This window comes from Streptomyces sp. NBC_01006, assembly GCF_045162725.1.
GTDB lineage: Bacteria > Actinomycetota > Actinomycetes > Streptomycetales > Streptomycetaceae > Streptomyces.
Map to the genome: position 1 here is coordinate 7128498 of NZ_CP108700.1, position 56320 is coordinate 7184817.

Genomic DNA, 56320 nt, shown 5'->3' on the forward strand with positions numbered 1-56320 from the left:
CGAACCAGATCTTGCTGTGCGGCTCGTCGGCGCGGGTGGAGATGAAGGGACGGGGGTTCAGGATGCCTCTGAGGCGGAGACGGTGGCGCGGCGCAAGTCACGGACCTCCCAGTGCAGGGTGTGCCACTGCATGATCTCGGTGGCCGCCTCCCGCAGGGTGGTCACGACCGAGTTGATGTCACTGCTGTGCGGCTGGGTGTTGGTGGCGATGGCTCGGGCGGCGGCGCGCAGGGCGTCGGACAGCAGCATCGGGACGCCGTCGTCCTCGTCGAGGAGGGGTGCCAGCAGCGGCAGGACGTCGGCGGTGGGCGGCTCGGTCCGCAGGTAGTCCACGAGCTGGGCGAGGGTGTCGGTGGCCTGTTCGATCTGGTCCGGGGTGGGGGCGGTGACGGGGGTGGTCAAGTGGTACCTCGGTCTTCGTGGTGTGGGCGGGGCGGGTCAGCGGCGGGCTTTGCTTCCGCCGGCGGCTGTGTAGGGGCCGGCGGTCGGGGTGTGCTGGCGGGGGCGGGCCGCGGTCCAGGAGTTGCGGGCCCAGGTGGCGGCGCGGGCGGCGGTGATTCGGGCCTGCTGCCAGCGCCCGAGCTCGGAGGGGAGTACGGAAACGGACGTGGTGCGGATCCACTTCGTGGCGGGTACGTGGCCGCGCGGGCGCATCACCGGGGTCGGGTCGGCGAGCGCGGCCGAGAATCCCTGGATGAGGTGCATCGGCGTGGTGGGGGTGAAGACGGCGTCCCAGCTTCTGCCGTGCTCGGTGCGCGCGCCGGCCCACCAGTGCGCCTGGTCAGGGGAGTCCTGGTGGTACTGCAGCCAGGCGTTGCCGTCCGGGGCGACAGCGGTGAAGTGCTCCTGCACCCGTGTGGTCTCCCAGCCGTGTTCCTGCAGCGGCGCCCACACGTTGGGTGCGTGGGCGGAGCGTGGCTTGGTGAGCGTGTCGGTGAACCCCGCGACGACCTCGATCGGTACGGCCGTGGTGAACGTGGCGTGCCAGGCGGGCTGCTGGCCGACGGCCTGCCCTGAGACGCTCCAACCGCCGGGCATGGCCGCCGGGTCGTAGCCGACGCGGACCGTCCTGTCGGGACTGTCGAAGACCATCGGGCCGCCGGAGCGGGAGAGGTCCTTCCACCCGGAGGCGCGCAGGTACTCGGCGACGTAGCGCAGGTCGCCTCCGCCGGCCAGGTGCCGGGGCTCGACGAGGTAGTGCTGCTGGGGCTGGTCGGCGTTCGGGCCCCAGCCTGTCCAGGTCTTCTTCATCGGTGCCTCCGTGCGACGAGAGCCGAGGCCACTGGGGGAATCGGGGCGACTGCCGGGGCCTGGGAGAGCCGGTGGAGGTCCTCTGCGTGGTCGTCGAGGTCGAGGCCGATGTTGTTCAGCTCGTTCGCGGCGCGGCCGAGGGCGAGCCACACTTCGGGCGGCAGGACTCCGGCGGTCGCCCGGTCCTGGGCGAAGCGGGATCCGGTGGCCATCAAGGTGGTCAGCCGACCGAGGACCCCCTCTTCGGGATCGAGGACCTGGCCCAGTATTCGGGCGGCTTGCCGGGGCGGAGCTATGGTCAGGTGCTCGTTGAGCAGCGTGATCTGCTGCGCGATGTGACGGGTCAGTGCTTCGGGGTCGTAGACGGTCATGCTCCTCCGCGGCGGTCGGGGCCGGTGGCTCTGCGCCGGGACTCGTCCAGGGACCCGAACGGGCCGGTGGCGAGCGGGTGGTGCCGGTCGGCTGAGCCAGCGGTTACAGCGCGGAGGTAGCGGCGCAGGAGGAAGACGGCCAGGCGCGGGCGTCGGGCGGGAGAGATCGGCGGCGGGCTGTGGGGGGTCTGCGGGATTGTGGTGCTCCGGGTCGGTTGGCGGCCGTCCCCCGGCCCGGAGATGGGCCGGGGACGGCGTGGTGGAGGAAAGGGTCAGCGAGACCGCGACGGGGATCCGGTCGGCCCCGGCGGAGCCGCAGCTGGAGGCTCGGCACCCTTGGTCTTGGCCTGCCGGGCGCGGTGCTCGGCCATCGCCTGCGCCCATGCGGTCACGTCGTACACGTCCTGGTCGTAGTTGACCTTGTAGTCGGCGATGAGCAGTGGAAGCATCGAGCGGGTGACCAGCTGCTTTTGGGCCTTCTCGCTCAAACCCTCCGGGGTCTGGTGCCAGACGTAGACGGGGCCGGCGGTCTCTTCCGTCTTGCGTTCCAGGCCGAGGCTGTCGAGTAGGTCCAGGAGCTCTTCGGGGGCGTCGCTGCGGGTGACGACGTGGATGGTGTCGGGGGTGAGGGCGCGGCGGTAGATCTCGACGTCGGTGCCGGATTCATCGGCCAGATTTCCCACGGGCAACTCCTCGCGATGGGTGGTGGGTGGATCAGCGGGTCGGAGATGCGACGGCCGGAACTGGCGGGCGCGCGGGCAGCGCTATGGGAGCCGGGACCGGTCGGGCGGGACGCATGGTGACCCCGACGCCGATATGGGCCAGTCGCTGGGAGACGGCCTGGACACGGGCGATCTGTTCGCGATCGCCGTAGGACGCCGGCAGCAGGAACTGCCGGTGATAGGGGTGGTACTGGAACCCGGCGCCGTACAGGACCGCGGTGGCTTCGCGTACTCCGGTGACGGCGCCCACGGCCCCGTCCGGATGCCAGGCCATGCTCACCATCCCGGTAACCAAGGTGGGTGCGGCCCGGCGCGGGGGCGGGTTGGCCGTGTTGCGCTGGACCTGCCGCAGCGCTTGGTCGTAGCGGGGCAGCAGCCGACGGGTGACCTGGGCGGCTGCGCGTACCGGGTCGGAGGGGATCGTGATCCCGTTGGGCTCGGCCACCTCGTGGAAGGCATCGTGGGGGGTGTCCGGTTCCAGGGCGCCGATCATGAACTGGGCGGGGTACCGGGGGCGGTCGAAGAGCAGCAGGCGGGCTCCGTCGGAGCGGCCAAGGACGGCCTGGTGGCCGAGGACGAAGTTGGAGGCGGCGTAGCCGACGGCTCCGGCATCCCACACCGTCGATGTGGTGCCGATCTGGTCGTGGTAGGCGGCGTGACGGGTGTAGGTGCTGGTCCAGGTACCGGGCAGGCGGGCGGCGAGAGCTTCGGCGAAGGCGGCGAGGTCGCCGCGAGCACTCACCGCGAGCGGACCGTGCGGGCTGAGGCCTGCGGGGTGGCGCCGACTGGCATGGTGCCTGGTGAGGCCCGGTGCGGTGCGTGGCGCAGGACGACGCCAATGCCGATCGCGGCCAGCCGGGTTCCGGCCGCTCGTACGGACTGGACCTGCTGGGCGGTGTCGTCGCCGGAGAGGACGTACGACGTGCTCTCGGGGTCGTGGACGAATCCGTTGCCGACGAGGACCTCGGCCACGTCCCGCTCCTCGGTGGTGGCGCTGAGGTCTCCGGTGTCCGTCCAGGTCAGCACCAGAGTGTCTGCGCCGGCAGGGCGGCGGTTGATACGGGCGGCGTTGTCCTGGACCTGGGCGAGGGCGCTCTCATAGCGGGGCAGGAGGCTGGTGGTGATGGCTTCGGTGGCCTGCTCGGGGTCGGCGGATATTGCGATGCCGTCCGGCTCTCGGACGCCACGGAAGGCTTCGGTATGGGTGTTGGCGGGGGCCATGGAGGCGACGAGGAACTCCTCGTCGTGCCGGGGGTGGTCCATGAGGAACAGGCGGAGGCCGTCGTCGCGGGTCAGGATGACGTCGTGCTCGAGGGTGCGGCTGGCGAGGGCTTCGGCGACCTGGTTCATGTCCCAGATGTCGGAGGTGAGGAAGTGTTGGTCGTCGTGGGCGGTGTGCTGGCGGAACTCTCTGGTCCAGGCGCCGGGCAGCAGCTGGGTGAGGATCGCGGCGAAGGAATCGAGCTCTTCGGGGTCGTGGTCGGGCATGGGTTCCTCGGGCGGGGGTCGGGGCGGGTCAGCGGCGGCGGCCGGCCGGGGCAGGCGGCGCGGCAGCCGGTGCGCTGGGAGTGGTGGGGACGCGGGCGGGCGCGGGGCACGGGCAGGAAGCCGACTTCTCGCGTTCGTCGCCGGCGACTTCCTGGGGGCAGGGGCTGCGGTGGGGGTGTGCAGCCTGCCGGTCGGCGAGATCGTTTCGGACGTGCCGCAGGTCGGAGGTGATGACGTGGAGCCGTTCGTCGGCCAGGTAGTGCAGCCGGGAGGCTGTGTGCGGGTCTGCGGGATGCCCGAGGTCGTGCAGGAAGTCGGCGGTGGCGGCAAGGACTTCGGCGAGGGCCGGGAGGATGCCGTCCTGGGTGGCGGTCAGTTCCGTCAGGGCGTCGCTGACCTCTTCGGTGGCCTCCGCCTCCCGGATCCGGGTCGCGAGCTTTGCGACCTGGGCGCCGAGGGTGAGGTAGTGCGGTTCGCGTCGCTCGGTGGCGAACGCGGGGTCTGCGCCAAGGTCGTAGCCGACGGCTTGCAGGCGGGCCACGGCGCGGGTGGCGAGGCGGGATTCCTCAGCCTGGTCGAGGCCGGTGGGCAGGCGGTGGTACGTCTCGTGGAGGCGGACGACGGGTACGAAGCCGGTGCGCTGGAGGACGCTGTGGGCTTCTGGGTCCCCTCCGTGGGCGAGGACTTCGCCAGAGTGCGGATCGCGCCGAATAGTCAGGACACGGTGGTCAAGGGCCAAGAAGAGAATGCTTTCTGCAGAGGTGGGCCGGTCAGCGGGTCCGGGCGGCGCGGGATCACCGGCTGCCAGCCCGGCCGTCGGCGACGTGAAGGAGCTGGTTCAATTCGGTGATCGAGTACCAGCCGACGTCGACGGGCTTGAGCCCGGAGAACTTCGGCACCAGGTAGTCCTGCAGGGCCCGCTGGTAGATCAGGCAGTCAGGGCAGTGCTTGGAGAGGTGGACGAGGTAACGGGGGTGGCCGGTGATGAAGCTGCGGGCGCCGCCATCCGGGTTCCGCAGGCGCCACCCGTCCTCGTCGGTCGGGGTGTGCCACGACGGGGTGACCACCGTCATGACATCGCCCCACAGGATGCCGTCGTCCACACCCTTGATCACGACGATCCGGTCGCCGGGGGCGAAGTGCTCGTGGGTGATGTCCCGCTTGGGAGTGATCGCATCGGCGGGTATGAAAGCGGCACGGGCGGCGTCGGGCACGGGGGTGGTCCTTCCACGGGAAACCGCAGGTTGCGGCGGGCGGGGTATTTCAATGGTCTGGAAAATCCCCGGTTTGGCTGACCGGGGATCGTCGGCTATACATGTCCGCCCGCCCCGACTACCGGAACGGGTTCTCCGTCCCGCGGTCGTTCGCCGTGGCCGCGTCCAGCAGCTCGGGAAGGTCGGTGCCGTCGGCGTCACGCTGGTCGATCCACCACCCGGCTCGGGTGACCGTGCGGATCTTCTCCTCCAGCGCGGACCAGTCCGCCTCATCCCAAGTGCCCTCGGTGACCAGGGCGGTGTACGCGGTGGTCGCCAGCTGGAAGCGGGAACGCTCACCCCACGCCAGAGCCCGCTCTGGGCCCTCCAGCGGCGGCATCTCGAACTGCTCCGCCCAGGCGAGCGCAGCCTGCTGCTCCTCGGCGCGCTTCACGGCGAGCCACTCTTCCTTCGCGGCGCTGTCGGAGTCGCGGGCGGCCTTCCAGCAGTCGGTGCAGTCCCGCCCGCCGAGCCAGCGGGCGAACCCGGCCCGCTTGTCCGCGGGACGGTCGGACAGGTCGTGCGTGATCTCGTGTCCACAGCTGTGGACGATCTGCCATTCGGTTCGTACGGCCATGCGGGTATCTCCTTCGAGTAGAGGGGAGTTGACGTGGTGCTTCTGATGGGGTCGGGGACGCCGGTGGCGGCCTGGGCGACGCCCGGGGCCGAGCTTGCGGCGGGCGAGGGTGAGGATGATCAGCGCGGTGGAGGCGCCGGCTGCGGGGAGCGCCGCGAGCACGTAGGGGCGCTCTGCGAGGGCTCCGGCGAGTGCGGTTCCCGCGGCCTGGCCGGTGCCGACGGACAGGATCAGCCAGGCGTACGCCTCGGTGGTGCGGGAGGCCGGGGCGAGGGCATCCACGGTGTGGAAGCCGTTGGTGATGATCAGGGTGAGGAACAGCCCCGGGATCACCGTGAGGGCGATGGCGGTGCGGGGCCCGGGCTGGACCAGCAGGGGTACCCAGCCGAGGAGGAACAGGGCGCTGGTGGTGATGAGCTGGGTGGTGGTCGTGCCGGGCCACGCACGGCGGGCGTAGACGAGGCCTCCCAGGAAGCTGCCGGTGGAGAAGGCGGCCGGAAGCACTCCGGAGAGCATGGCCAGCCCGTGCTTGCTGGCCATGCCCGCGGCCCACACGTTCATCGCACCGAGCGCGAACCCCGTCCCCGCCAACGCGGTGAACAGAAGGACCAGGCCGGCGCTCATCAGCCGCCCGCTTCCCGCCGCCCCGTCGGCGGCGGCCGGCCGCCAGGTCCGCGACGGGGCGGCGGTCAGCACCACCACCGTGCCTACAAGCCCGAGGGCGGCGGTCGCGGTCAGGGCGGTGTCGGGCCCGTACGCGGTCGCCAACCACGAGGCGAGCAGAGGGCCCGCGATGTAGAGGAGTCCCTGCGATCCGGTGTCGAGGGCTTGGACGACCCGGCGCCGACCGAGGTCGCGCAAGACAGTCGGCCAAAGCGCCCGAAGTCCTGCCTCCAGCGGCGGTGTGACCAGACCCGCGAGCCCCACCACCGCAGTCACCGCCGCGGGATGCCCGCCTGCCCCGATCCAAGGGAGCGCGGCCAAACAGCTGGAGTTCAGCAGCACTGCGGGGGCCGACACGCGCGTCTGGCCGTACCGGTCCATCAGCCTGCCCTTGACCGGCTGGGACAGCCCGGATGCCAGCCCGTACAGCGCTGCTAGCAGTCCGGCGAAGGCGAGCGACCCCCCGCCACCGGTGATCCATAGGACGAGTCCGACGGGAACCATGCCGTTGGGCAGGCGCCCGGTCAGGGTGCCGCCGAGCAGGCGGACAACGTGACGGCTGCCCAGTACGGCGCCGTATGTGGCGGGCGTCGGAGTGGTGGTCGGGTGATCGGCCAGGGTCAACAGGGCAGGGCTTTCCGTCAGAGGGCGTGCGGTGGGTGGGGCCGGGCTGATCGCTATCGGCGGTGCGCGGACGCGGCGGCGGCAGGTGGCCCGGCGGCCACGGGCGTGGTGCGCACCGCCGGCGAGCGGGGCGCGGGCAGGTGGCGGCTCCAGGCGGGTGACTTATCTGAGGCTGGGGGAGGCGGCGACCTGTACGGGCGGGGAGGGGAGAGCGCGCGGCGCTGCTGTCGCGCGGGCCACGCTGAGGGCGCTCTGGGTGGGTGCCGCCCGGCCTGCGGCGCGGGCCAGCTCGACGAGCCCGTCTCCTTCGGTCAGCCACAGCGCGAGCGGATCGACGCTCGGGACCTCCCGCGCCGCCCCCGGGTCTTCGCTGGCCGGGCCCGGCTGGCCGAACGTGGCGTCCATCCGTTCCAGGAACGCTTTCTCGTGCGCGTTGAACGGGTGGGCGTCGTTGGTGCGCAGGGCGGCGATGATGTGCGGTGCGATGGCGGCGAAGCGGGCGAAGGCGCCGGCCAGTTCCTGCTGGGGAGGGTCCTGGACAGTTCCGGGCTCGAACGCCTCGTGCGCCCAGGCCAGATCGTCGCCCAGGTGGTTCAACTGCACCTGGAAGACGGCCCGGTGGTAGTCGGCCAGCAGGGCGGAGCTGACACTGCGGGCGGCGGGAACGGCCGCCGGGTGCACGGTGATGCTGGTGGGCGGCGTGACCGTCTCGTCGAGATACATGTCCTTCGGGGCGATCACGCCGACGTGGTACAGGTCGTGGCGGGGGGCATGGACGACGGCCAGCTCGATTCCGCTCTCGCTCCGCAGGATTGCCGCAGACGGCACCCGGTACATCTCCAGGGTGTGGAGGAGGGGGCCGGTGCCCCACAGGCAGGCGGCGAGGTCCTCCTGCCACACTGCCATCGAGTAGTTCTCGACCTGCACCCTCCACCGGCCGGGCAGGTGCTCGCTGAGGTCTTGGGCGAAGTCGCCGATATAGCGCCGGTCCGTTGTGGTGACTGTGGCCTGGCAGGCCCGCGCGGTCTCTGCGAGAGCGGTCAGGGCCCGGCGGGCGCGGTCCGTGTCGGTCAGGGGCGTGACGTAGTTACCGTCGCCGTCCTTCTCGAATCCTGCGAGCTGGAGGGCGGTTCGGGCCCAGCGGTAGTTGTCGCCGGAGACGAGGGCGGCGATGCCGTGGTGTCGGCTGGTGAACAGGGTGATCTCGGACGACGTCAGGTGGGGCCTCCCTCGTCGCGGCAGAAGGGAGCCGGGGAGGGCTCGGACGGATCCGGCGAGGTGTCGTAGGTGCTGGTCAGCAGTTCGATGCCGAGCTGGAAGAGCGTGCGGTCGGCGATGTCGAGGAGGTCGCTCGTGCGGTCGTAGCGGGTGGCGAGCTGGGGGTGGCCCTGCTCCCGGCAGCGGGTGCCGGCGGCGCGCAGCAGGTTCCGCAGGGCGATCAGCCCGGCGTCCTCGCCTCCTGCCGCCAGCTCGGTCAGAGCATGGACCTCGGCGGGCGTCGAGGCCTGGGACATGGCCTCGGTGCACGCGCGCAGCGGGGCGGCGGGATCGACGGGGACCGGGAGCCCGCGCAGGAAACCGGCGGCCTCCCGGCGGGCCCGGAGGCGCAGTTCGCTGCTGCCGGGCTGGTCGTGGACGGTGCGGGTCATGGGGCTGGCGGGTCCTTCTCGTGCTAGCGGGTGTGGCTCGTGCGGGTGGAGGCTGCGGGTGCGGGCGCCGCCGGCGAGGTCTGGGGTGGCCTGGAGCCCCAGGCCTGTGTGGTCGCGTACTGGGGGGAGGCGGTGGCGGCGGCCTGCGAGATTTCGGTGCGGTACCACTCGCGCGGGTCCCGCACCGGGGTGGTCTGCGCCGGCTTGGTGTTGGCGGGATCGAGGGAGTAGTCGGCGTGGACCTGGTATCCGCTGCGGCGCAGGCTCTCGATGGCCTGGCGGGTGCGCCGGGGCCCGTCGTGGGTGGGGGTCGTCAGCAGGTACACGCCGTGCAGGCCGTGCAGCAGCTGGAATCCGAGACGGGTCAGGTACCACTGGCTGATGTGGTGGGGGATTCCTTGGGCGGAGGCGACGTACCCGTACTGGGGGTGCGTGCCGACGACGAACTGGCCGGGCAGGGGGCGACTCCTTGCGGATCAGCGGCGCGCGGCGTGCGCGGTAGTGGCCGGGGTTGGTGGGGAAGGAACGACCGCGGTGGTAGTCAGCGTTGGCGCGGGCGGAGGCTGTCGGCCGGGGACCGGCCCGGTCGGCTGCCACAGCGCCGGGTGATCGCTGAACCGGGTACGGGGATCGGTTGCCCACCCGACGACGGGACCGCGCGCTTCTTCGCGGAGGCTGATGACCTCGATGCCGTGCTCGTGGAGCACGTAGCCCCAGTTCAGGCCGCCGGTCTCCCCTTCACGGATGGACATGCGCCGAGGGGGAGAGCCGTCCGGCGTGACCAGGTCGTTCATCTGCTCGCTCGCGTAGTGCTTGCCGCCTGTGAGTTCGTTGACGAGGGCTTCGGGCGCGCCGTCGAGCAGGTCGGTGCCCAGTGCGGACCAGGCGACGGGCACTGCATCGATCAGGTGCCGGATCATGGCGTCGAGATCGTCGGCGAACTTGTTCTGGTGGGCAGTCAGAAGAAGGGGGAGGTGGTGGCTGGGGTATCCGTCCCAGTGGACGTAGATCCCCTCGTACCCGCCGGCCTCGGTGGGGTGGGCGATGAAGGAACGGGTTGCCAGGGGGAGTCTCCTACGAAGTGCGATACGTGTAGTTGGGGTGTCGCAGTCCGGCGGCGGGTGCTTGTAGCCGGTCGCTGTTCCTGGTCAGCGGGCCCGGCCCAGGTTGCCGGGTGGCGCGGACGGTAGGCCGGTCACCGGCGCCGGGCTGGTGGTGTGCTGGGAGCGGAAGTACATCTCCAGCGGGTGGCGGTCGCTGAGGACGACCTCGAAGCCGAGGTCGTGGAGCCGGTCGGCGGCGTCCTGGACGAGGACTTCGGGAGCGAACTGTGACTTGGTTGCCGTCACGCACAGGCCGGTGCCGGGGTCCAGGTGCCAGCGGCCGTCCTCGTGGAGCAGGGCCATCACGGCGCGGGGCATGAGCACGTCGGCGATCGGCCGCCCATCGGCGGACCGGCCGATGACAATCCGTTGCGCCTGTTTGAACCTGGTTCCGCTGGCCACGCGCGTGGACGCCAGCCGGTAGTACGGAAGGAGACGCCGCCGTACCGCGGCGGCAGCGCGGACAGGGTCACCGGAAACCGAGACGGCTTGCGGGTGCGGGGTCGTGTCGTACTCGAACACCCCCGCCGGCAGCAGCGCCCCGACCAGGAACTCGCTGGGCCGATGGGGCCGCTGGACGACGCAGAGCTGCAGGCCGTGGGCATGGGTGAGGAAGGCCTGCGCACGCTGATGGTCACCGTCCTGGTGCAGCGCCCGCCAGAGGACACCCTCCTCCATCTCCCAGAGCCGGTCGTCGGCGTGGCTCCACCGATACGGCGTGGGCAGGACTCTGTGGCTCCACGCCAGGCCCAGACGCGGTGCCACCTCGGCGGTGAACATCTCCAGGGCGGCGCTGACGGCCGTCGAACGCCTCAGCGTCTCCCGCTCGAAGGGGAGCAGGGGATTTCCTTGGCTCATACCGAGGGCGCCTGGTGGTGGAGGTGGGCGACGGGCAGGCCGAGCGGCTGCAGCGCGTGCACGGCCTGGAGCACGAGGTGCTCCTGCTGTTCAGCAGGCAGGGAGGCCGACGCGGTGTATGCGTCCAGCCGCGAGCAGTAGGTGAACCCCCTTGACCACAAGAGGCGTTGCACCGGGTCGGAGAGGGGGAGGGACATCGGCCCGGCGACATGGAGTCCTATGCGGATGCTGACGGGGTGGTACACGGGGAACCTTCCTGAAGGACTGGGCTGCGGGGGCGGAATCAGCGGTTGCGGGTGGCGCGTACGGCCGGCGGAGGGGCGGGGACCCCGGTCACGGGCGCGCCGGCGGAGTGTGGGGTCGACGGGTCGCGGGGAAGCCGTGTGAGAAGCGTGTCGATGACGGCGAGCAGCGGGCCGACATCGTGAAGATCGCGGGACCCTGTCGATGCGGTGGAGTCGTAGAGGACCGTCATCGAGGTCCTGTCCTCGGCGGGAGCCTCGTGCGTGGCCAGCCATCCGCCGCGCGCTCCGATGAGGACGACGGAGTCGTGTCCGGGCGGCCAGGCGTAGACGAGCCAGTCGTCCAGCCCGTACTGGACATCGCAGATCAGACCGCGCTCGCGCAGCGGGGTGGTTACGTGGGCGAACCGGGCCCACGCCCGCTGCCAGCTGGGGTCGAGGACGTTGCGGTGATCCGGCAGGGGTGCCAGCGGGCGGTTTGACGCACAGCCCGCCATCGGCTCCTGCTGCGAGGTCATCGGATCCGACCAGATGCTGCGGGCGTGACGGCAGGGGGTACCGCGACAGGTGATGTTCGGGCCAGCATCGCGGCTGTGCGGGCGGGAAACACACGAGTGAGTTCCGTGGCCTTGCCGCGCAGTTGCTGTGCGACAGGGCGCAGGGCACTACTGGCCTGGTCGAGATGCTCCTGGATGACGAGCCGCACATCGCTCGGCGGAGGGGTGCGCCCGGTGGAGGAGTGCCGGATGTTCTCGTGGAGGAAGCCGAGACGGTCTACCACCTGGCTGAGGTGGGCGAGGGCGGTGCCGAGCGGAGTCGCGCACCACGGTGTGGATGTCCGGGGTGATGTCGTCGCCTCGACGCAGGTGCTCGGCCTGCGGAACGTCGTCGAAGACCCGGTCCAGACTTCGCGCGAGCTGGAAGAAGTAGTCAGGGCTGGTGATGTCGGGAATAGGCTGTTCACTGCCTTTCAATGCATACGGGAATCGGTATCGAACAGGGCTTGTTCGGCGGGGTGGAGCAGGTGCTGGACGATGAAGGACCGGCCAGCGACCTTCCAGAGGCCTCGTCCGCGGTTGAGGTGGGAGATCGCCTCGGTCTCGACAGAGGTCAGGCCGAGCAGGGCGGCGGCTGCGTGGACTTGGTCGGTTTCCTGGCGGTAGACGATGCGGGTGGAGCAGTCCGCGAGGAGGCCCTCGGCCAGGGCCCGGCCCTGGGATCCGGCATCGCCGGCGGTCAGCAGGTCAGACAGCCGGTGGATGACCATGAGGTTGGCGATGCCGAGACCACGGGAGAGCTTCCACTGGGACTGCATGCGCTGGAGGAGGGCCGGGTGGCGCATGAGGCGCCAGGCTTCGTCGTAGACGATCCACCGCCGACCGCCGCGCGGGTCGGTGAGGGCGGACTCCATCCAGGCGGAGGCGCAGGTCATGGCGAGGACGAGAGCGGTGTCGTCGCCGGATCCGCCGAGGCGGGACAGGTCGATGGACAGCATCGGGCTGGCGGGGTCGAAGGCGACGGTGGAGGGGGCGTCGAACATGCCGGCGAGGTCGCCGTGGACGAGGCGGCGCATGGCGTGGGAGAGGTCGCGGGCCGCGTCCCCGAGGTGGCCGGAGACGGTGCCGGCGGCCTGGTCGAGGAGGGCGGGCTGGGCGAGGGTGTGGGCGATGTCGCCGAGCAGCGGCGTGCGGCCTGCTGCGGCGGCGGCGCTCACGACGCCGTCGAGAGCGATATCGAGGGCCGTGTGTTCCATCGGCATCAGTTCCCGGCCGAGCACGGTGCGGGCCAGAGAGCCGAGAAGCAGCAGGCGCCGCTTGCGGACTTCGCCCGCCCAGTCGGCCTCCGCTACGGACGGAGGCCGGGGAGCGGCATCCAGGGGGTTCAGGCGGCCGGGCAGGCCGGGGCCGAGGGCGATCGAGGTGCCGCCGAGGGCTTCTGCGACGGGCGTCCATTCGCCCTTGGGGTCGCAGGGGACGTACACGCGGTACCCGAAGGCCACCGACCGCAGGGCGAAGCTTTTCGCGAGGGCGCTCTTGCCCTGGCCGATTACGCCGGCGAGCAACACGTTGGGGTTGGTGAAGCCTTCGACCTTGCCGTACAGGGTGAACGGATCGAAGGTGAAGGCAGCTTCGGCGTGGACGTCGCGGCCGATGTAGATGCCGTCTGCTCCGAGACCGCCTTCGGCGAGGAACGGATAGGCGCCGGCGGCGACTGCGGTGGTCATGCGGTGGGCGGGCAGGCGAAGGCGGCTGCCGCGTGCGGAGGAGGCGCCTGGTCGCCCTGCTGCGGGATAGAGGGGGAGCGGCATCTCCTCCTCGGCGGGCTCGTGTTCGCCGGAGGGGGAGGTGGCTTCGGCGCGGGCCTTGGCCTGGGCTTCGGCGAGCTGGCGGCGGGCGGCCTTGCGGGTGTTGCGGTCGGTGCCGTGGGGAGTGAACAGGGGACTGGCGGAGGCGCGGCGGGCGCGGCGGCCGGGGCGGTGCTGGGACATGGGGGCGGATCGTTTCTGCGGGGGCTGCCCTCAGGCGGTGCGCGCCGGGCGGGGGCCGTGGTCGGCGGGGGTGGTCTTGCGGCGGATGGCGTGGCCGGAGGCGAGCTGCCGCTGGCAGATCGTGAGGACCGGAGGTCCCTCGGGCAGTCCGTCGGGGCGGCAGACCTGGTCGGATCCGGTGTGCTCTGCGGCCGGGAGGGTGTGGAAGGCGTCGTGGACGCTGGTCGCGGCCTGCCACAGCCGCAGGTGGGCGGAGGCCATGTGGCGTCCGGCGGCCGGATGCTGGGGCCGGGTGGTGTCCGCGAGCCGGTCCATCAGGAGATGGAGGCCGGTCAAGTGGCTGTGCAGGACGTCCAGGTGTACGCGGTCGGCGGGGCCGCTGGTCCGCGCAGCCTGGCGGGCGTGGTGCCGGATGCCGGCGGTCGCTGCCCGCAGGTAGGGGTGCGCGTCGCCGACCGGGGTGTGGGCGTGGGTCAAGTCGGTGGGTCCTTGCTGCCGCGGGGTGTGCGGCGGGGTTTCGGCTACAGGGCGGTGCGGGCCAGGGGGAGGGCGGCGAGGGTGAATGCGTCGGGCTGCTGGTAGGTCAGGCGGCGCAGGTCGACCTGGGCGCTGACTGCGGCGGTTTCGATCTGCGCGCATGCTGCGTCGAGTGCGGAGTCGGTCTCGGCGGAGACGGTCAGCAGGCCGGTGAGGGCGACGTCGGCGTGTCCGGCGATCAGCTGGCGTTCGCGTTCCTTGACGTCGCCGTACTCGACGGAGTCGGCCTCGGAGTCGACCTGGCCGCGGCGCTGGCGTTCGGCGGCGTCGGCGATGATCGTGGCTTTGGTGCGCTGGACGTCGCGCAGCGCGGACTCGAGTCCCTGGGGCACGTATATAAGGGAGAAGGAGCGGCGCACGCCGGCGGTGAACATCAGGCCGTGCAGGAATCCGGCGCCGGTTTCGGTGCGCGGCCAGTTCTCCACCCAGTAGGTGGCGTGGCGGGCGGAGTCGGTGATGACCCGGTCGTACTCCTCGACCTGGACGACGGGACCGGCGGCGGCCGGGTCGGCTTCGGCCCTGCCGTGCTCGGACCACTGCTGCAGGCCGGCAAGAGCCTTGGGGTCATACGCGGTGCGGACGACGGCGGCGATTTCCCGGGCGGTGAGCCAGCCGGTGACCATCAGGCCCGCGTTTCGGGCGGCCTGGGCGACGGAGGTGGTGGTCTGCCCGAGCACGGTGAAGGCGCCGGGCAGTCCGCCGCCGGCCTGGCTGATCAACCGCTTGGCGGCCTTCAGGTCCAGGGAGACGGCGATGTACGTCTCGTGCGGAGCGGCGGCGGGACCTGCGGAGGCGACGAGTTCGGAGTACACGTGCCCGGCGACCTGGGCCTGCGGGTTGCCGTGGGTGGTCCAGTGGCGGGTAAGGGTGTCGCCGGAGTCGGGGACGGTGCGCTCCAGGACCTGGATGGTGGCGATGTGCCCGCTGCGGGCGATACCAGCCAGCGCCCGGCCCCACGTGGTGACGTTGCCGTTCTGGGTGGCGGGGTCGAGGAGGGCGAAGGCTCTGCTGGAGACGCGGGCGACGGCGGTCAGCGTCTGGGCCTGCGGGTCGTGGACGGCGGACGCCTGCGATCCGGAAGGCGTGACGACGCGCAGCGAGGCAACGGTGCCGGGCAGGTGGAGCATGCCGTCGGTGCGGGGCCGGGACACCGCGCGGGCCAGCCACAGGGTCTGGCCGGTGCGGCGGCGCTGTGCGTAGCGCAGGACGATCGGCGTCCAGTCGATCAGCGAGCGCCCGTTGCGACGGATGGCGACGAGGGCGCCGACCGCTGCCCAGAGGGGGGTGAGGGCGAGGGCGCCGACCAGTCCGGTGGACACGACGGTCACCAGGAGCAGGGCGAGGGCGGAGGAGACGAGGGCGAGCTGGGGCAGGGACAGGCCGAGCAGGATGCCGCGCTTGGAGCGGTGGGGGAACTTGATCGTGAGGGGGAGGGCGAGGTCAGACAAGGTGGGGCCGCTTTCGGGGGCGCGGGGTGGGGCCCGGGCGGGACACGGCAGTGGTGTGCGACGTGTCCCGCCCGGGTGGCGTGGACGGGTCAGGAACCGGTGGGCGAGGGCGGCGTAGTGAACGGGCTGCCGCCGGAGCCGGTCGCAGGCTGCGACGCCGACGGGGCGCCTTGCGGCGGTGCCTGTTCGGAGCTGTTCGGTGCGGCTGCCCACCCGCTGCCCGATCCGGGCTGCGCGCCGGGGCTTCCGCCGAGGTGGCCGCTGGTGTCCTGGCCCGCGCTGGTCGGCGGGGGCTGGACGGCCTTCTCCATACCGCTCTTGAACGCGTCCGCGGCCGGGGACATACCGGTTCCGCCTTCCTGGCCTCCGCCTCCGGAGGAGCTGGATGCGATGTCGCCCGGGAACTGCCCCGGCACGCTGGCGGGGCCCTGGGGTGCGGCACCTGCTCCGGCAGCGGCGCCGCCGGTGCCGGCGGTTGCGGCCATCGCGGCGGCCTTGCGGGTCGCCTTCTCCGCGTGCTGCTTGGCGATCTGGGCACCCGCTCCACCGGAACGGTGAAGGGATTCGCCGTCAGCGCTTTCCGCCGCCCAGTGCACGAATTTGAATGTGGCGTACGGGCAGAGCATCACCAGCATCATGACGACGATGCCGGCCAGGCAGTCGGCCAGGGCGCCGATGCCGTCCTTCGCCTCGGTCTTGCCCATGGCAGAGACACCGAGGAGGAACACGATCGTCATCAGCAGCTTGGAGACGACGAGGGTGGCAGTGGCTTCGATCCAGCCCCGGCGCCAGCGTCGCGCGACCTCCCAGCCGCCGCCGGCCCCGGCGAAGACGGCCAGGGTGACCAGCACGAGGATGCCGACCTTGCGGACCATCATCACGCACCAATAGAGGATCGCTCCGATGGCGGATCCGATCCCGACGATGGCGGGCACCATCCAGCCGAGCGGCACCATCGATCCGACCTGGGACACCTTGACCATGCGGCGCACGGACTCCTCGATCGAGGACCCTGCCGCGGCGAACAAGCCGTCGGACAAGGCGTCCACGACCTCGATGGCCACGGTGGTTCCGGCGATGGCCGCGAAGGAGAAGATCACGCCGCTCGCCGTGCCGGTGAACGCCTGGGCCAGGGCGCGTCCGTCGCGTTGGAACGCGGCCCGCACCAGCTGGGCACAGAACGTGGCGACGAGGAGGACCAGGCCGATCGGGAGGATCAGCTCGTAGTTGTCGCGGAACCAGCCCGCATTCAGATCCACCTTGGTGGTGACGTTGACGGCGTCGGCGGCGAGATCGGCGGCTGCGGCTGCGAGTTCGCCGCAGGACTTCGCGATCCAGTTGCCGATGCCCTCGGTGATGGCCTTGCCGGGATCGGAGACGAAGTCGATGGCGTCGGCCGCGCTGCACAGCTTGCTGGCGAGGGGCAGGGAACAGAAGTCCACTGGAGGGTTACCTCCCTATCTTCAGTGGCGTGCTACGGGGCGACGCTGGGGGCGATGGAGACGAGGGCACAGTCGCTGCCGGGCCGGCACTGGACGGCGAGGGTGACCGAGCGGTCCTCGGCGCCGCCTCCGCCGTCCTTCCAGGCGATGGTCTGCTTGCCGGTGACAGTGACCGCGTAGATGTACGCCTCGGTCAGCGCGGACGGGTTCTCGGCGAGGGCCTGCTTGAACGCCGAGGGGAAGCGCGCCTCACCGACGGTGGCGGTGGCGTGCTGGGCGTTGTCGGCCATACGGGACCAGAGCACCGGGTCCGGGACCTGACCGGAGATAGAGGTCCAGTCGGTGTACTTCGTCTCGCTGGTCATCCAGGCGTTCATGCCGGCGAGCTGCTGGTCGCGGGTGGTGGTGCGGCTGTCGTAGAACCAGAGCATCACTGCCGACGCGCGGGCGTAGGCGAGCGGGTCGGAGACCTTGGGCGGCGCCGGGACGGATCCCGTTCCGGCGCTCGGCTTCGGAGCCGTCGCGGCCGGCGCGCTTGGCGCGGGAGCCGAGGGCGCCTGTCCGCCGACGTGCTGCTCGCCTCGGCCGGTGAACCAGGCGGCGAATCCTGCGACCGCGAGCAGAACGGTGATGACGACGGCCCCGACGAGGATGCGGCGGCTTGTCGACCAGTGGGTGGTGGCCCGGTGAAGGGGGGAGAGGGAACGTTTCGGCATTAGTGGACCTGCGTCCCGAGGGCCGAGAAGAAGGCGACGATGCCGTTGGCCGCGCCTAGGCCGAGGGCGGCGCCGGCGGAGACGACTGCCCCCTTCTTGCCGTTGGCCTCGGCCTGGTGGCCGCCGCTGTGGTGGCCCCATGCCCACACGCCGAGGGAGACGGCGAGCGCGCCGACGACGGCGATGATGCCGAACATGTTGATGCTGGACACCACGTTGCGGAGGACGTCGAGTCCAGGGAGGCCGCCACTCTTCGGAGTGATGCCGGGGTCGAAGGCGAGGTGAGTGACGCGGTCTGCGAGTGAAATGGGTATGGCGGAGCTCCTTGCGTGCGCAGGCCGGAGGGGCCCTGCGGGTATGCGGGGAAGGGGAGGGCGCGCTGGGTGCGCGGGAGGGGCCCGGATCAGGCCGGTGGGCGCGGCCGGCGGGCTAGCTGTTCAGCGCGGGGATGCGGCGGACGGCGAGGATCTGCCAGTCGCCGACCTTCTCGATCCGCACCGGCTTCGTCGTACGCGGCGCGTTGATCACCAGGCCGGCACCGATGTACATGCCGACGTGCTCCGGTACGGCAGCGGTGCCGCGAGTGAAGAGCAGGTCACCGGGCTTCAGGGCGTTGGCCGGCACCGCGTCGCCCTCGTTGACCTGGGTGTACGTGGTGCGGGTGAGTTGGACGCCAGCCTTGGCGTAGGCCTGCTGCATGAGTGAGCTGCAGTCGCAGCGGCCCATGGGGTCGGGGCCGTGCGGCGCGTTGCAGCTGCCGCCCCACTGGTACATCGTGCCGAGCTGGTGCATCGCCCAGTCGATGGCGGTACGGGCCTTCGGGGAGGCGTCGGCGGGGATCTTGTAACCGTCGGGGACGGTGCCTTCGGGGATGGTGCCCCAGTCGGCTCCGTTCTCGCCCGGCTTGCAGCCTCCGCTGCCTCCTGGTGTTGGGCCGGGTTCCTGGCTGGGCTGGTTGCCGCCGTTCGGCAGCGTTTTGGCGATGGCCTGTTGGAGGGCTCGTGAGAGCGGCTCCCACTGGGCGTACGCGTCCGGGTATCCGGAGCGCTGCACGGCTTGGGCGGCCTGAGTGATCGTCATCTGCTGCCACCCCTTGACCTCCAGTAGCCCCTTGTAGAACTTGGTCGAGGCGTAGACGGGGTCGCGGATCTGCTCTGGCGTTCCCCAGCCCTGGCTGGGCCGCTGCTGGAACAGGCCCAGCGAATCCCGGTCGCCGTAGGTGAGGTTGCGCAGCCGGGATTCCTGGATGGCTGTGGCGAGCGCGACGACCTGTCCGCGCTCGGGGATCTTCAGGGCGATGCCGGTGGCGACGATCGTCTTAGCGTGGGGGATCTGCTCGTCGGGCAGTTCCAGGCCCTCGACACGGACTGTGCTGTCGCTGCCCTGGCCGCCGAGGATCGATGCGACCTGCTTGGCGACGGCCGCTGTGTCGACGCTCGTGCCGCCGGGGGTGCAGGCGGCGCTTCGGGAAGCCGGGCCGCTTCCGGCAGCGGCCATGGCGGCGGTGGTGGCGAGGAGGAGGGGGGAGAGGCAGAGGACGCCGATGGTGGCGGCTACGGCCTTCAATCCGGGGTGCCTCCGTGCTCGCCGGTACGGGCCGGCGGCCGGGTTTCAGGCAGGGGAGGGCGCAGAGATGTCATAGCGGTGTCCTTGGGGAAGTGATGCCCCGGCCGCGCGGTGCCGTGCAGATGTGAGAAGGGCGAGTCCGGCCGGGTGATGGGTGAGCTGTGTGCCCAGGGGCGTCGTGGCGAGTTGCCGCTCGCGGTGACGCACGGGCGGGTCAGGTGTGCCGGGACAGGGGGTGCCTCCATGTGGGCATGACGGGGGAATGGCGCCAGCGGCGGGGTGCGCCGGGCAGTTCCAAAACAGTAAGCGGCGATCCCCGGTTGACCAAGAAATAGATGATCAAGGCTCTATTTCAAGGGTTTTGGCGGCGACCATGGTCAACCGGGGATCGTGCCCTACAGTTTTGTTCTCCCCCGCACGACCTGCCTTGTGGCCCCCTGGCTTCTTCATGCCCGCACACGGCCAGGCAGCGTCATTCAAGCGTGGCCGGAGATCACCACTTCGCCTTTCCCGAACCGAAATTGGGGTACCTCTTTGCCTTTCTCCCTGCACCAGGGCGACGCCCTCAGCGTCCTGTCCGCCCTCCCGGACGACTGCGTCGACTCCGTCATCACCGACCCGCCGTACAACTCGGGCGGCCGGACCGCGAAGGAGCGAACGACCCGCACGGCCCGGCAGAAGTACACCTCCGCCGACGCCGGCCACACCCTGCCGGACTTCACCGGCGAGAACATGGACCAGCGCAGTTACGGCTTCTGGCTGACGCAGATCATGACCGAAGCCCATCGGCTCACCCGCACCGGTGGCACGGCTCTGCTGTTCACCGACTGGCGGCAGCTGCCCGTCACCACGGACGCGATCCAGGCCGCCGGCTGGCTGTGGCGCGGGGTGCTGGCCTGGCATAAGCCGCAGGCCCGCCCGCAGAAGGGCCGGTTCACCCAGAATTGTGAGTTCATCGTCTGGGCGAGCAACGGAGACATGGACGGCTCCCGGAACGAGGTCTACCTCCCGGGCCTGTACTCGGCCTCGCAGCCGTCCGGCGCGAAGCGGCAGCACATCACGCAGAAGCCGGTCGAGGTGATGCGCGAGCTCGTCAAGATCAGCCCGCCGGGCGGCACCGTCCTCGACTTCTGCGCCGGATCCGGCTCCACCGGTGTCGCAGCACTGCTGGAGGGTCGGGACTTCATCGGCGTCGAGAAGACCAAGCACTACGCCGAGATCGCCTCCGACCGGCTCACCGCAACCCTCCAGCAGACCCTTTCCCAGGACGATTTCGTCCTGTCTGCCTGATCTTCGACAGCTTGCCGAGGGGGCAGGGGTGGCATCTCGCATTCCTGCCCCCGGCCGTGCATCGGGGCTTTGTAGCACGCGATCCCCGGTCAGCCAAACCGGGGAATCTGTGGATGGTTGAACTCCAGTCCCTAACGAATTCCGACGTGCCGCATGCGGCTGCGAGGAGAGACCTTTCGTGCTCGAACCCATAGACGGCCCTGACGGCCTGGAGATGGATCCGATCCGCCTTCCGGAATCCGACCTGGAGAGCATCGAGGCCAGCGTCCGCAAGCTCCTGGACCAGTCGGCCCAGCAGGCGAGGCAGCTCGACAGCCTGGCCGCCGCACCCGACCCGATGCCCTTCGCAGGCTTCCCCATGGCAGGCCTTCCCGGCATGCCCGCCCGCGCTCTGCCGCCCGAGCCGAAGCCGATCCTGGAGCTGGACGGCGAGGAGAAGGAGAACGAACTCGACTCCCTCACCGACTGGGTGGAGGACTTCCTCATGCCGGTCTACGGCGCGGAGATCACCACCGCCGCGCCATGGTGCGAACAGTGGCAGCAACACCTCGACGTCGTGGCCTGGCTGCACGCCCTGTGGCTGGCCTACCAGCAGCACAAAGATCCCGAAGCCGGGCCCAGCGGAATGTTCGTGTGGCACCGGGACTTCCTCACCCACGCGATGGCCGCCGTCCGCGCGGCCGGCGGACCGCTGTCGGCCTGCCAGACCGACCCCGACCGGCCCGCCCACCGTCTGCTGTGCGGACCCGGCCGGTCCACCCGCCCGTTGGCCACCGACGGAGACGACGCGGTCGATGTCTCCGAGGCGGCCTCGTGAGCGGCCACGACCAGCCCGCATTCGGTCTGACCTTCGACCCGCGGGCCCTGACCGACCTCCTCCAGGCCCCCAGCGACATCCGCGACCTCGCACTCGCCCAGCTCCAGGACGTCGTCAACGCGAAGCTGTTCGGCGGCAAGCTCACCGCCGAACTCGACGGACTGCGCAAGCTCTACGTCGACTCCCGCGCGGCCTGGCGCATCGTCTACGACCAGCGCCGGGCCCCCGAGGGATCCGCCTACCGCACCGAAATCCACGTCGTCGCGATCCGCCCCCGGGACCGGCACGACGTCTACAACACCGCAGCCGCCCGCCTGGGCATCAAGCGCCGGCCGGTCGACGCCCTCACCCACGCCGCCCGGGCCCGGTCCCCCCAGCTCGACACCACCCGCACCATCCCCAAGCCCGGACCGCCGCCCTACGCGGTCCCCGGCCTTCCCCAGCCCGCACTTCCCCTCACCCCGAAAGGCCCCACCCGTTGACGACCTTCCCCAACTTCCTCGACACCTTCACTAGCACCCTCCTGGGGACCAAGCCGTTTGAGGAGAACCCCCGCCACAGGGCCCTCCTGAACGTCTTCACCGAGGTCCAGGACCTCGAACAGCGTCTGCTGGCCGCGATGACCGCCTCGCCGCAGCCCGGCCCTGGGGCCGTCGAGCAGCTGGAGGCGTGCACCGACCTCCTCCTCGAACGACTCGCCGCCGGATACGAACTGTCCCTCCTCCTGTCCACCGGCTGCTGCTGCGCGGAGGACGTGGTCGAGGCCAACCCCTGCGTGCCGTACGGGCTGGAGCAGGACGAGGAGTGCTGCCAGGAACCGGCGGAACCGCCGGCCGGCCTGCTCGACGCCTGCAGCGGCGTCTTCGCCGAGCTTGGCGACCCGCATGCCGTGGCTTCCGCCGATCTGGTGGACGCTCTGCGACGCCTTCCGGGCGTCGCCGGCAACCACTGGCGCTACAGCGACCTCACCCAGGCCCGCCTCGCCGAGCTCCTGGCCCCGTACGGGATGCGGACCCGCGACATCACCCTGCCGGACGGCCGGCGTCGCAAGTCCTACCAGCGCGAAGCCCTCCTTGCGGCCATGGGCGTGTGCACCAGCTGCTGAACTCCTCCGACGCCGTCCGCATCCGGACCGCGACCCTCGCGGACTGGCCGCTCATCGAGACATTCCACCGCAGCTGCTCTGAGCAGGCCTTGCACCGCCGCTGGGGCAGAACGTGGATCGTCCACCGCGACATCGAGCGGCTCCTGCACCACTCCAGTTGCTGGATCGCCCTGCACGACACCGACGATGTCGTCGCCCTGGGCTCGGCCGGACCAGTCAGCCGACAACCGGGCGTCTTCGACCTCGGCCTGCAAGTCGCCGACGTCCACCAGCGCCGAGGCATCGGTCTTGCCCTCGCCCGACACGCCGCAGCCCATGGCCGTTCCCGCGGGGCGCACACCCTCTCCGTCTACGCCGAGGCGTCGAACCTGCCGATGCTCGGCCTGGTTCGGCGGCTCGGCCACCCCACCGAAATCCGACAGGGCGCGCACCTCGACGTCCGCGTGCCGCTGTCTGGGGCGGGTGCCGCCTGCCCGACGACACCCGCCCCGCCACCGTCTAGGAGGTGATCTTCTTGCCGTCCATCACGCCGCCGACGAGGGCTCTGACCAGCCTTGACCATCGAGTCGAGGCGGCAATCGGCCATAGCGTCGACCGCCTGTGGAAGTACCAGGACCGAGGCCTGCTTGACGAGCCGCTCAGCCGTCTCGCCGAAGCCCACCGCACCCTGTCCGAAGCAGAACGGGGCGTGACCTTCTACCGAGTCCTTCTCCAGCGTCTGGCCTCCGGGGAACTGCCCGTAGACCGAGACCTGTTCAAGCGCATCGACCGGACCGTCGCCCAGCTCAAGGACGCAACCGCCACACGGGATGCCTGCCAGGACCACGCGGTCGCCGTACTCGAGCCGCTGGAAGCCGCAGCCCCGGCACGCGCCACGGCGGGAGGTGTGGACCTGATCGCCCACGAGTTCGCGGCGCTCCTCGCCATCAGCCAGGGCGCCAAGCTCCATCAGCACCTGCAGACCGGGCGCATGTCCGTCGTCACGGCCTCCGGAGTACGCGTCGCTCACCCGGTTTTCCAGCGACTCGAAGAAGCTCGGCTGGTGGTACGCGACACCTCCCACCCACTCCACGCCGGGCAGCCCGTCTCGCTCACGGACAGCGGGCGTACGACAGTGACCGCCACCGGCCGCCCTCCTGCCGCGACGGCAACGCCTGCTCCCCGTGCGGGCTCCTGGCCGGCGGCCTCCACGCGGTCCCGTTGATGCACTGCCCCGACCACTTGCCCCTCCGACACGAAATGAGCTGAATGCCGCGAACCGACTATCGGCCTGACTTCCGCCTCGACGGCTTCGAGCCCGTCAACGACGCCGTGGGGGAGGCCTTCTGGGACCACATCGACTCGGACCGCGACTCGATGACCACCCTCGCCTCCCATCACAGCCCCGATGGCCGCCAGAGCTTCTTCGTGATCCACAATGGCGCCGTCACGTGGGGAATCCCCGGCCAACCCCAGCTCGTCGCCCTACGCCTCGAACGAGACATCGCAGCCAAGGCATACAGGTTCGAGCACGCCGAGCTGCCGCTCCCGGCGATGGCCCAGTCCTGGCTCATCAAGCGCGGTTGCCCATCCGAGGCCATCTCCATGCCGCCGGGAATGGGCACCAAGCCTGCCGACACGGCGACCGTGGCCCTGCAACAGCGGCTCATGGGCGACGGAGACCACTTCGCCCTGCTCCACAGCTACACCGACGACACCACGCCGAAGCCCGAGACCACCGTGCTCCTGCGCGCACTGGACGAGCGGGTGGAGAAGCCGTTCCGGGTTCTGCTGGAGCAAGCCGACCTCGACACCTTCACCCACACGCTGCGCGAGGGCGCCTTCGAGACTGTCGAGGCTGCCGTCGGCTGGATGGAAGACCGCTCCAGCACCCTGCCGTCGGCGGTGCCGTCCACAACCCGTGCCGCCGGCCCGGCAGCTCTGCCGGTCGCTCCGCCACAGGTCCGCGGCCGGGCCCGCTGATCGCGGAAGGGCCGGAAGGTAGCAGCACATCCCCGGTCAGCCAAACCGGGGATTCTCCGGACCCTAGTAACTGGCCCACCGCGCAAGTCCGGGCCGTCCCGTCGCCGTTCATCCCTGTCGCCCCATGCCCTCATGGAGAGGAGTTCGCCATGCCCGAAGAACTCGACGACGTGCTGGCCGCCTTTGCCCAGCAGATCCAAGCCCGTTTCCAGATGCCCCTCCACCAGCTGCGCGATGCCGTAAAGGCCGCCCCGCAGGCGAATCCCGATGCGACGACCGTGGCCCGCTGGTACGGCCACCTCGAAGAAGCCCAAGGGCTGCTGTCCCAGGCCGAGGACGACCTCGTCCTCGCCCTCGACCGCGCGCCCGCCGGCGAGCTCGAAGACCCGGTGATGGCGCTCGCCGACCGTGTGAACACGCTTGTCGCCGTACGGGACGGCCGCGCCATGGTTGTCCGCCACCTCCTCGACGACAACGCCCCGGGCAAACGTACGCCGGGAGCCTGGCGCGGCGTATCCCGCACCGGGCCCGCTATCGCGACCACGCCCGTCGCCCGCCCGGCCGCAGTGCCCGCCGTCCCAGTCCGGGGAGGCATGCGATGAGCGCCTCGACCAAGCCCACCAGCCTGGACGACCACCTCGAAGAGGCCTTCGGCGCGCCCCTGGCTCAGCTGTACGTCGCCGCGGAGGCCTGGACCGCGTCGCCTCCATTGCAGCGGGCACTCGCACTGCGCTCGTTCCTGGCGCTGGCCGAGGAACAGGTCACCATCGTGCGCGACACCATCCACCTGGCGACCGCTGCAGACCGCGATCCGGGCGTGCTCTCCTCCGATGCCATGCGTTTCGACGCGCAGTGGCTGGGGGCGGCGCTTGTTGCCCGCGACAGGTACACCACCGCTCTGGGCGAACTCCTTCGGACCATGCCGCCCCCAGCTGCCGCCCGGGAAGGGCCGCCGCAGATCACCCAGCCCAAGATCGCGACCCGTGCCGCACCCGGGGTGCCTCCGGTCATGGTGGGGTCCCAGGCCCGGAGTCCGTGGGGCCACTGATTGCCCCACAGCACCTCCCGGCAGATCGCCGACCACATCGAATCCCTCTACGGCCGCCCGCGCGCCGAGCTTGAGGCACATGCCGACTCCACCACCCACCCGAACATGCTGTCCGCGCTCTTGGCCGCCCACGCTGCCGTCGAGTTCGCCGAACGTGACCTCGCTTTCCAGCTCCAGCGGCTACGGCAGCTGATTCATCCCGAGCGCCAGGTCGGCCGCTTCGACGCCAGCCACATCCACGACTGCGCCCGCCGCATAGGTGAAGCCGTCGCCGTACGCGACACCCAGGCCATGCACGTCACCGCCGTGCTGCAGAGCCTGCACCGTGTCCCCGCGCCGGAGTCCCCACCCGCCACGACGGTCACACCGCTGGCCCCGGCCGTTGCCGCCGCAGCAGCCGCGCCCGCCCGCGCCCGCTGAACCCTCACCCACGTTCCAGGAGCACCCCCTTGGCTACCACCGGCCTGCCCGAATCCATAGCGTCCGACCTGTCCCGCGTCACCGAGAGCCTGCAGATGCTGGCTCCGCGGTGGAACGTCTGGGTGCTGATGACCCTGGCCGAGACGCCTCTGCGCTACCGGGAGATCAAGAGCGCACTGCCCTGGCTCCCCGACGGCCAGCTCCACCCCAGGATCGGCAAGCTCGCCGATGCCGGACTGGTCGAACGCACCGAGTTCGAGCCGCAGACCGTGCTGTACGGCCTGTCCGTCCGCGGTCGCGAGCTGCTGCCAGTCCTGGGCGTGATCGCCGCCTGGGGCAGCAAGCACCTGGACAAGGAGACGGTGCTGGATCCGGCGACCGGTCACCGGGTGCCCAAGCCGGTGCCCCGCGCACAGGACATCGAGGACACGATCGCGCTGATCGCGCCCCGCCAGGCCACTCCGATCCTGTGGGCGCTGCGCATCCGCGGAGCATCCAGCGCCAAGGCGCTGGCCGCCACGGCCATGCCCGAGCGGCACCTGACCAACGTCTACCAGCCGCTGAACCGTCTGGCCGAGGACTTCCTCGTCACCAAGGACCGTCAGGGCAACGCCGAACTCACCGCCGCCGGACGGGACCTGGCTCCCGTCTACCAGGCCGTGTCCGCCTGGGCCGCCGGCCGCCCGCTGGCCCAGGCCACCAGCCACCCGGTATGGGCCTCGAACCCCGCGCAGTCGCTGACCGGACCCGCCATGTGGGCCACCACTCAGCCGCGCACCCCAGCCGTGCCGACCACCCCGGCCCGTGCGACATGGGCCGCAGGCGACCTGTTCTCGCACACCGTCCCGGCCCGCCCCGTCGGTGTAGCCCCGATCGGAGGCCGTACCCGATGAACGCGTTCTCCGACACTGCTGCGCTCGCGCGGGTCACGGCAGCCCTGTCCCACCCTGGCCTCGTCCGGATCATCAGCGACATCGACGACAACGGCCCCCTGCAGCGGCACCTCCTCAGCCGGACCTTCACCGGCCTCTCCCGCCAGCAGCTCCGCCACGCCACGGCGTCCGGGCGCGCGCTGCGCCTGCTGCGGGCAGGGACGCACGCCGGGAACCCGGCTCTGGTACTCACACCCGCTGGCAAGGAGCTCGCCGACGTCTACGACACGGCGGCACGCTGGGCCCGCACCCACCACTACCCCTGCGACGTGAGTGACTTCGTCGCCCGCGTCCAGGCCACCCTCACCCTGCTCGGCGAATACGACGGCACCGCGGGCGACGAAGCCCCGCACGCACCGCAGGCCGCGCTCGTGTCATGGATCCGCGACCACGCCGCCGCCTTCGGCCATCCCCTGGCCGGCACGTCCCCGGACGAGATGGAGCTCGCGGCGTGAGAGCCGCACCCGAGGCCCGGGCTGTGGCTGCCCTGGGGACCAGCCGTGTGGCCCGCGCGGTCGGCATGGACCCCAACGTCTGGGCGTACAACGCGATGAAGGACGCACCCGGCTACGGGCAGGCCACCGTCATGGCCGTGATGAACACGGCCCTGAACGTCAATACCGTGCAGCGGCAGCTCCTCGACGATGCGGCTCGCGCCGTCGAGGAGCTGTCCAAGGTCCTGACCGGCAAGGACACCACCGATCACCGCTCAACCGCGGGACTCCTCGGCGACAGGAGTAGCCGCATGGAACACCTGGCGATCCGGCGCGGCGAACTCCTCGGCCAGCTCGACACGCACCTGGCCATCTACCAGGAAGCCGCAGCCGAGCCCAAGCCCCCGGCCAGCCCGTCGAAGGCCCTTGGCCTGACGCATCCGGTCGACACCGGGCCGCAGGCGCGCACGCCGCGCCGCTGAACCCCCTTCTGCTCTGCTCGCTGCGGCGGGCGCATTCTTGCGTGAAAGCGACGATGACCACCGATCTCGTGATCGCCGGCCCACGGCACGCCCTCCTCCCGCAGCTGTCCCTGCTGCGCCGCATCTACCTTCCCCGTACCGCCGACGCCGGCGCGTTCGCAATGACCACGTATGGCATCCCGCTGATCGTGCTCGCCACCACCCGCTCCGCGACCCTCACGGGCCTCGCGTTCGCGCTGGAGTGGATCCCCCGCCTCGCCGCGTTCTCCCTGGCCGGAGCAATGGTCGACCGGCACGGCACCAAGCGGGTCTTCCGCATCGCCTCCGTGCTGCGCGCCCTGGTGGTCCTGGCCGCGGCCGTCATCCTGCCCACACAGGCCGGAGGAGTGGGAGCGACCACCACCGTGATGGCGCTCGCCGCAATCACCGGCGTGGCCACCGAGTTCTCCTACATCGCCGCCGAGACCGCGGGCGCCACCGCCAGCAAGGACGCGGGGGAGCAGGCCCACCGCGTGCAATCGGCGCTCCTGGGCATCGACCAGACCGCCACCCTCGCCGGCCCCGCCCTCGCCGGATTCCTCCTGCACTGGGCCGGAGTCACCGGCACCCTGCTCACCATCGCCGCCTGCTCCCTCCTCGGCGCCGCCCTCGCCCCCTGGCACCGCGAGACCCGCCTGGTCCCCGCCGCCGCATCCGCGCTCACCGGACTGCGCACCGGATGGAAGACCCTCGCCTCCCTCCCCGCCCTCGCCTGGCTGATCGCCGGACTCACCGTCTCCAACATCGCCACCGGCATGCTCCAGGCCGCCGCCCCGATCATCGTCGTCCAGCACCTGGGCTACTCCAGCGCCGCCGTCGGCGTGATCTGGTCGGCCGCCGCAGCAGCCTCCCTCGTTGCGGTCGCGTGCTGCCGCTTCGCCATCGACCGTGTCGGCCTGTGGGCCGCCGGAGCGGCCAGCGCGATGGTCGCCGCGCTGGCAGGCCTCGCCGTCTCCCAGGCCGGCACCTACACCCACTTCCTCGTCCTGACCGCCGTACTGATGGCCGGCGAAGGCGGCATGACCGTCGTCCTGCGCACCCTGCGCTCCCACCTCATCCCCGAACAGGTCTTCGGCGCCACCCTCAGCATCACCATCCTGATCATGCTCCTGCCGTTCCCGCTCGCAGGGATCCTCGTCGCCGTGACACCGGCGACCGCCCTCGGCCACGTCCTGACGGCCTGCGCCGCCCTCCAGGCCATCGGCCTCCTCACTGCCTTCTGGCGCCTGCGCCGCGAACCCGCCCTGCGCCACCGGCGCACCCCCGTCATGTCGGACACGCCCTGACCCACCCAGCCCAGCCCCGCTCGCTCCGACCCGGGAGACACATGCCCACGTACCCCTCGGCCATCTCATCGCTCAACGCCGACCAGGCAGCGGCGGCGGGAAGCCTCGTCCGGCTGCTGACCAGCCGCTTCGATACCCTGCCGGTCGCCGAGACCGACGCACTCGCCCAGACCCTCCTCGCGCAGGACGGCCTCGTCGCCGACATCCGGAACCTGCTCCACACCATGGCCAGCTGGGCGGGCCGAGCAATGCCCGACTACGAAGGCCCCCACTTCGACTTCCGCCACATACTCGCCGACACCGCCGAGGAACTGGCCGACCTGCCACCGCTCCCCGAGGGCCTCGTCCTTCCTGTGCCTGACCCCGGCCAGCAGACATGCGCCGCGCCCGCCGCCACCGGACCCGCCACTCCAGGCCACGTCGTCGGCCGTAGCCGCTGAGCGGCGCCTGGCAAGCCCGCCTCCTAGCCGCCCGCGCCCGCACCACAATCACCGTCACGCCGACCGCTTAGCCCATCCCCCTGCCTTCTGGACTGCTTTGACCGACACCGCACCTGAACTGATCGACGGCGACGTCTACGTCACCCCCCGATACCTTGCCGGCAGCGCCTGGATCGGCGATCCAGCCCTCCAGCCCCTGTTCGAACTCGGCTGGGACCGCCACCACGACGACTACGGCAACCTGTACGTCGCCTCCCCGGACCGCAGGGTCCGCCTCGGGTTCCTACCCGAAGGCGACGACGACGGACTCTGGCGCATCACCGCCTACCGCGACCCCTTCGCCGCACCCGCCTGGGGAGTGTGCTTCAACGACATGACCCCCACGGAGCTGGTCACCTCATTCACCACCACCCTCGCGGCCTCCTATACCCAAGGCCCCGATGCCTACCTCCACGCGGATGTGCACGAGAACGGATTCGAGGGCGTGGCGCCACTCCTGAACGGTGGATGGAAGCTCCAACATTCAGGCTCGGACGTCGTGGAACTCCAGACGGCGGACGGCCTGGCGGGCCTGGAGTTCGTCACCGGCCGACTCGACGAGGCGAAGGAGCTGACCACCCTGCAGGCGCGCTGGTACCTGTGGGGCGGCCCCAAGGGGCCTCGCTGGTACGCCACCGCCTCCACCGGCACCCCGGTGCACTTGATCACCGCGATCACCACCGCCCTGGCCGACCCGGCCCCAGTTCCTCGATGGCAGAGCGGCATCCTCTCCTCCCTGCGCCCGCACATCCAGCTCACCCCGGTCGCCCCGCCCTCACCGTCGGCACCCACTCCGCTGGACGTGCACCGCCGTGCCGTTGCCCGCCCGCGGCCGACGCTCACCACGACCAGCGTGCCGCGCTGGAGCACCAGCTCCCGCCCCGCCACAGCCCGCCGCTGATCCCGATCTGGAGCCACCCCTGTCCCTCCACGCCGCAGAGTTCTTCGCTGAGCTCCAGCCGCCCTTTCCCGCAGGCGTAGTCGTCGGGAACACCTTCTACGGCACCGTCGCGGCGGAGTCCCCGGTGCGGATCCGTATCGACTTCCAAGGCACGATCCGGGACCGCGAGTACAGCGGCTTGCGTCTGGCTGTACTCCACCCCGACCGGGGAACCCTGGACACCGCCGTGCTCACCTTCGCCGACCACCAGACCTTCGCCCGCCGCGACGCCGCAGACGGTATCGGCCCCGGATGGGACGGCTACGCCCGCATCCGCGACTGGCACGAGAACGGGCCCCCGCCCTGGGACGGAGCAGACCTGACCGGGCTCCGCCGCGCCATCACTCAATACGCACAGATCTGGATCCCTGCCTCGCCACCGGCACGGGCCTACTCGAAGCTGCCCAGTCCGCCGTCCGCAAGCCCTCCGACCGGCCGCTCCCACTGACCACACCTCGGCACCACCAACCAACGATCAAGGAGACCACTCCCTTTATGCGCCCCAGCACCACCAGCCGATACGCACCCACGGCTGTCGGCATCGCAGCGGCCCTCGCGGCAGGAACCCTGCTCAGCGCCTCGACCGCCTGGGCCGAAGCCCCCGAACCGCAGCCCGGCACCGTCGAGATCATCAAGAAGGACCCCGACGGAGCCCTCCTCACGGGCGCCGAGTTCTCCCTGCTCGACACCCTCAACGGGACCAAGGCCCTGACCGGCAAGACCAACGCGGACGGCATCCTTCGCTTCGAAGGCGTCGCCCCCGGCGTCTGGCGGCTCAAGGAGACCGCCACCGGTAGCCCGATCCACGAGCTGGCCCCGGACCAGGACGTCATCATCACCCCTGGTCAGACCGCGAAGCTCACCATCGTCGACCACTTCAAGGCCGCAGACCTCACGGTCACCAAGACCGACAAGGCCAACGGGAAGCCGCTCGCCGGCGCCGTCATCAACATCACCCCGGCCCGCGGCGACGGCAAGCCCGTCACCCTCACCACTGGCAAGGACGGCACCGCCACCACCAAGCTTCCCGTCGCCTCCCGCGCGGGCACCACGTACACCGCCACCGAGACCAAGGCCCCCGACGGCTACCAGCTGGACTCCACTCCAGTGAAGATCACCGCTAAGCCCGGCGCCCCGGCCACCGCCGCCTTCACCAACACCAAGAAGGAACAGCCGACTCAGCCGCCCACCACCCCGTCGCCGACCCCGACGACCCCCACCACGCCGCCGCCCGCACCGTCGGACAAGCCGACGCCCACCACGCCGCAGACCCCGCAGACATCCGCCTCGGCCTCCGCAGGCCCGACCCCTGACCAGACGACGTCGAGTACCTCTTCCCCCGCTCCCACGGGGTCCCTCGCGCAGACCGGTGCGGACGCCACAGGATGGCTGCTGGCCGGAGCCGGAGTGCTGCTCGCCGCAGGCAGCGGCGCACTGTTCGCCGTCCGCCGGCGCCGCAACTCGGTCGAGGACGACGACGCGACCACCAGCTGACCCAACCGGCACCCAGAACTGAACATCACCGCCTCCGTGGGCCCCAGGAACCGTCGTCGGTTCCTGGGGCCCTTGCCTTGTCCAGAGGACCGCAGCATCCATTCCGTGGTCAACGTCCTAAAAGGAGATCCGGCGACGTCTGTCCACCAGGCTGGGCGGCCTTCTTCTACGCGCTTCCGAAGGAAACCAAAAAGCCCTGCGGCGTACGTACGGACAGCCGTAGCATTCAAGGTTCTTTTGATTCAAGGAGGATCAGATGGAAGCTCTGTCACTGGAGGAGCTGCGTGCAGCGGACGAGCGCACGCTCCACTTCACGCCGTACGGCCTGGGCGGGGCCATGACCCCTGAGGTCGCCCTGGACTTCCAGCAACACGTCGTCGCCCAATACACCCTGGCCGCCGATGTCGCAGAGGGAACCCGCCAGCGCTTCGAACAGCTCCGCCGGGTGCATGCCTATGGACTGTTGTGCTACGACCTGTTCACGATGGTCAGCGACGCAGCCCTGCTGGTGATCGAGCAGGCGCTGCGGGACAGGTTCATCGACATCCACAACGGTGCCGTCGTCATCCAGGACAGCGACGGGAACGAGCACCAAATCTCTGCCATCGGCTACGCGAATTTCCACGAGCAGTACAGGAAGCTCAGGGGCCGCAAGATCCAGATGGGGCCAACCCGGACGTGGACCCCATTCAAGGGCATGCTCCACGACCTATACACCTGGGCACGGCGGGAAGGGCTGCTGCGAGGACAGCGCAACAGGGGCCGGGAGAAGGCAATCAAGGCATTGCGAAACATGGTCGCTCACCCCAACGGCTACCACCTCACCACTCCCGTCGACGCGGCCCACACGCTCGCCAGCCTCGCCGAGATCATCAATCAGCTGTGGGGACACCAGACACCCGGAGGTCGGCTGTACCCCGCCCCCGTCGACCGCAGCACCGTCGCCATCGGATGGAACGCGGAAGGCGGCAGGATCACGATCTGCCAAGCCGAGAACCTGCTCACAGCCGAGAAGAGCGACGAGTGGGAGTACGTACTGGTGCAAGCGGTCTTCTCCCCAGGTGAAGCGGAGGATCCCACGCTCTTCGAGTTCGACTCCCTCGTGGAAAACACCACCTACCCGTGCGACCTCCTGTGGGGGCCCGGCGAGCAAAGTCAGGCCCTGGCATGGCTGGAGACCAACCAGCCTGCGGCCGACGCCTGCGACCATCTCGATCGGATCTTCCTGATCCGACACCACGACAGGCTGTTGCATCTCCCGATGCGCCCCCAGATCGCGGCCGGGCTGCCACCTACCGAGCATGCCGGCACCTGGTACACAATCCGCGCGGACGACCCTCGCGACGCCTTTTCCCATGCGCGACAACTCATCCAAACAGCGCCGCAGCACGCCTCAACCGGCGAATGCGGCCAGTGCTCTGTTGCGACCATCAAGCGGGGCACCCACGCGCAGGCGCTCGCTGCGGCTGCACACGAAGGCGTAAACGTAGCGCCGATCCGCCCGCCGGATGTCAGGACACCAGGCCGACTGCCCCGGAGTATCACGCTCCAACCGTGATGGAGAGCGCGCCGCCGGCGCGCCCTGCCCGGAGGCGCAGGAGCAGGACGAGGATGCTGCCCGGCCAGCGGTTCAACTTCCAACACCCTTGCCCTGGCACCCGTAACGGTGAATCAGGGGGGAAGCCCGCATCCACTTCCGCCAGTCCGCTAAAAGGAGAGGCATGACGGAACTCGACGACCCGTGGCTGATCGACGCGATATGGCGGGCGGCCGATTTGACGCGGGCCTACCTGGTCCAGGACCGTGTTCAGGTCGCCACATGCCTCGCGGGCTTGGACACCAGCCAGCTGGAGCGCGTCCTGACGTGGCTGATTCTTGATCACGACGCACTCTTCGGCGCGCTGGGGGAGCCGTCCATGTCGGTGCGGGAGCTTGATGCGGTGGCGGCTCTGGCACCGCTGGAGACCGAGCTGGCGATGACGACGGCCGTACGCCGGGTCGCCACGAAGGAGACGGGGCTCACCGGAGCAGTGGAGGGCCTGGCGCCACTGGATCGCGTCCACGCCATTGCAACCTGCACTGCGGTCATGCTGTTGGAAGCACGCGGCCGCACCACAGCCGTAGCCCAGCTCGATGCCGAAACCGTGCGGTATGAGCAGATGGGGTACCCCAGGCCGTACACGATCACTTGACCGGACCGGCTGCTACTTCGCTCCGGAGCAGTGGCTGGTCGCCGGATCAGACTGGTCCAACTTCGATGGCAATCGGTCCGGGTTTGCTGTCGCCGGACACCAGTTGTCCTTTGACAGTGAAGTTAGTCGCTCTGCTCGCGTTGACCTGCGGCGACTGGATTGATTGTCGAACGATCAGGTGAGGCGGGTCGGCTTCCGGCCTTCGGGCACAACGGCTAACGCCAACCCAGTGATCGTGGGATCGGGGCAGGTCGTGGGCGGGGCAGGTGAGGCGATAACCCCGGGCAGAACTCCAGCCAGCTTGCGGTGCCGCTGTAGTCGGGCACTATCGAGAAACCCACTGCCCCGGGTGGTTGCACCCTATATACAGGGGGACGAGAACTCCGCACCCGGCCGGCCGCCGGGCCAGCCCGCACCGCGCGGGCCCCAACGGAACAGCGAGCACCTGGTGCTGAACCTCGAAGAGCGCATCACCCGAGTCTGGCACCAGGAGGTCCGACCACTGGTCGCGGACGCTTACCGCTGCCACAGCACTGGCACCCCCCGGGCCGCCATCGTGGCCACCTGGACCGCTGTCTGCGCCGACATCATCCACAAGCTCTACCAGCTCGCCGAGGACGGCGACGGTACGGCCGCCGAGGTCGTCAAGAGGATCGAGTCGGCCCGCAGCACCGCCGACGCCGAAGCGGTCAAGACGATGCAGCAGGTCGAGGGCAAACTCCTGCAGAACGCGCTCGACCTGGAACTCATCGACTTCGTCGAGCACCGGCAGCTGGAACGCCTGCAGCAGGACCGTCACCTGTGCGCGCACCCTTCCCTGCGCCCGCTCGGGGACGTGTTCACCCCGAGCGGCGAGTACGCACGGGCTCACCTAGTGGCCGCACTGGACGCCCTGCTGGTGCACCCGCCCACCCAGGGCCGCAAGGCATTCGCCCGGTACACGGCTCACGTGAGCGACCCCTCCTTCGTCGGCCACGCCGACTACCTGGTGCAGATGTTCGCCAAGCGCGTGAAGTCCAGCGCTTGGAAGCAGATCCTGGGCATCGCGGCCAAGCACGCCATGCTCGAACTGGAGGTGCCTGAGGACACAGGCATCACCGCGAGCGTGGCTGCCGACCGGCACGCGCTGTGCCTGATCGCCTTCGCCCAGCACGACCGAGACGCCGTGAGGGAGGCCGTGACCAAGGCGATGAGCACGTTCAACGGGCTGCCCATCCAGAAGCAGCTCAAGACGATCAGACGCCTGGGCACGTTCGACGTGTTCGTGGAGGCTCTGGATGAGACGGTGTGCCAACAGATCGGCACCTACGTCGAGCGCAGGCCAGCCCTCGTCACCAGCGCCTCTGGGGCGGTCGCGGTGGATCCCCTGCTTACCCTGGCCGGGGTTGACGCCGTTCGAGACCGCATCCCTGCCTTGGGCAGCAAGTTCGCAGAGCTGTCCCCGGGCCAGCAGGCCGGCGTTATCGAGCGGCAACCCTCCGCTTACTTCACCGACTCCTTGGCGCCCATCCTGGCCGCGGCTGGCGGATGGCGCACCGCCGAGCGCCTCACCACGATGACGGTGATCCCGTGCGCACACCTGATCCCGCCCGAGCAGCTGGCCAGCATCCTGACCGCATGGGCCGAGAACCCGCAATGCCGAGAGGCGTCAGGGATGACCGACCTCGCGGTCACCTTCTGGACGCAAGCCACTCACCTCCAGTCTCACCCGGCATGGACGGCCTTCGTCAAACGGGTGCGAGAGCTCACGTCGGATTCGACGTGGTACCAGTACGAGGAGCTGGCTGCCGTCATCGACTACAAGGACGACACCGACACCTTGTAATCGCCAAGGCGCTCGGCAATCACGCCGGCACGGCCACCCAGTACCCCCAGCGCGTCCCATTAGGTTCGCTGGCATGGAAGCCGTAGCGACTGGGATTGCTGTCAAACGCCTCGGTTGGATGACAGCGGACACCAGTTCGCCCGGGGCAGACAGGAAAGATCCCCAAAGGGCTGGTGCAATGCGGCAACGGATGTCAACGTAGACACCTTCCCAAGAAACCCCAGGTCAGAGAGGTGTCTGCCCTTGACCGTGGACATAGCGAAACCCGGATTCGCCACGACGATCGAGGCCCTGCGGTTGCATACCTGGCGGCTCGGCCCGGGGCAACCGACGATGGTGATCGACCAGTTCACCGACGAGGACTTCAAGCTCGTCGTGGACGACCGGGCCGACGTTCACATCAACTCCCGTGACGGACGTTTCTACCTCGGCTGGTTTCCGACCGGACGTCCCGGCGCCGACGGTGAAGGGTGGGTGCTCGCCGTCACCGGTACGGCCGCCGTCCCCGGGTACCGCATCAGCTTCGACACCGAGACCCCCGCCCAGTTCGTCGCCGCGGTCGTGGCCGAGGTCATTTCCACCTCCCGGCTTGTGCGCTCGCCCTGACCCTGGCCCCGTACGCTGCTGCGGCACGAACGCCCTGCCCGACCTGATGACGATGAAGGAGAATACTTTGGACCCGGAGCTCACCGTCGGCGAGATCATCGACCGACTCTCCACCTTCGACCGCGACGCTCCACTCCGGCTGGCGATTAACCCGCTTTTCCCCATGGAACACACGGTGGCCGGCGTCGTCGGCACCGTGGACACGCAGGGCCGGTCCGTCGTCTACCTCGCCGAACGTGGCGAGCAGCTCGGCCCTCTGCCTCAGGCCGTGGCCGTGGCCCTGACTTGGCACGAGTCCGTCGAGGCCCCGCCCCGCCGGCGGCGCAGCGCCACCGGCGACCAGTGATCCGTTCCGTACTGCCCTGGAGGCGCCCCTGAACTCCCGTTCTTCCCGCTACCCGTCCGCCCCCGACCACGGTCCGTTCTACTGGGTCACTCCCCGCCACCTTGCCGGTGACGACGGAGTCTTCGCCGACCGGATCTCCGACGCGCTCGCCGAGTCCGGCTGGGCGAGCTGGACGACCGCCCGCAGTACGCTGCTCCTCCTGAGCCCGAGCGGGCTGTGCGGCGCCGAGTGGATCCGCACCGACAACGCCTTCCTGCTCGGCGGGCTGCCCGTCGCCTGGCAAGTCTCCGCCCGTGCCCACCGCGACAACGCCCTGGCCGAGTGGAACGCCTACTTCACCACCGGCACCCCGCACGAGGCCGTAGCCGATTTTCTCCTCGCCGTGGAAGCCCGGACCGATCCCGCCATCAGCTACGGAGAGCGCGAGACCGTCCTGTCGGCGCTGTCCGACAGGGGCTGGCCTCGCGACTACGACCACCCCGAGACCACCGCCTGGGATCCGGGTCTGTCGGCTGGATTCACCTGTGGTCCTCTTCCCGAAGGCATCCAGGACGGCGATCCGCGACCGGACCTGACGGGCTGGCAGGCGTGGGCGGAGCCGGTCCTCGGTTCCCCCTACTTGTGGGCCGCGACCTTCAGCGCCAGTGTCCCGCACGAACTGGTCGCCGCCTTCGCCTCCTCCGTCGCCTCGCCGGCCCCGGTCCAGCGCCGCACCCTGCCCGAGCTCGCTGCCGGCCGCCTCACCTTCAGCCTCCCCGGCTGACCAACCCGCCGCCCCATCCCGGTGTGGGCTGCTGTCCGGCACTCTCCAGGCCGACGGCAGCCCCCTCGGCGTGCCCGCACCCCTCGCCATCAGGAGGCTCTTTGTCCAACACGTTGATTCGACTCTCCATCGGCCGCACCAACGGCGTCGCCCACTACGGCGTCCTGCTCCGCGGCACCGAACCGCTGACGGCCTGCGCCACGCACTCGTCCGACCTGGCACCGATCGGCGAGCACACCGCCCACCAGACCTGCCAAAGCTGTACGCGTGCTCTCCTGGTACTGACGACCCCGCCCCACCCCGGCGAGCTCGATACCCGGCCCGCAGCCGGTGCGGGAAGGAGCGCAGCTGACCACCGGCCGATACCCGGCCACCTTCTCGGCTATTGCGGCAAGACCCTCGACGCCCGCACCGCCAGCGGCAAACGGGCCTGTGCCAACTGCGCCCACCTCACCCAGACCCTGGACGCTCTGGGCCGACGAGCGGGAGAACTCACCATGCCCGCGGCCGAGCCCTGCCACAGCGACGACAGCGTGCTGTGGACCCCTCGCGACGCCGGAAGCCTCGCCTTCGGCCACCGCCGCAACAGCACCACCGGCCAGACATACTGCGGCGAAGGGCGGCTCGACCGCCCCAACCCCGAGGCCCACGAGTGCCCCACCTGCCTGCGCCTGTGGGCGGAAGAAGAGACCTTCCGCCAGATGTACACCCTTCCCGCTCTGCGTGCCCGCGCGACGGCATGGGACGCGGACGTGCACGGCACCTTCGACGACCGTGCATGGCTGCTGGAACCCGGAGACCGGTACACGCTCTCCGGCTGCGACGAAGACCACCATGTCGTCGCCGTCTCCCGACACCGCTATAACAGCCACATCGACCTCGTCGTCTACCTCCCCGGTGAGGACCGCGTCACCGACGCCCGCGCCCACCGCGACAGGATCCTCTGCATTCAGCGTCCCGTCGTCGCCGACAGCGCGAACACGTCGCCCGCCATGCGGCGTGACCCGTAACGAGACCTTCGGCGCCTGTGAGATCCACGGAGCCACTCGGTGGCCACCGGGAGTACCGGGTGGCCACGTTCAGGAAGCGCCGTCAGCCCGACAGGCCCGGTTCCCACTCCACCAGGAGATGGGAGCCGGGCCTGTCGCGCTACCCGCGGATGCCCCTCCACGAAGTCTCGCTGGCCACGGCGTCCCCGGCACCGCGCAGGCTCCGGCGATACGGATGTGGCGGCCGTTCACCCGCCTGAGGGATCTCGTACGTCCCGCCCGTACCCGTACAGTCGAGCAGGGGACCGGGCACGGGGACGGGAGCTTCAGGATGCAACGCGAGAGGGCCACAGGGCTGCTCCGGGACATGCTCGACCGGCTTGATACCGGCGAGCGCCCGCTGGACCTCGTGGACGAGGTGTACGTCTTCGGCTCCTACGCGCGGGGGGCGCTCGACCCGGGAGACCTGGACGTGGCGGTGGTGCACCGCACCGACAAGGAGTTCGCGTCAGAAATCGTTGGCGCCATGATGTCCGGGCGGGACCCCATGTCCGGGATGAAGCGGGCGCTCAGGGGCAACAAGCGCGGAGTCCAGTTCCAGTTCAACCAGAACAGCGACCTGCCGGCGGGGGCAGAGCCGGTGCTGCTGTGGAAGCGCGGCGATGCCCTCTCCGACGCCCAGGCGCGTCTGGCAGCCATCAAGCCCGACCCCGGCGCGGGGCGGGCTCCCCGCGACGAGATGATCGAGCAGTTCGAAGGGCTGGACCGCTGGATTCCCCTCCCGGTGCGAGCCCGGTTGGTGGAGATGGTCAACACAGGCGCGATCGGCATCCACCGGGTGGAACTGCCTGACGCCCAGCCCACCCGCCCAGAAGCCGTCGCCCTGCTGGCTCGGCGGTGGAAGGCGGACAGCCCGCTGCGCCGCGCTGCCGGCGCCGCCCTTCGCTACACCGAGGACTTGGCGACGGTCACCGAAACCGTGTGGGTGCAGGGAGATCCGCTCCAGCGTGGGCAGAGCTTCGAGCAGCCCGGCACCATGTGGATCAACCTCGGCTGGTACGACTTCAGCCAGCTTCTCTTCCGGCTGCACCGGGGTGCACAGACCTTCGAGGTCATCCGCCCCACGCGCACCCAGCCGCTGCACGCCCTCCACATCACCCTCAGGGACACTGCGGCGCTGCCGGAGCTGTGAACCTGCGCGGCCGGGTCCGAGTTTCCTGTACCGCCTGCCTCGGCGCGGGCACTCGCTGCCGCAGATGCCGACCTGGCGGCCCGCAGCAAGCAGGAGGCCCCGCCGCTCCTGGAGGACGGCGGGGCCGGGCACGTGGTGCGGTCAGCTTGCGGAGAGGGCCTTGGCGAGGGCCTTCTCCACGTGAGAGTCGACCAGGGCCGGCGATCCGGAGACGGTCAGCAGGACGGCCCCGGTGCGGACGGCGGTCTGCTTGACGATGCTGTCCTGCCCGCCGGCGGTGAAGGTGAGCAGCTGGCTCCACGCCTGGTCGCCCAGGGCGGGGGCGGCCAGCTTCTGGGTGGTGATCTTGACGGGCCTGCTGCCGATCACCACTTGGTACACAGGACAGCCGGTCATCGCGTCGAAGATCTGCCTCGTGCCGTCAGCCAGCTTCGGCGCGGCGTCGCTGTAGAGCTCCTCGGCGACTTCGGAGCCGGTGCTGCCGCTGTAGACGAAGGTGACCTTCGCCTTGTTCGGGAAGTCCAGGCTCCCGCCAGTGGCGGCGTCACCGCCCAGCTGTTCCAGCGCGGGACAGCCGATCACCGTCACGTCGTCGTGACGGGCGGCGCTCCCGGGCTTGCGGGTGTAGTCCTGGCCGAGATCGGCCTCGGCCAGCAGCCGCTCCGCGAGTACGGCAGAGGACAGAGGAGTGCTGGCCTTCGCGGCGCCGGACTTGGACTGCCCCGACTGCTCCCCGAGGGGTGAGGAGGCGCCCGCCGGGGCGGGGGTGCTGCCGGAGCACCCGGATATGGCGAGGGAGGCGAAGACGGTCAAGCCGATGGTGATGGTGCGCATGCGCATGTGAACCCCTGGTGTGGTCGAGCGGGTCTGACAGCCGGACCCCCGTGGGGCTCTCCTCCGGCGTTTCGGGTGGCAGGGGTTGGGTCAGTGGCCGAGGAAGCGCAGGCATTCCTCGTAGGTGGCGTGCTGTTCGGTGATGGGTCCGCTGGTGCGGTTGAACCAGGCCGCGTCGAGCCGGGGCTCGACCTGCTCGTGGCCGGCCGGGCAGCGTAGCCACACCCCGTCGTTGGTGCTGGCGACGATCCACTTCCTGTAGGCACCGCACTCGCTGCAGGCGCGGACCTCTCCGTCGAGGACGAGCGGAGTGTCGTGGGGCATCAGGATCCCGGCCAGTTCCTCGCGCGTCGGCATGCGCAGATCGGGCGGCAGGAAGTCGTCCACGACCGGCATGGCCGCCGGCTCCTGGTGGTCCGGCCCCAGTGGCGGTTCGACGTGCGTCGCACTCCACGTTTCCCACCGCTGCTGGGCTTCGAGCCGTTCTCGCCGTTCACGTCTGTGGCCGAACATGAGGTCCCCCCTCGCCTTGGTCCTACCGGGCACGACAGATCGTGCACCATGCCCGTGGCCTGCTTCAACTATCAAATCTCTCAATATCACCGGGTCCGGTTGCGGCCGTCCCGGCGGGTGCCGGCGGGGCCGTTCGTGTGCGAACGCGACGGCTGGTCCGTGGCGCTGCTGTGGAGAGGCATCGCGGAGGCGTCGGCGGGCAGTCCGGCCAGACGGCGCAGCCGCCAGACCAGGACGTCGCTGACGGAACTCGCGGTGTCCAACTCCCTTCGCCCGGCAGCCTGCACGAGCAGTTCGGCCGGATCGTGGCCGGCTGCTTCGGCGTCGGCGAGGGTGGAGGCTAGCGCGGGCCAGCCCGCCTCCGCCAGGACCCGCTCCGCGAGCTCCGGCACCGCTTCGCGCATGGCGGCGGCATGGCGGCGGTGGAGTGCTGGGGGCAGAAGGCGGCCCCGCTGGTGGAGTACGGCCATGGGGTGTCCGGCTGCGGCCTGGTAGGCGGCGCGCAGGTGTTCGGCGGCTTGGAGGGCAGCGGCGGCCTGCTGGGCGTGTTCCTTCTTTCCGTGCCAGGCCGCGGCGGCGGTGACGAGGAAGAACGCCATGTCGATCAGCATCGCGGTGCTCGCCCCGTCCTCCCCGCGTCCGAGCGCCGGTCCGCCGTGGACGAGGTCGCGGGCGGCCTGGCGCAGGGCGCGGTCGTGCCCTCGTGCGGCCCGGAGGTGCGAGCGCGAGGCCCGCTCGAACGCGAAGGCCGCCTCGCCCAGTTGCTTGCGGGTGTGGGCGGCGGAGGTCTTGGCGAGCGCGTCGAGGACCTCGCCAGCCGCCGCGATGTGCGCGGCGATGACCTCGTCGTCACCGCCGTCGATCACCAGGACCGCCTGCCACGCGGCGGTGGTCGCGGCCCGCCGTGCGGAAGCGGGCCCTGGAACCGAGCGCAGCGGAGCGTCAGGCGTGGCGCTGTCGCAGTCCTGTCCCGGCGCTGCGTCGGCCGCCCAGCGCTCGCGGATGCGGGGCAGGGAAAGGTCGGGTGCGAGCTTGGTGCCCGAGTAGTAGACCGGTTCGCCGTTCTTGTTGCGGTCGTCGGGCAGCGCCACCGAGTAACCCAGCAGGTCACCGGAGGGTGCGATCTTCGGGCGGACGAGGAGGCCGGCGGAGGCCAGACGGTCGAGGAACTCCTGTTCGCCCTGCGCGCCGGCCACCGCGCGCCGTACGGTCTCCCGCAGCTCTTCGCGGGGCGTGCGCTGGCGCTGCTGTCGGTCGGCCTTGTGTCGTTCGGCGCTGGTCGGGCGCTGGGCTGCGGTCCCGTCACCGGCGTTCAGGCGGCGGAGTTGGAGTTCGGCTTCGAGGAGGCGGGCTGTGGCCTGGACGCGGGCAGCGTCGTGGTTGAGGTCGGGTTTGTAGCCGTCTTCACGCACCAGGGTCGCGATGATGTGGATGTGGTCGTCGGCGTGGCGTACCGCCGCCCAACGGCATCCCGCCTCCGTGTCGGGGTCGTCGATGCCCGCGGCGGCGACCATGCGCCGGGCGATGTCGCCCCACTGCTTGTCGGTCAGGATGGGGTCCTCGGGGGCGTTGCGTACGGACAGGTGCCATACGTGTTTGGCCGGGCGGTCTGCCTCGTCGATGTTGTGCAGGGGTTGGTCCAGCAGGCGCTGCAGCTGTTTGTGGGTGGCCAGCGGGTCACGGCCGGGATCTGGGGCGTTGTTGTCCCAGGAGGCCACGAGGTGAGGGTCTGTGTGCTCTTCGTGGGTCCCTGGGCCGTAGAGGTAGTACAGCAGGCCGAGGGTCCGTGTCCCGCGTTTGTGGATCCTGGGGATCATGGGGGGGGTGTTGCTTCCTAGTTCTGGTCGAGGATCCGGTCTGCGATCTCCTGGATGCGGGCAATGGCGCGTTGGACCGCGGTGATGACCGTGTCGAGTTCCTCGGGGTGGCCGCCGGAGTTGATGGCGCGGGTGACCTGGTTGAGGTTGTTGCCGACGTTGCCGAGATGGCGGCGGGCGGCGAATAGCTCGGCAACGAGATCACGCTGGCTGGCTATGGCCGCGGAGGTGTTGTCGAGGTCCTGTGCGGCGGCAAGGCCGCTGCGGGCGAGGAAGGCGGGCAGAGTCGTACAGGCAGCCTCGGCCGCGGAGCTGAGGAGCGTCTTCTCGTCGTGGTTCATGCGGACACTGCAGACGTGAATTCGCTTGTGGTTACGAGATTTGGGCGTGCGCTTGCGTGATCGGCTCACGACATTGCTGCGAGAGCGTGGTGCTGTGGGTTTCTCCGGCTGCGGTCCGGTCTCGGTTGCCGCTTCCCGGACCTGCGTCCCCCGGTGCTGGTCCGTACCCGCCACCCCCGGGGCGGGCTTGGGCCAAGACACCTTCCCCAACGGGGAAGAGTGTCTTGGCCGATAACTTGCTCGCCGCGAGGTCGGGTTGAAGTCCTGCGAACTGCTCTCGGGGTCATGGGGAATGGGCGGGTTCGTCACAGGGAAGGCCCGTTGACTTCGTCCACGATCGCGAGGATGTCGCCGATGAACTCGAAGGCGTCCTCGCTGTCGGTCAGGTGATGGATGCGCTCGGTGGGTGAGATCTGGACGAACCACTGTCCGTCAGGGCCCTCAACAGCCGAGTGGAGGAAGTTGAACTCGAGGAACGAATGCATGAAGTGGGTGATCAGGCTCTGGGAGAAGGGCTTGGGAGGGGTCGCTGCAGACAAGATGGGTTCCTTTTCCGGGGTGGGCGGCGGCCCGGCGTCGGGCCGGGCCGCCTGGAGAGAAGCGTGGCTCCGCAGGCGATTGGCCTGTGGTTTTGCGGAGTTCATCCGCATTCGAGGCAATGGTCGTAGTGCCGTGAGAGGGCCCTGGCCATCCGCTGCTTGGTGCCCAGCGCGGTCCGGGCGCTCACCTTCGCTGGAGCCGTGCCCTGGTGGCGGGCGGCGTGGTTACCGAGAATGTGGATCTCCTGCTCGAAGTCGGCGCGGATACGGCTGAAGCGGGGGCAGGTCTTCATCGGTGGCTCCTCGTCTTGGTGTTGCCGTCGCGCAGGCGGGCGAGTACCGGGGTGAGCCGGTCGTTGCGGATGGGGACCTGTTGGTCGCGCATGATCGCCCGCAGCTGCACGCGGGTGACCGCCTCGTTGCCGTCCCGTTCGAGCGCGGTCCGGACGTGGGGACGCAGCAGGTCGACGATCTCGTCCTCGGTGAGGCGGGGACGCGATCCCGGTCCCCTGCCGGTACGGGGCCGTTCCGGTACGCGGTCCCCACGCCGCTTCGAGTTGGGGACCGGTCCCCGGCGCCGGTCGGCCGGCGCGTCCTCGGCGTCTGCGCTGCCCCGGTCCCCATCACGGTCCCCGGCGTTGTCCTGGTCCCCGTCCGGGACCGGGTGGGGACGCGGTCCCTCCGTCTCGGTCCCGGGGACCGTCCCCGGACGGTCCCCGGTCCCCGGGCCCGTGGTGGTGCGGTCGTGGCGGGGACGGTCCCCGCTGATGCCGCTGTTCCGCGCCGTTGGGGGCGCGTGGCCGGGTCGGTCCCCATTGGCGGCCTTGGACCTGGGGACCGCGTTGGGGACCGTGCGGGGACCGTGGCCGGTCCCCTCGTGGGGGACGGTCCCGGGGCGGTCCCCGTGCTGCCGCCCGTCGGTCCCCTCGGGGCGGTCCCCGGCCGCGAAGCGGGCCATGTGGGGACCGGGGTCCGGCTTCGGGACCGTGGCCACCCGGTCCCCATCGGGTCGGTCCCCGCTGTGGCGGTCCCCTGCCCCCAGGTCGGGGACGGTCCCCATTGCCTTCTTCGTATCGGCCCCTGTGGGGACCGCCGGGTCGGGGACCGGTCGGGGACCGTGGCTCTTCCCGGGGACCGCGCTCGTCCGGGCCCCGGGTGGACGGTCCCCCACGAGCTGGTCCCCGCCAGCGGGGACCGCGGTCCCGTCGCCGCCCCGCGAGTACGCGGAGGGTCCGTCCCCGGGAGTCGACCGGCCGGTCACCCTGCCGCCGGAGGTGCCCTCCGTGGGAAGCGGAGCCTCGTTGGCAGGCGTGGGGACGGGTGCGGCGACGTGCTGGTGGATCTGCCGCATGAGCACTCCGAAGGCGAGCAGGGCGGCGGTGGGCGGGACGGCGGCCACTACGTAGTCCAGCAGGGGGACCGGATCGGAGCCGGTCCCGCTGACACCGGCGACGTTGAGCACGATCGAGCCGACCGATCCGATGGCGGTGAGGGCCACGGCCCACCAGTCGGTGACCCTTCGCAGCCCGGCCCGCAACATCAGCAGTTCACCGACGACGATGAAGGCGTCCAAGGTGCCGGGCCAGGCCCACTGGCGTTCTGGGGACTTGGCCAGGCCGTGTTGTCCGGCGACCTCGGCGAGGTGTGCGTAGGAGAGCCAGAAGGCGGCGGCGGTGAGGGCGGCGATGACGGCGCCGGCGGCGGCGAGGGTGAACCGCTCGGCGGTTTCGGTGCTCTTCGGGGACCCGGCTGCGGGGCGTGTGGCGGTCATGCTGCCTCTCGGAGTTCGTCGAGCAGGGCCTGGGTCTGTACGAGGCGAGCCACTGGAGGCGGGCGCTTCTTGCCCTTCCGGGGCGTCGGGCGGTCGCGCTCGGGACCGTCGCCGTCGTGGACCTGGCCGGCGCGGGGCGGCTGCTGCCCGTCGGTCCTGGCCTGGCGGGCGGTCTCCACCGGGTTGGGGTCCGAGACGAGGTTGTGGTTGTCGCGGTTTTCGATGGCGCGCGCCTCGACCCGGAGGAGGTCGCGGGCCCACTCGGTGCCGACCTGGAGGGTGTGGGCGAGTCGGCTCGGGCTCCAGCCCTTGGCTGCCGCGTACCGGGCCAGCGTCCTGCGTTCCAGCCTGCTCAGCTGGACGTCCCGGCCGTCGAGTGCCGCCTTCACCCGGCTGTAGTCCAGCCGGTTCTCGATCTGCTTGTGCCAGATCAGTCGCTCTTCCTCGGTGAGTCCGCCCCAGATGCCCTCCTTGACCTCGTTGTCGAGGGCGTAGTTGAAGCACTCGCGGCGGACCGGGCACCAGCCGCAGGTCTCCTTCGCCTCCGCGACGGCGTGGGCGTCGCTGGGGTCATGGAAGAACAGCTCGTCCGCGGTCTCGGGGTCGACGGTGTTGCAGGCGGCGCGGGCGTGCCAGCTGTGGTCGGCGATCCCCCGCAGATCCGGGGGAGGGGTGTTGGTGGTGATGTAGCGCATGGGGTGGTCTCCGAGTACGCCTCATGGGCCGGCGGGCGGGCAGCGCGCCACACCGGCGGTGAAGCGGTGTGGGTGCGGCTCGGCGGCGAGGCGGGGCAGGGAGCACGGCGGCGGGGCCGTGCCCGGAAGGGAGTTGGCGAGGAGGCCGGTCAGGCGCGCTGGAAGCGGCGGTCCGGGCCGTCGAATTCGACCGGGGTGCACATCCCGGACAGCCGGGAGAGGATCCGGTCTCCGACCTTGTCGCGCAGCACCGGCTGGCGCGGGTCCGTGCGCTCGGTGCGGACCGGCGCCAGGTTGGTGGTGACCAGCGTCGGGAGGTGGTTCTCGCCGCGCCAGGCCAGCAGCCGGAAGGTGATCTCCTCGTTCCACTCGCTGGACTTGCCGGCGCCAAGGTCGTCCAGGAGCAGCAGCGGCACCCGGGCGATATCGCGCAGCAGCCATTCGACGTCCACGCCGCTGCGCTGGCGCATCTGCCCGAAGAGGTCGACGGCCTTGACGGCATGCCAGCGGACCGCGCACCCGGCGGCGGTGAGCGAGCGGATCGCGCCGTACGCCTGACGGGTCTTGCCCACCCCGGTGTTGCCCCACAGCAGCAGCGAAGGCCCGCGGGCGATCACTCGGCGCCCGCCGCTGCCCCAGTGCGGGTTGTGGTCATCGGTGTGCGGCGCGGTCGCCGCCTCGGCGATGGTCCGCACCCAGGCCATGGCCGCCGGATGATCGGCGAACGCGTCCCGGTAGTCGAACGGTATGCGCCGCTGCGCAGCCTCCAGGGCCGGGATCGGCTCCGGAGTATCCGCCAGGACCGGGGCCGCCGGGTCGATGCCGCGTTCGGTGAGACGGGCTTCCAGGCGGGCACGCAGACGGTCGGAGACGGCGAGCTGCGGGTCGGCGAGACGGGCGCGGGTCACAGGCTTCCTCCGAACGTGGTGGGCGCGGGCGCCGGGTTTTGGTAGGGCGTGTAGGTGGATCCGGCGCTGGCCCATGGCCCCGCGCCGGAGGCGGAGGACGGCGGAGAGCCTGCGTGCTGCGGTGAGGCATTGACGACCTGGTTCACCAGGCTGGGCAGGACGCTCGGATGCAGGCCCTTGTCCCGCAGCAGGTCCATGGCGGCGCGGATGTCCCTGGGCGTGAAGTCCTCGTCGAGGAGGGCCTTGATCTTGCGGCCCAGCAGCCCGAGCGTGTCGCTTGGAGGGCGCCGGTTGCAGCCCTTGGCGTATTCGGCCACCAGGTCCTTCGCGGAGACCTTGTCCGAGAGGCTGCCGGGCGCAGGCGCCTCGCGCCCCGTAGGTACTGATCCAGGATCCAAGATCCTAGATCCAGACGACGAGCCCTTGCGTATTTGTGTCGAGCCCTCGTCGAATGCCTCCTGACCTGCGGTTTCTCCAGGCGGCTCGGAAAGTGGTTCCTGGAGGGCCTTCGGAGCGGATCCCGGAGCTGCACCGAAGCCGACCGGTGCGGGGTCCGGCTCGGCCGCAGGCGCAGAATCGGGCGAAACCGCATGATCGAGGGCTCGACGAGTGTTCGTCGAATCGTGAGAGGCGGTACCGGCCAGCCCGGCTGCCGTGGTCGGCGCCGACGTCTTGGCGGGCGAGGAGGAGGCGGGGCAGGCTGCGCTGCCGCACTCGCTGCACTTGTGCTGAGCCTGGTGCACGGGGCACCGTGGCATGCGCGACGCCGACGGCCGGTCGATCTTCTGGTGCTTCTCCCACTTCACGAAGTGCAGGTAGTTCTTGCCGTCGCACCCGGTGTAGCGGCAGATGATGCCGGCGGCGGCCAGCTGGTCAAGGTCCCTGGCCACATGGGCCGGGGTGTGCTCGATACGCAGCGGCCACACGAATCCGGCGATGATCGCCGGGTGGGCAAGGAATCGTCCGCTGTCATCGGCCTGGGTGAGCAGGCCGGCGAAGGTCACCATCGCGGTGACGTCGCACGAAGCGAGGTCCTCCGACAGGAACATCTCGGGCTTGATCGTTCGGATTCGAGCCATCAGGCGGCACCCCCCTGCTGGCGGGTTGCGAGGTCGGCCGTATGCTCCGGTCTTTTGCGCAGGGCGGTCGCCATGCGACACTCTCCTCTGTTGTGAACATCGCACCGGTGTGCCCCGTGAGAAGGGCCGGTGCGGTGGTGATGGGTAGCTGTCACGCCCTTGCCGGGGCGGTCGTGCTGCCAGAAGCGTCCGGCGTCTGAGAGTTCGCGCTCTCGGGCGCCGTCGCTGTTTCCGGGCTCACCCAGCCCGTAAGGTCCGTCCCCTGTACATCTAGCCCCCTTCACGTCCTCCGGCGGGCCTGGTGACCCGCTGGCGACGACGAACATACGCAGAACCTGCCGGAAGACCTAGACATTGCTCTAGAACTCCTCACAGGTCACGACACGGCCCTGACCAGCGTCGATACCTCAGGAGACAAGCCGCCGCCTCGCAGTCGCGAGGACAGAAGCGGACCTGTGGCCCCACCGCCGGCAACAACTGGATACCGAATCTGGGCGTGCGTTGCGCAAGTGGTGATGACGACGCAAACTCATTGGGTCTCCCTTGGGGAAGTCGGCCGGGTCCAGCTGCATCCAGGGCACTTCGGAGGTGGCAGGATTTCGGCCACTTCGGGCTTCGGGCGATGCCCGAAGGGGCGTGCCTCGACAGAAGAGCTGGCACCATAGAGAGACGAGGCGCCCCGACCACCAGGTGCGATACAGGAACGTACGTTAGTTGCGTGGATGTATCAAGCCTGGATTACAGTGGTCTAGACGTCGCCCGACTGTCTTGACCGCCACCGCAGGAGTTCATGTGCCCCCACGTCAGTTCGACGGCAGTCGCGTACGCGCTGTCCGACGGGGCAGGGATCTCAGCCAGAAGCAGCTGGGCGAGCTGGTGGGCGTCAGCGGCCCGGCCGTTGCGCGGTGGGAGAATGGCCAGGAGTTCCCCAAGGGCGAGAAGCTCCCCGGGATTGCCGCAGCGCTCGACCAGCCACTCGATGTCCTTTTCCCCCACGACGGCCCACCGGATTTGCAGCTCCTACGCTGCGACGCTGGCCTCAGCAAGGCGCAGGCCGCCGAGATCATCAACGCGAGCCGCGTGCCACTGAGCAACGCCGAATCCGGCCGGCGCAGGCTCAGTGATGCCTACGTGCCGCCACTTGCGAAGGCCTACGGGGTAACCGAGGACGAGCTGCGGGCAGCGCAGGACCGCTCGTTCGGGCTTCGCGGTACGTCCTCGGATGACGAGCAGACGTCCGCACCCCGCACGATCGAGGAAAAGATCAACTACCTCCTGCAGCACGGGTATGTGGGCCAGGAACCCCCGTCTGACGAGGAAATCGCACGGGCCGTCAACGAGCATGCGGGCGTGGCTACCGTCACAGTTGACGATATCGTCGCGCTCCGTACGGGTGCCACAACCGTCGCTTCCGACGTAGTGCGCGCCGGGCTAGCCCATGCCCTCCAGGTCGACGCCGCTCTCTTCCAGGACGACGCCGAGGTCAACCCTGCGGCCCGCGATTTCCTGGAAGCGATCCAATTTCTCGGCTCGATTCACCGAGGGCAGATCCTCGGCTTGGCCGCCCGCGGTAATCAAACGGGCCTGTCTGCGGAAATGATGGCCAAGATCAACGAGGTTGTTGGAGAGCTCAAGCACAAGCTGCCGGACGTGGGCGGGGAGTAACGCCGCCTGCCAGCAGGTTTGCTGGGCTCGTGTGCAGCAGGTCAGAGAGTCGGCGCCCACAGGCGCTTCCTGAAGGCCGGGCTCCGCGGCATCTTCGCTCCGCGGGCTCGGCGCCTGGTGTCGAGGGCCGGCTGCGCGCAGACCAGGCAGGGTCCCGGAGCTATTCCAATAGCCGGGCTGGTGCCGACAGAAAAAACGGGACTACGAGGTCGCCCCGATATGTCGGGGCAACGTCGTAATCCCGTTGTTGTTCGTGAAAGCGGGTATGCCACCGCCCGTGACGGGCGCGTGCTCGTTTTCGCCTGTTCGGCGTGTACTGCTGCCGCATGCGCTCGTCGGGGCGGTCGGAGACCGAAGTTCTAGGGCGAGCTTGCTGCCCATGGCCGCGAGCTGACGACACTGGCGGATCTGTCGGCCGCCGGCAGCGCCCGAGTGCAGCGGGCTGGCTGCACTCGCGGAGACTCGCTACGGAGCTGCGGTGAGGTCCACGCCGAGCAGGTTCGAGAGATCGGCAACCGTCTGCTGGGGGTCCGTGTTGTGCACCCCTGCGAAGCCCAGCTGTTCTGCCGCCTGAACGTACGCCTTGGTGTCGTCGACAAAGACGCACTGCTCGGCGGGCAGGTCCATGAGCTTGAGCGCGGCTTCGAAGAGCCCCGCGTCAGGCTTACGCATCTGGTAGTGCTCGGAGATCACTACGGCGTCGTACAGCTTCTCGAGCTCATAGCCGTCGTACAGGTCCCAAGGAGCGAGCCCCACGGAGTTGGACAGGATGCCCACCTTGATCCCGGCTCGCCTTGCCGTGGCGGCTGCGTTGATCAGCAGCGGCTCAGGGCGTAGGCCACCGAAGATCCGGCCCATCAGGTTGTCGGAAGAGACGCCCAGCTTCTTGCCCGCGATCTCGTTCCACTCGGTCTGGCTCACCGCTCCGCGCTCGAGATCGCTGGTGATCCGGACGCCCTCTTCGTCCTGGTACAGCGCGGAGATGCACGCACCCTGGGGAAGCCCTTCACGCTGCTCGAAGGCGAGCACCACCGGCAGCAGGGGAGTGGTGAGCACGCCTCCGAAATCGAGGATGAGGCCGGTGCGGTTGGACATGCGGGAACTCCATTGCTGAGACTTTGGACGCCTTCCAGACCGGACAGCGTCGCGGACCCGGCTACGTGTGGCGACGGCAGCATCTGTGCGTCGCAGGCCAGGGTGCACTTGCGGGGCGGAGCAAGACCTATCAGTCCGCGGAACCCACGGTACCAGCCGTGTTCACACAGCAGTCAGTGCTTAATGTCACTAACCGGCTCCGCCATTCAAGATCGCTATGCCGCATAGAGCCGTGAGGGCAAGGCATTCTGAACCGAGAACTCGGCATTCATGTCAATCACGAGTTATTGCCCCTGCGGACTGCTCGAGAAGCGTCCGGGCCTGAGTCGTGGTTATGTGCGAGTAGACCGTACTCACTCGCGTTAGCCAGGCCGCTTCACTGTCGGTATCAACAAACGGCTTCGCTTTCAGGGGGCCGACAGCGTACCGACTGACTTGTGCGGTATCAGCAGCTTGGAGCGCAGCCTTGAACCAGTACGCCTCCGCAGCCGGCTCGGGGTCGGCGTGTGAGGCAGTCATGTCCTCTGCGGTGAACAACAATTCTTTCGGGGCGTAATATCGCAGCTTTTCGCAGGCATCGGCAATGTCCTGAGTCCAGCGGTCCAGGCGAACGTCGCTGGGGACGCGCATGTGGATTAGTTCTGCTATGCGCGATCCAGGCGGGTACAGGCTCGTCCCCGGAAAGGCTTCCACCAGGTCAAACCAGAGCGGATAGATCCTGTATAGGGTGCACCACGTCTTCCAGCGGGCAGCGGCCGCGCGGGTAGTGGGAATGCTCGCGCCTACCGCGACGATCAGGAATAGCAGGTTCATCCATACTGCTGTGGCGTCTACAAGAAGCTCCACTGTGGAGGAACTTAGGGGGAAAATCACCGCTCCCCAGAGGATGGCGACACGGGCCACTGTGTGAACCAGGCCCATCCACATCGAGACCCCCATCAAGCCCAGCCCAACGCGCATGCTGGTGTTCTCAGCCTGTCGCGCCGCTCTAGTCCATTGGTAGCCGCAAACCGCAGTCGTGATGAATGGGAAGAAGTAGAAAACGGTCATGTAGACCGCAGCACCCCATTCCCCAGCATGATCAATTAGAAAACTGTGACTCGGTGTGGTGCGGTCCAGCACGGTGAAGAATAGGATCGTGAGCAGGATCACGCCTATTGCACCTGTTTTATAGGATGCGCGAGCGATCCAGCGCGAGACCGCGACATGCCGGGGCACGACGCTCTCCGAGCTCTTCCCATAGCTGGTTGCCACGTAAGTCAAGGCTGCGATGATGGCGGCAGTGCTGGCGAAGTGTCGGAGCAGGGCACTCAGGTCGACTACGGGGATTCGATCCACCGCACGCATCGCTGCTGGCGTGTAGAGCCATAGGGCTATGGCGAATCCCGCGTAGCCACCCCAGAGGGCCCTGCGATGAGCATCGGCGTACCGAACTGCCGGGAATCGCCATACGGCGATGACGGTCATCACTACCGCAGTCAGGTATTTGAAGAAATCGAACACGTAACCAGTACATATCTACGGGCTGGCTGGATACTCACCAACCCGGAAGGCCGGCTGACCACAGCCGCGAACGGTAGGCGGACTGCGTACGGCTAAATCACAAAGCCGGAAACTCCGTCTTGGTGAACGCCGGTCACTCGCGGTTAGACTCGGCGCCGCGGTGGAGCAACGGGATGAGAAAGTGAGGATTCAAGGAGGCTCACCATGTCGTCTCCCCCGATCGGCTGACGGCGTGCCAACCGCTTTATCAGCGATGCCGAAAGCTCGGCCCGTTTTTCCTCGGGGCTATCGAAATTCACGCGCCCTTGGACCAGAGTCGTTGGGAAACGCCGAAGAACTTCCTCGCGGATGTGTTCAGGTACGTATCGTTCAATCTCGGCAGCCGTCAGGTTAGTTCCGTGGTCCAGCCATTCATGCGCGAGCTCATGGAGGATAATGTGCTCGGTCTGGCAGCGACTCGAGCGGCGGCGGTAGAGAATAATTGTGAACTCTGGTGCTTTGACCCGAAGACCACATGCCGTGCCCAAGCCCCCATCAGGATCATCCATTGGCACCAGGCGAATCTGGCGGCTCAGCGCATGTTCCATATTCCGCACCAGAGCCTCGACGCTAAAGGGAACGGGGATAGGGAGATCGGCGAGCAGCCTCTCGCATTCCTTCACGAGAGCGCGCCGTGAAGGATCCCGACGCCAACGCATAGTTGCTCCCTTGAAGTGTCACTGGGGTGTCCGCTGTATGTCCCCTCGATCCCGATATCCGCACGGGGGCGCTAGTAGCCAGGAGCTCGCACATGAGGTGCGCGGCGGCCGGGCGGCGCATCCTGCCGACGCCTGATCTTACTAGGAGGGAAGGGCGGGCCACACAGCCGGGCGTGTTATGAAGGTCACCAAAGCACAATCAGTGCATCATCCGAAAAGATCGAAAATTCGGACCGGGCTTGATCCAATTTGACAGACATCGGAGATCAGGTCCTCTGGTCCCGGAGATGATGTCCATCATGGAGAGCACGAGGAATGAGAAGCCGCGCCCACGTCGCTTGTTTGCTGAGCTCCTGCCTCATGGGATCCCGATGGGGTGGAGAGCGTAGGAAGACCCCGAAGCGTATTCGTTCGGTGGCCGCGACTTCGTAGCCAGGGCGCGCAGTAGGCAGGCCATGCGCTCCCACCCCAGGCGGGCAGGACGGTCGCACCGGGCCCGGCTGGGCTCCCTTCTCCAACCGGGGGAACGCCGGTGCCTGGTATCGGACTTCTACGCCAACAGGCTGCTGAGGCCGATAGCCTGTGCAGGTGAACGGTGAGACACGGCAGACTGCCGCGGCGGATACCGTCGCCGGGGATCTGGATCAACTCGCCCTATCCTTTGGTCTGGGGAGCCTGCAGGAGCTGAGGTTCCTGGATGCTGGCATGATGAACCGCAACTGGCGTCTGACCAGCGATGCGGGGGTGTTTGCCCTGAAGCAGCTGCAGGACGTCCCAGCGGTGAAGGCACGCCGGAGCCTGGAGACCCTGACGCCCCTCGCGGAGGCGGGGCTGCCGGTGTGCGCGCCCCGCCCTACGGAATCGGGTGAGGTCCTGGCATCGATCGGTGCCCACACGTACTGCCTGCTGCCGTGGATCGAAGGGACGCATCGGAGGGCCCTTGAGCTGACGGCCGCCGAGGTTCGGGTTCTGGGTGCGCTGGTCGGCGAGATGCACCGGGCGCTGGCGGACTCGGGCTTGCCGGAGCCTGGGGCGGTGCCCCGGGCCAAGGTGGTGGCGCCGCAGGCGGCGGTGGCCGAGGCCGACCAGTTCCTGGCCACGATCAGCGCGCTGTCGGTCCGAACGCCGTTCGACGAGTTCACCAGTGAGGCTCTGCGCCGGCGTAAGGACCTGATCACCCGGTTCGCCGACGCTCGCCCGGCGACAGAGGTGCCGCTGGGGCCGGTGGGCTGGACCCATGGTGACCTGCAGCCGTTGAACATCCTGTGGGACCGCGGCGAGGTTGCGGCGGTGCTGGACTGGGACCGTCTCGGGGTGAGGCCCTACGCCGAGGAGGTGGTCCGTACGGCGCAGGTTTGGTTCACCCTGCCCGAGGGCCGGCTCGACCTGGAGCGCGTGGGCGCCTTCGTGGCCGGTTACCGCGGCATGGTGCCTTTGGACGACGCGGCTCTGGAAGACGCGGAGGCCCGGCTGTGGTGGAAGCGCGCGAGCGACTTCTGGCAGCTGCAGTGGCACTACGACAAGCACGACCACGGCCCGGACGAGCTGTGGATCACCGGGGAACGCCTGCTGGCCTGGTGGACCGATGAGCGGGCGCAGGTTCGGGCATCGATCACCGCCGGCGGGTAGGCGGGCCACCGGGCAGTAGCCCTTCGGCGGCGGGTCTCGGCAGGAGCGGATGCAGCCACTGCTGTGCCCGCCGACCGAGCGTGCGGGGACGGTCGTAGTCGAGAGCCTGGATCATCTCGATCCAGGCTGCTCTTCCTCGACGGGCAGGCAGTGCAGCGGACTTCGTCGCCGATTGCTTCAGGGATCCCACCGCGCGCCGAGCCGACGGCCGGCAGGTCGTGCAGGGCGGTTTCGATGATGACGAGGGGGAAGGCGTCCTACACCAAGGAAGGCACCAGCAGCACCCTGTGGACGGGGTAAACGGTGCCATGTCGTATGTGCGTGGCACGTAAGTCACGTTCGGGTACGGACGGAAGTCTCCCGCGGTGTCCCACCAGCCTGTGACTAGGGTGAAGTGCCGCTCAGGCAGCCTCTTGATCAGCCGGTGGAGGAGAGCTGCCCCGTTCTGCGGAACGGGGTTGACCATGAGGATGTCCCCCGTCCTCTTCGGCCGGCCCTGCGGGCTGGGCGGCGCGAAGGGCGGGGGGAGGAGCGCGGCATGCTGCTCGGCAGGCGTGCGGCGGCCAGCACGGTGCTGAGGCTTCACCGGCCTTGGGAAGCTGTGATGCGGCGGGGCGGAAGGAGATGGCCTGGGTGCCCAGGAAGACCACCGGATGCACCGTCACCATTCTCCGAGATGCGGCGCATCGGCCCCCTTCCGTAGCCGCGTTGATCCATCGGGTCGCCGCCTATGCGGCGATCAGTTCCTTCGTCGTGCGCAGGCGCACGCTGCATGGGGCCTGCTCACCCAGGGCTTCCTCGCTGGCGGTCAGCTGCCTCCGCAGCCATCGCCAGTGCTTCCTGCCTGCGTCCGGCTGCGGTTCTCTGCCAAGGAGCGGCGCAAAGGCGTTGGATATCAGGGTTGGCCGCCAGTGGCGGGGTTGGTCTCAGAAGGTCGTGCGGGTGTCGCTGCGGGCGTCGCCGACTGGGATCCGCTCGTCGTAGAGCCCAGCGCGAGCTAAGCGGCGCCACGGGCGGGCGTAGCGAAGGGCGACGTTGATGTCCTTCTCCTGCGAGTCAAGGTCGATGTCTGCGACGGCCAGGGCTGGACGTCCGTCTGCGGGGCAGCGTGCCAGCCACCGTCCGCCGGGCCCCACGATCCCGGACGGCACCGTCGCGCTGAACTGCGCCGGGACGGAGTAGCCCAGCCAGTAGTTGTAGAGCGTTCCGTACGCCTGGGCGACGCGGGCCCGGGGCGCGTCGTCGACCATCACCGACAGCAGGACGCAGTCGACGCCCAGGCGCTCGTACTCGGCGAACACCTCGGGGAAGTTGGCCTCGATGCACAGCGCAAAACCGAACCGGATGCCATCGACCTCGAAGACGAGCGGCTGCTGCCCGGGGGAGTACAGGTAGGAGACCTCGGTGTCCGACAGGAACCGCTTGTCGTACCGTGCGACCAGCCGGCCGCGGTCGGAGACGATGTAGAGGCTGTTGTGCGGCCGGTGCGGCGGCGTCAGCGGGTGAATCGACCCGAACACCGTCCACAGGCCGAGCTGCCCCGCCAGCGTGGCGATCGACTCCGCTTCCTTGAGTAGGACATCCCACGCGGCAC

At 69.6% G+C, this 56320-nt stretch carries 64 protein-coding genes and 1 pseudogene (1 of these 65 running past the window's edge); 28 read left to right on the plus strand and 37 right to left on the minus strand.

The window, feature by feature from the left end:
- Positions 1-57: 57 nt before the first annotated feature.
- The 23 genes from OG509_RS32305 to OG509_RS32415 all read right to left on the minus strand — a co-directional run bounded on the left by OG509_RS32305 (position 58) and on the right by OG509_RS32415 (position 18998).
- Entirely contained in the window at positions 58-402 is a 345-nt protein-coding gene (locus tag OG509_RS32305; protein ID WP_406186149.1) for a hypothetical protein, read from the minus strand.
- A gap of 36 nt (positions 403-438) precedes the next feature.
- A complete protein-coding gene (locus OG509_RS32310; RefSeq protein ID WP_406186150.1) occupies positions 439-1251 on the minus strand; it encodes a DUF317 domain-containing protein in 813 nt (270 codons plus the stop codon).
- Positions 1248-1622 (minus strand): hypothetical protein, encoded by a 375-nt coding sequence (locus OG509_RS32315; protein ID WP_406186151.1) that lies wholly within the window; start codon positions 1620-1622, stop codon positions 1248-1250. The genes OG509_RS32310 and OG509_RS32315 overlap by 4 nt, the downstream gene beginning before the upstream one ends.
- A 272-nt stretch (positions 1623-1894) precedes the next feature.
- Positions 1895-2305, minus strand: coding sequence for a hypothetical protein (locus tag OG509_RS32320; protein WP_406186152.1), 411 nt, complete (start codon positions 2303-2305; stop codon positions 1895-1897).
- Between the two features lie 31 nt (positions 2306-2336).
- Positions 2337-3086 carry a hypothetical protein gene (locus OG509_RS32325; protein ID WP_406186153.1) on the minus strand — a complete coding sequence of 250 codons (750 nt, stop codon included), beginning with the start codon at positions 3084-3086 and terminating at the stop codon, positions 2337-2339.
- On the minus strand, positions 3083-3832 hold the full coding sequence (locus OG509_RS32330) for a hypothetical protein (protein WP_406186154.1): 750 nt from the start codon (positions 3830-3832) through the stop codon (positions 3083-3085). Before OG509_RS32330 ends, OG509_RS32325 begins: the two co-directional genes overlap by 4 nt.
- Positions 3833-3860: 28 nt before the next feature.
- Positions 3861-4571, minus strand: coding sequence for a hypothetical protein (locus OG509_RS32335; protein ID WP_406186155.1), 711 nt, complete (start codon positions 4569-4571; stop codon positions 3861-3863).
- 55 nt (positions 4572-4626) lie between these two features.
- Positions 4627-5046: a hypothetical protein gene (locus tag OG509_RS32340; RefSeq protein ID WP_406186156.1), complete on the minus strand. Its 420-nt coding sequence runs from the start codon at positions 5044-5046 to the stop codon at positions 4627-4629.
- 118 nt (positions 5047-5164) lie between these two features.
- A complete protein-coding gene (locus OG509_RS32345) occupies positions 5165-6949 on the minus strand; it encodes an MFS transporter (protein WP_406186157.1) in 1785 nt (594 codons plus the stop codon).
- Between the two features lie 162 nt (positions 6950-7111).
- The gene (locus tag OG509_RS32350) at positions 7112-7855 is read right to left on the minus strand and encodes a hypothetical protein (protein ID WP_406186158.1); all 744 of its coding nucleotides are present in this window, start codon (positions 7853-7855) and stop codon (positions 7112-7114) included.
- A 308-nt stretch (positions 7856-8163) separates the two neighbouring features.
- Positions 8164-8598 carry a hypothetical protein gene (locus OG509_RS32355; protein ID WP_406186159.1) on the minus strand — a complete coding sequence of 145 codons (435 nt, stop codon included), beginning with the start codon at positions 8596-8598 and terminating at the stop codon, positions 8164-8166.
- Between the two features lie 23 nt (positions 8599-8621).
- Positions 8622-8924, minus strand: a complete 303-nt coding sequence (locus OG509_RS32360; protein WP_406186160.1) for a hypothetical protein — start codon at positions 8922-8924, stop codon at positions 8622-8624.
- A 150-nt stretch (positions 8925-9074) separates the two neighbouring features.
- Positions 9075-9518, minus strand: a complete 444-nt coding sequence (locus tag OG509_RS32365) for a hypothetical protein (RefSeq protein ID WP_406186161.1) — start codon at positions 9516-9518, stop codon at positions 9075-9077.
- Positions 9519-9746: 228 nt separating this feature from the next.
- A complete protein-coding gene (locus OG509_RS32370) occupies positions 9747-10559 on the minus strand; it encodes a hypothetical protein (RefSeq protein ID WP_406186162.1) in 813 nt (270 codons plus the stop codon).
- A complete protein-coding gene (locus OG509_RS32375; protein ID WP_406186163.1) occupies positions 10556-10804 on the minus strand; it encodes a hypothetical protein in 249 nt (82 codons plus the stop codon). Before OG509_RS32375 ends, OG509_RS32370 begins: the two co-directional genes overlap by 4 nt.
- 38 nt (positions 10805-10842) lie before the next feature.
- The gene (locus tag OG509_RS32380; RefSeq protein WP_406186164.1) at positions 10843-11319 is read right to left on the minus strand and encodes a hypothetical protein; all 477 of its coding nucleotides are present in this window, start codon (positions 11317-11319) and stop codon (positions 10843-10845) included.
- 452 nt (positions 11320-11771) lie between these two features.
- Positions 11772-13289 carry a VirB4 family type IV secretion system protein gene (locus tag OG509_RS32385; protein WP_406186165.1) on the minus strand — a complete coding sequence of 506 codons (1518 nt, stop codon included), beginning with the start codon at positions 13287-13289 and terminating at the stop codon, positions 11772-11774.
- Positions 13290-13319: 30 nt separating this feature from the next.
- On the minus strand, positions 13320-13766 hold the full coding sequence (locus OG509_RS32390; protein WP_406186166.1) for a DUF6238 family protein: 447 nt from the start codon (positions 13764-13766) through the stop codon (positions 13320-13322).
- 44 nt (positions 13767-13810) lie between these two features.
- Complete coding sequence (locus OG509_RS32395; protein ID WP_406186167.1) at positions 13811-15274, minus strand: SCO6880 family protein; 1464 nt, start codon at positions 15272-15274, stop codon at positions 13811-13813.
- A gap of 89 nt (positions 15275-15363) precedes the next feature.
- The gene (locus OG509_RS32400) at positions 15364-16716 is read right to left on the minus strand and encodes an ATP-binding protein (RefSeq protein WP_406186168.1); all 1353 of its coding nucleotides are present in this window, start codon (positions 16714-16716) and stop codon (positions 15364-15366) included.
- A 32-nt stretch (positions 16717-16748) separates the two neighbouring features.
- Complete coding sequence (locus OG509_RS32405) at positions 16749-17432, minus strand: hypothetical protein (protein ID WP_406186169.1); 684 nt, start codon at positions 17430-17432, stop codon at positions 16749-16751.
- On the minus strand, positions 17432-17746 hold the full coding sequence (locus tag OG509_RS32410) for a DUF6112 family protein (protein ID WP_406187743.1): 315 nt from the start codon (positions 17744-17746) through the stop codon (positions 17432-17434). The genes OG509_RS32405 and OG509_RS32410 overlap by 1 nt, the downstream gene beginning before the upstream one ends.
- Positions 17747-17861: 115 nt before the next feature.
- Positions 17862-18998, minus strand: a complete 1137-nt coding sequence (locus OG509_RS32415; RefSeq protein ID WP_406186170.1) for a C40 family peptidase — start codon at positions 18996-18998, stop codon at positions 17862-17864.
- 534 nt (positions 18999-19532) lie between these two features.
- Between OG509_RS32415 and OG509_RS32420 the strand changes: the two genes are divergently transcribed.
- The 26 genes from OG509_RS32420 to OG509_RS32545 all read left to right on the plus strand — a co-directional run bounded on the left by OG509_RS32420 (position 19533) and on the right by OG509_RS32545 (position 39639).
- Positions 19533-20288, plus strand: coding sequence for a DNA-methyltransferase (locus OG509_RS32420; protein WP_406186171.1), 756 nt, complete (start codon positions 19533-19535; stop codon positions 20286-20288).
- Between the two features lie 277 nt (positions 20289-20565).
- Positions 20566-21105 (plus strand): DUF4913 domain-containing protein, encoded by a 540-nt coding sequence (locus tag OG509_RS32425; protein WP_406187744.1) that lies wholly within the window; start codon positions 20566-20568, stop codon positions 21103-21105.
- Positions 21102-21587, plus strand: coding sequence for a type II toxin-antitoxin system RelE/ParE family toxin (locus OG509_RS32430; RefSeq protein WP_406186172.1), 486 nt, complete (start codon positions 21102-21104; stop codon positions 21585-21587). The genes OG509_RS32425 and OG509_RS32430 overlap by 4 nt, the downstream gene beginning before the upstream one ends.
- The gene (locus OG509_RS32435; RefSeq protein WP_406186173.1) at positions 21584-22210 is read left to right on the plus strand and encodes a DUF3631 domain-containing protein; all 627 of its coding nucleotides are present in this window, start codon (positions 21584-21586) and stop codon (positions 22208-22210) included. Before OG509_RS32430 ends, OG509_RS32435 begins: the two co-directional genes overlap by 4 nt.
- On the plus strand, positions 22195-22719 hold the full coding sequence (locus OG509_RS32440) for a GNAT family N-acetyltransferase (RefSeq protein ID WP_406186174.1): 525 nt from the start codon (positions 22195-22197) through the stop codon (positions 22717-22719). Before OG509_RS32435 ends, OG509_RS32440 begins: the two co-directional genes overlap by 16 nt.
- 179 nt (positions 22720-22898) lie before the next feature.
- Positions 22899-23414, plus strand: a complete 516-nt coding sequence (locus tag OG509_RS32445; protein WP_406186175.1) for a hypothetical protein — start codon at positions 22899-22901, stop codon at positions 23412-23414.
- Positions 23415-23458: 44 nt separating this feature from the next.
- A complete protein-coding gene (locus OG509_RS32450) occupies positions 23459-24172 on the plus strand; it encodes a hypothetical protein (RefSeq protein ID WP_406186176.1) in 714 nt (237 codons plus the stop codon).
- Positions 24173-24321: 149 nt separating this feature from the next.
- Entirely contained in the window at positions 24322-24774 is a 453-nt protein-coding gene (locus tag OG509_RS32455) for a hypothetical protein (RefSeq protein WP_406186177.1), read from the plus strand.
- On the plus strand, positions 24771-25220 hold the full coding sequence (locus OG509_RS32460; protein WP_406186178.1) for a hypothetical protein: 450 nt from the start codon (positions 24771-24773) through the stop codon (positions 25218-25220). The genes OG509_RS32455 and OG509_RS32460 overlap by 4 nt, the downstream gene beginning before the upstream one ends.
- Positions 25221-25640 carry a hypothetical protein gene (locus OG509_RS32465; protein ID WP_406186179.1) on the plus strand — a complete coding sequence of 140 codons (420 nt, stop codon included), beginning with the start codon at positions 25221-25223 and terminating at the stop codon, positions 25638-25640.
- 29 nt (positions 25641-25669) lie between these two features.
- A complete protein-coding gene (locus OG509_RS32470; protein ID WP_406186180.1) occupies positions 25670-26533 on the plus strand; it encodes a winged helix-turn-helix transcriptional regulator in 864 nt (287 codons plus the stop codon).
- Positions 26530-27027: a hypothetical protein gene (locus tag OG509_RS32475; protein ID WP_406186181.1), complete on the plus strand. Its 498-nt coding sequence runs from the start codon at positions 26530-26532 to the stop codon at positions 27025-27027. The genes OG509_RS32470 and OG509_RS32475 overlap by 4 nt, the downstream gene beginning before the upstream one ends.
- Positions 27024-27488, plus strand: coding sequence for a hypothetical protein (locus OG509_RS32480; RefSeq protein WP_406186182.1), 465 nt, complete (start codon positions 27024-27026; stop codon positions 27486-27488). Before OG509_RS32475 ends, OG509_RS32480 begins: the two co-directional genes overlap by 4 nt.
- A gap of 53 nt (positions 27489-27541) precedes the next feature.
- A complete protein-coding gene (locus OG509_RS32485) occupies positions 27542-28813 on the plus strand; it encodes an MFS transporter (RefSeq protein ID WP_406186183.1) in 1272 nt (423 codons plus the stop codon).
- Between the two features lie 41 nt (positions 28814-28854).
- A complete protein-coding gene (locus OG509_RS32490) occupies positions 28855-29253 on the plus strand; it encodes a hypothetical protein (protein WP_406186184.1) in 399 nt (132 codons plus the stop codon).
- Positions 29254-29350: 97 nt separating this feature from the next.
- On the plus strand, positions 29351-30193 hold the full coding sequence (locus tag OG509_RS32495; RefSeq protein WP_406186185.1) for a DUF317 domain-containing protein: 843 nt from the start codon (positions 29351-29353) through the stop codon (positions 30191-30193).
- A 124-nt stretch (positions 30194-30317) separates the two neighbouring features.
- Positions 30318-30680, plus strand: a complete 363-nt coding sequence (locus tag OG509_RS32500; protein WP_406186186.1) for a hypothetical protein — start codon at positions 30318-30320, stop codon at positions 30678-30680.
- 47 nt (positions 30681-30727) lie between these two features.
- Positions 30728-31726 (plus strand): collagen binding domain-containing protein, encoded by a 999-nt coding sequence (locus OG509_RS32505; RefSeq protein WP_406186187.1) that lies wholly within the window; start codon positions 30728-30730, stop codon positions 31724-31726.
- Between the two features lie 256 nt (positions 31727-31982).
- Positions 31983-33284, plus strand: a complete 1302-nt coding sequence (locus tag OG509_RS32510) for a hypothetical protein (RefSeq protein ID WP_406186188.1) — start codon at positions 31983-31985, stop codon at positions 33282-33284.
- A gap of 163 nt (positions 33285-33447) precedes the next feature.
- Complete coding sequence (locus OG509_RS32515) at positions 33448-33918, plus strand: hypothetical protein (protein WP_406186189.1); 471 nt, start codon at positions 33448-33450, stop codon at positions 33916-33918.
- Positions 33919-34366: 448 nt separating this feature from the next.
- Positions 34367-35743, plus strand: a complete 1377-nt coding sequence (locus OG509_RS32520) for a hypothetical protein (RefSeq protein ID WP_406186190.1) — start codon at positions 34367-34369, stop codon at positions 35741-35743.
- A gap of 243 nt (positions 35744-35986) precedes the next feature.
- Complete coding sequence (locus tag OG509_RS32525) at positions 35987-36349, plus strand: DUF317 domain-containing protein (RefSeq protein WP_406186191.1); 363 nt, start codon at positions 35987-35989, stop codon at positions 36347-36349.
- A 46-nt stretch (positions 36350-36395) separates the two neighbouring features.
- Positions 36396-36695, plus strand: coding sequence for a hypothetical protein (locus OG509_RS32530; RefSeq protein WP_406186192.1), 300 nt, complete (start codon positions 36396-36398; stop codon positions 36693-36695).
- A gap of 16 nt (positions 36696-36711) precedes the next feature.
- Positions 36712-37458 carry a DUF317 domain-containing protein gene (locus OG509_RS32535; RefSeq protein WP_406187745.1) on the plus strand — a complete coding sequence of 249 codons (747 nt, stop codon included), beginning with the start codon at positions 36712-36714 and terminating at the stop codon, positions 37456-37458.
- A gap of 101 nt (positions 37459-37559) precedes the next feature.
- Positions 37560-38468 carry a hypothetical protein gene (locus OG509_RS32540; protein WP_406186193.1) on the plus strand — a complete coding sequence of 303 codons (909 nt, stop codon included), beginning with the start codon at positions 37560-37562 and terminating at the stop codon, positions 38466-38468.
- Between the two features lie 310 nt (positions 38469-38778).
- Positions 38779-39639 (plus strand): nucleotidyltransferase domain-containing protein, encoded by an 861-nt coding sequence (locus OG509_RS32545; RefSeq protein WP_406186194.1) that lies wholly within the window; start codon positions 38779-38781, stop codon positions 39637-39639.
- A 141-nt stretch (positions 39640-39780) separates the two neighbouring features.
- Here the strand turns inward: OG509_RS32545 and OG509_RS32550 are convergent, their stop codons facing one another.
- The 10 genes and pseudogenes from OG509_RS32550 to OG509_RS32595 all read right to left on the minus strand — a co-directional run bounded on the left by OG509_RS32550 (position 39781) and on the right by OG509_RS32595 (position 48136).
- A complete protein-coding gene (locus OG509_RS32550; RefSeq protein ID WP_406186195.1) occupies positions 39781-40479 on the minus strand; it encodes a hypothetical protein in 699 nt (232 codons plus the stop codon).
- Between the two features lie 84 nt (positions 40480-40563).
- The gene (locus OG509_RS32555; RefSeq protein ID WP_406186196.1) at positions 40564-40986 is read right to left on the minus strand and encodes a hypothetical protein; all 423 of its coding nucleotides are present in this window, start codon (positions 40984-40986) and stop codon (positions 40564-40566) included.
- A gap of 86 nt (positions 40987-41072) precedes the next feature.
- A complete protein-coding gene (locus OG509_RS32560) occupies positions 41073-42803 on the minus strand; it encodes a relaxase/mobilization nuclease domain-containing protein (RefSeq protein WP_406186197.1) in 1731 nt (576 codons plus the stop codon).
- 17 nt (positions 42804-42820) lie between these two features.
- Positions 42821-43453, minus strand: coding sequence for a plasmid mobilization protein (locus OG509_RS32565; RefSeq protein WP_406186198.1), 633 nt, complete (start codon positions 43451-43453; stop codon positions 42821-42823).
- Complete coding sequence (locus OG509_RS32570) at positions 43450-43683, minus strand: hypothetical protein (RefSeq protein ID WP_406186199.1); 234 nt, start codon at positions 43681-43683, stop codon at positions 43450-43452. The genes OG509_RS32565 and OG509_RS32570 overlap by 4 nt, the downstream gene beginning before the upstream one ends.
- Positions 43684-43784: 101 nt before the next feature.
- Positions 43785-43976, minus strand: a complete 192-nt coding sequence (locus OG509_RS32575) for a hypothetical protein (protein WP_406186200.1) — start codon at positions 43974-43976, stop codon at positions 43785-43787.
- Between the two features lie 1025 nt (positions 43977-45001).
- Positions 45002-45454: pseudogene (locus OG509_RS32580) on the minus strand (DUF2637 domain-containing protein); the annotation flags it as partial.
- On the minus strand, positions 45451-46149 hold the full coding sequence (locus OG509_RS32585; protein WP_406186201.1) for a WhiB family transcriptional regulator: 699 nt from the start codon (positions 46147-46149) through the stop codon (positions 45451-45453). The pseudogene OG509_RS32580 and the gene OG509_RS32585, both read right to left, overlap by 4 nt.
- A 149-nt stretch (positions 46150-46298) precedes the next feature.
- Complete coding sequence (locus OG509_RS32590) at positions 46299-47057, minus strand: ATP-binding protein (protein WP_406186202.1); 759 nt, start codon at positions 47055-47057, stop codon at positions 46299-46301.
- Entirely contained in the window at positions 47054-48136 is a 1083-nt protein-coding gene (locus OG509_RS32595) for a hypothetical protein (RefSeq protein WP_406186203.1), read from the minus strand. The genes OG509_RS32590 and OG509_RS32595 overlap by 4 nt, the downstream gene beginning before the upstream one ends.
- 768 nt (positions 48137-48904) lie before the next feature.
- Here OG509_RS32595 and OG509_RS32600 point away from each other — a divergent pair.
- Positions 48905-49801: a helix-turn-helix domain-containing protein gene (locus OG509_RS32600; protein ID WP_406186204.1), complete on the plus strand. Its 897-nt coding sequence runs from the start codon at positions 48905-48907 to the stop codon at positions 49799-49801.
- A 465-nt stretch (positions 49802-50266) separates the two neighbouring features.
- On the opposite strand, the gene OG509_RS32605 is transcribed toward OG509_RS32600, so the two are convergent.
- The 3 genes from OG509_RS32605 to OG509_RS32615 form a co-directional block, all read right to left on the minus strand.
- Positions 50267-50896, minus strand: a complete 630-nt coding sequence (locus OG509_RS32605; protein WP_406186205.1) for an HAD-IA family hydrolase — start codon at positions 50894-50896, stop codon at positions 50267-50269.
- A gap of 273 nt (positions 50897-51169) precedes the next feature.
- Positions 51170-52399, minus strand: coding sequence for an MAB_1171c family putative transporter (locus OG509_RS32610; RefSeq protein ID WP_406186206.1), 1230 nt, complete (start codon positions 52397-52399; stop codon positions 51170-51172).
- Positions 52400-52542: 143 nt separating this feature from the next.
- The gene (locus tag OG509_RS32615; protein ID WP_374777073.1) at positions 52543-53061 is read right to left on the minus strand and encodes a hypothetical protein; all 519 of its coding nucleotides are present in this window, start codon (positions 53059-53061) and stop codon (positions 52543-52545) included.
- Positions 53062-53685: 624 nt separating this feature from the next.
- Between OG509_RS32615 and OG509_RS32620 the strand changes: the two genes are divergently transcribed.
- Entirely contained in the window at positions 53686-54726 is a 1041-nt protein-coding gene (locus OG509_RS32620; RefSeq protein WP_406186207.1) for a phosphotransferase, read from the plus strand.
- A gap of 926 nt (positions 54727-55652) precedes the next feature.
- Here OG509_RS32620 and OG509_RS32625 read toward each other — a convergent pair.
- Positions 55653-56320, minus strand: the 3' portion of a protein-coding gene (locus OG509_RS32625; RefSeq protein WP_406186208.1) for a carbon-nitrogen hydrolase family protein. Its footprint extends 226 nt past the window's final position; only the last 668 of its 894 coding nucleotides appear in the window; the start codon falls outside the window, past its right edge — the gene reads right to left on this strand; the stop codon is at positions 55653-55655.

Bases quoted from the DNA above. Each gene is read 5' to 3' on its own strand.
- OG509_RS32310 (WP_406186150.1), bottom strand. From the start codon at position 1,251: ATGAAGAAGACCTGGACAGGCTGGGGCCCGAACGCCGACCAGCCCCAG.
- OG509_RS32315 (WP_406186151.1), bottom strand. From the start codon at position 1,622: ATGACCGTCTACGACCCCGAAGCACTGACCCGTCACATCGCGCAGCAG.
- OG509_RS32330 (WP_406186154.1), bottom strand. From the start codon at position 3,832: ATGCCCGACCACGACCCCGAAGAGCTCGATTCCTTCGCCGCGATCCTC.
- OG509_RS32350 (WP_406186158.1), bottom strand. From the start codon at position 7,855: ATGGCAGTGTGGCAGGAGGACCTCGCCGCCTGCCTGTGGGGCACCGGC.
- OG509_RS32355 (WP_406186159.1), bottom strand. From the start codon at position 8,598: ATGACCCGCACCGTCCACGACCAGCCCGGCAGCAGCGAACTGCGCCTC.
- OG509_RS32365 (WP_406186161.1), bottom strand. From the start codon at position 9,518: ATGATCCGGCACCTGATCGATGCAGTGCCCGTCGCCTGGTCCGCACTG.
- OG509_RS32370 (WP_406186162.1), bottom strand. From the start codon at position 10,559: ATGAGCCAAGGAAATCCCCTGCTCCCCTTCGAGCGGGAGACGCTGAGG.
- OG509_RS32380 (WP_406186164.1), bottom strand. From the start codon at position 11,319: ATGACCTCGCAGCAGGAGCCGATGGCGGGCTGTGCGTCAAACCGCCCG.
- OG509_RS32385 (WP_406186165.1), bottom strand. From the start codon at position 13,289: ATGTCCCAGCACCGCCCCGGCCGCCGCGCCCGCCGCGCCTCCGCCAGT.
- OG509_RS32405 (WP_406186169.1), bottom strand. From the start codon at position 17,432: ATGCCGAAACGTTCCCTCTCCCCCCTTCACCGGGCCACCACCCACTGG.
- OG509_RS32450 (WP_406186176.1), top strand. From the start codon at position 23,459: ATGCCGCGAACCGACTATCGGCCTGACTTCCGCCTCGACGGCTTCGAG.
- OG509_RS32455 (WP_406186177.1), top strand. From the start codon at position 24,322: ATGCCCGAAGAACTCGACGACGTGCTGGCCGCCTTTGCCCAGCAGATC.
- OG509_RS32460 (WP_406186178.1), top strand. From the start codon at position 24,771: ATGAGCGCCTCGACCAAGCCCACCAGCCTGGACGACCACCTCGAAGAG.
- OG509_RS32475 (WP_406186181.1), top strand. From the start codon at position 26,530: ATGAACGCGTTCTCCGACACTGCTGCGCTCGCGCGGGTCACGGCAGCC.
- OG509_RS32485 (WP_406186183.1), top strand. From the start codon at position 27,542: ATGACCACCGATCTCGTGATCGCCGGCCCACGGCACGCCCTCCTCCCG.
- OG509_RS32490 (WP_406186184.1), top strand. From the start codon at position 28,855: ATGCCCACGTACCCCTCGGCCATCTCATCGCTCAACGCCGACCAGGCA.
- OG509_RS32505 (WP_406186187.1), top strand. From the start codon at position 30,728: ATGCGCCCCAGCACCACCAGCCGATACGCACCCACGGCTGTCGGCATC.
- OG509_RS32510 (WP_406186188.1), top strand. From the start codon at position 31,983: ATGGAAGCTCTGTCACTGGAGGAGCTGCGTGCAGCGGACGAGCGCACG.
- OG509_RS32515 (WP_406186189.1), top strand. From the start codon at position 33,448: ATGACGGAACTCGACGACCCGTGGCTGATCGACGCGATATGGCGGGCG.
- OG509_RS32530 (WP_406186192.1), top strand. From the start codon at position 36,396: ATGACGATGAAGGAGAATACTTTGGACCCGGAGCTCACCGTCGGCGAG.
- OG509_RS32545 (WP_406186194.1), top strand. From the start codon at position 38,779: ATGCAACGCGAGAGGGCCACAGGGCTGCTCCGGGACATGCTCGACCGG.
- OG509_RS32550 (WP_406186195.1), bottom strand. From the start codon at position 40,479: ATGCGCATGCGCACCATCACCATCGGCTTGACCGTCTTCGCCTCCCTC.
- OG509_RS32555 (WP_406186196.1), bottom strand. From the start codon at position 40,986: ATGTTCGGCCACAGACGTGAACGGCGAGAACGGCTCGAAGCCCAGCAG.
- OG509_RS32560 (WP_406186197.1), bottom strand. From the start codon at position 42,803: ATGATCCCCAGGATCCACAAACGCGGGACACGGACCCTCGGCCTGCTG.
- OG509_RS32575 (WP_406186200.1), bottom strand. From the start codon at position 43,976: ATGAAGACCTGCCCCCGCTTCAGCCGTATCCGCGCCGACTTCGAGCAG.
- OG509_RS32585 (WP_406186201.1), bottom strand. From the start codon at position 46,149: ATGCGCTACATCACCACCAACACCCCTCCCCCGGATCTGCGGGGGATC.
- OG509_RS32595 (WP_406186203.1), bottom strand. From the start codon at position 48,136: ATGGCTCGAATCCGAACGATCAAGCCCGAGATGTTCCTGTCGGAGGAC.
- OG509_RS32605 (WP_406186205.1), bottom strand. From the start codon at position 50,896: ATGTCCAACCGCACCGGCCTCATCCTCGATTTCGGAGGCGTGCTCACC.